56 protein-coding genes and 7 pseudogenes (2 of these 63 cut by a window edge) are annotated in these 57,671 nt (G+C 38.3%); 28 read left to right on the top strand and 35 right to left on the bottom strand.

Annotated elements, in window-relative coordinates; translation table 11 throughout:
• The 3 genes from FTT78_RS08645 to FTT78_RS08635 all read left to right on the top strand — a co-directional run.
• Positions 1-165: the 3' end of an efflux RND transporter periplasmic adaptor subunit gene (locus FTT78_RS08645; protein WP_032073150.1), read on the top strand. Its footprint begins 999 nt before the window's first position; only the last 165 of its 1,164 coding nucleotides appear in the window; its start codon lies off the left edge, out of view; the stop codon is at positions 163-165.
• Positions 162-3,266 (top strand): multidrug efflux RND transporter permease subunit, encoded by a 3,105-nt coding sequence (locus tag FTT78_RS08640; RefSeq protein WP_373685657.1) that lies wholly within the window; start codon positions 162-164, stop codon positions 3,264-3,266. Before FTT78_RS08645 ends, FTT78_RS08640 begins: the two co-directional genes overlap by 4 nt.
• A 113-nt stretch (positions 3,267-3,379) precedes the next feature.
• Positions 3,380-4,894 (top strand): MFS transporter, encoded by a 1,515-nt coding sequence (locus FTT78_RS08635; RefSeq protein WP_032073148.1) that lies wholly within the window; start codon positions 3,380-3,382, stop codon positions 4,892-4,894.
• Positions 4,895-4,997: 103 nt separating this feature from the next.
• Here FTT78_RS08635 and adeS read toward each other — a convergent pair whose 3' ends face one another.
• Entirely contained in the window at positions 4,998-6,104 is a 1,107-nt protein-coding gene (gene adeS / locus FTT78_RS08630; RefSeq protein WP_032073131.1) for a two-component sensor histidine kinase AdeS, read from the bottom strand.
• Entirely contained in the window at positions 6,094-6,822 is a 729-nt protein-coding gene (adeR, locus tag FTT78_RS08625; protein WP_032073130.1) for an efflux system response regulator transcription factor AdeR, read from the bottom strand. Before adeR ends, adeS begins: the two co-directional genes overlap by 11 nt.
• 258 nt (positions 6,823-7,080) lie before the next feature.
• Between adeR and FTT78_RS08620 the strand changes: the two genes are divergently transcribed.
• The 4 genes from FTT78_RS08620 (at position 7,081) to FTT78_RS08605 (ending at position 10,575) form a co-directional block, all read left to right on the top strand.
• Positions 7,081-7,401 (top strand): type II toxin-antitoxin system RelE/ParE family toxin, encoded by a 321-nt coding sequence (locus tag FTT78_RS08620; RefSeq protein WP_000897307.1) that lies wholly within the window; start codon positions 7,081-7,083, stop codon positions 7,399-7,401.
• Complete coding sequence (gene nadS / locus FTT78_RS08615; RefSeq protein WP_000369781.1) at positions 7,394-7,666, top strand: NadS family protein; 273 nt, start codon at positions 7,394-7,396, stop codon at positions 7,664-7,666. The genes FTT78_RS08620 and nadS overlap by 8 nt, the downstream gene beginning before the upstream one ends.
• Before the next feature lie 493 nt (positions 7,667-8,159).
• On the top strand, positions 8,160-9,635 hold the full coding sequence (gene msr(E) / locus FTT78_RS08610) for an ABC-F type ribosomal protection protein Msr(E) (protein ID WP_000052512.1): 1,476 nt from the start codon (positions 8,160-8,162) through the stop codon (positions 9,633-9,635).
• A gap of 55 nt (positions 9,636-9,690) precedes the next feature.
• Positions 9,691-10,575: an Mph(E) family macrolide 2'-phosphotransferase gene (locus tag FTT78_RS08605; protein WP_180044039.1), complete on the top strand. Its 885-nt coding sequence runs from the start codon at positions 9,691-9,693 to the stop codon at positions 10,573-10,575.
• Between the two features lie 189 nt (positions 10,576-10,764).
• Here the strand turns inward: FTT78_RS08605 and FTT78_RS08600 are convergent, their stop codons facing one another.
• The gene (locus FTT78_RS08600) at positions 10,765-11,376 is read right to left on the bottom strand and encodes a recombinase family protein (protein WP_015060246.1); all 612 of its coding nucleotides are present in this window, start codon (positions 11,374-11,376) and stop codon (positions 10,765-10,767) included.
• A gap of 175 nt (positions 11,377-11,551) precedes the next feature.
• Complete coding sequence (locus FTT78_RS08595; RefSeq protein ID WP_004676058.1) at positions 11,552-11,875, bottom strand: hypothetical protein; 324 nt, start codon at positions 11,873-11,875, stop codon at positions 11,552-11,554.
• A gap of 103 nt (positions 11,876-11,978) precedes the next feature.
• Between FTT78_RS08595 and FTT78_RS08590 the strand changes: the two genes are divergently transcribed.
• The 3 genes from FTT78_RS08590 to FTT78_RS08580 all read left to right on the top strand — a co-directional run bounded on the left by FTT78_RS08590 (position 11,979) and on the right by FTT78_RS08580 (position 13,422).
• Entirely contained in the window at positions 11,979-12,401 is a 423-nt protein-coding gene (locus FTT78_RS08590) for a hypothetical protein (protein WP_004676061.1), read from the top strand.
• A 492-nt stretch (positions 12,402-12,893) separates the two neighbouring features.
• A complete protein-coding gene (locus tag FTT78_RS08585) occupies positions 12,894-13,139 on the top strand; it encodes a type II toxin-antitoxin system RelB/DinJ family antitoxin (RefSeq protein ID WP_070154357.1) in 246 nt (81 codons plus the stop codon).
• Complete coding sequence (locus FTT78_RS08580; protein WP_004733298.1) at positions 13,129-13,422, top strand: type II toxin-antitoxin system RelE/ParE family toxin; 294 nt, start codon at positions 13,129-13,131, stop codon at positions 13,420-13,422. The genes FTT78_RS08585 and FTT78_RS08580 overlap by 11 nt, the downstream gene beginning before the upstream one ends.
• A 65-nt stretch (positions 13,423-13,487) precedes the next feature.
• Here FTT78_RS08580 and FTT78_RS08575 read toward each other — a convergent pair whose 3' ends face one another.
• On the bottom strand, positions 13,488-13,802 hold the full coding sequence (locus FTT78_RS08575) for a hypothetical protein (RefSeq protein WP_070155405.1): 315 nt from the start codon (positions 13,800-13,802) through the stop codon (positions 13,488-13,490).
• Between the two features lie 2 nt (positions 13,803-13,804).
• Positions 13,805-14,218 (bottom strand): hypothetical protein, encoded by a 414-nt coding sequence (locus FTT78_RS08570; RefSeq protein WP_070155403.1) that lies wholly within the window; start codon positions 14,216-14,218, stop codon positions 13,805-13,807.
• Positions 14,219-14,428: 210 nt separating this feature from the next.
• On the opposite strand from FTT78_RS08570, the gene FTT78_RS08565 reads away from it, so the two are divergent.
• Positions 14,429-15,754, top strand: a complete 1,326-nt coding sequence (locus FTT78_RS08565) for an ISNCY family transposase (RefSeq protein ID WP_179994539.1) — start codon at positions 14,429-14,431, stop codon at positions 15,752-15,754.
• Between the two features lie 84 nt (positions 15,755-15,838).
• Here the strand turns inward: FTT78_RS08565 and FTT78_RS08560 are convergent.
• Positions 15,839-15,934: pseudogene (locus tag FTT78_RS08560) on the bottom strand (transposase domain-containing protein); the annotation flags it as partial.
• Between the two features lie 88 nt (positions 15,935-16,022).
• On the opposite strand from FTT78_RS08560, the gene FTT78_RS08555 reads away from it, so the two are divergent.
• The 4 genes from FTT78_RS08555 to FTT78_RS08540 all read left to right on the top strand — a co-directional run bounded on the left by FTT78_RS08555 (position 16,023) and on the right by FTT78_RS08540 (position 18,044).
• Complete coding sequence (locus FTT78_RS08555; protein ID WP_104505828.1) at positions 16,023-16,346, top strand: transcriptional regulator; 324 nt, start codon at positions 16,023-16,025, stop codon at positions 16,344-16,346.
• Complete coding sequence (locus FTT78_RS08550) at positions 16,327-16,641, top strand: DNA-binding transcriptional regulator (RefSeq protein ID WP_104505827.1); 315 nt, start codon at positions 16,327-16,329, stop codon at positions 16,639-16,641. The genes FTT78_RS08555 and FTT78_RS08550 overlap by 20 nt, the downstream gene beginning before the upstream one ends.
• Before the next feature lie 38 nt (positions 16,642-16,679).
• The gene (locus FTT78_RS08545) at positions 16,680-16,994 is read left to right on the top strand and encodes a hypothetical protein (RefSeq protein ID WP_104505826.1); all 315 of its coding nucleotides are present in this window, start codon (positions 16,680-16,682) and stop codon (positions 16,992-16,994) included.
• A gap of 720 nt (positions 16,995-17,714) precedes the next feature.
• Positions 17,715-18,044 (top strand): four-helix bundle copper-binding protein, encoded by a 330-nt coding sequence (locus tag FTT78_RS08540; RefSeq protein ID WP_016658833.1) that lies wholly within the window; start codon positions 17,715-17,717, stop codon positions 18,042-18,044.
• Positions 18,045-18,171: 127 nt separating this feature from the next.
• Here the strand turns inward: FTT78_RS08540 and FTT78_RS08535 are convergent.
• The 5 genes and pseudogenes from FTT78_RS08535 to FTT78_RS08515 form a co-directional block, all read right to left on the bottom strand.
• Positions 18,172-18,464: pseudogene (locus FTT78_RS08535) on the bottom strand (type II toxin-antitoxin system RelE/ParE family toxin).
• Entirely contained in the window at positions 18,454-18,699 is a 246-nt protein-coding gene (locus FTT78_RS08530; protein ID WP_000246755.1) for a type II toxin-antitoxin system RelB/DinJ family antitoxin, read from the bottom strand. The pseudogene FTT78_RS08535 and the gene FTT78_RS08530 overlap by 11 nt, the downstream one beginning before the upstream one ends.
• 179 nt (positions 18,700-18,878) lie before the next feature.
• Entirely contained in the window at positions 18,879-19,823 is a 945-nt protein-coding gene (locus FTT78_RS08525; protein WP_154320112.1) for a copper resistance protein B, read from the bottom strand.
• Positions 19,810-20,148 carry a hypothetical protein gene (locus FTT78_RS08520; protein WP_004897649.1) on the bottom strand — a complete coding sequence of 113 codons (339 nt, stop codon included), beginning with the start codon at positions 20,146-20,148 and terminating at the stop codon, positions 19,810-19,812. Before FTT78_RS08520 ends, FTT78_RS08525 begins: the two co-directional genes overlap by 14 nt.
• Positions 20,135-22,054 (bottom strand): multicopper oxidase domain-containing protein, encoded by a 1,920-nt coding sequence (locus tag FTT78_RS08515; RefSeq protein WP_180034265.1) that lies wholly within the window; start codon positions 22,052-22,054, stop codon positions 20,135-20,137. Before FTT78_RS08515 ends, FTT78_RS08520 begins: the two co-directional genes overlap by 14 nt.
• Positions 22,055-23,087: 1,033 nt before the next feature.
• On the opposite strand from FTT78_RS08515, the gene FTT78_RS08510 reads away from it, so the two are divergent.
• The 6 genes from FTT78_RS08510 to FTT78_RS08485 all read left to right on the top strand — a co-directional run bounded on the left by FTT78_RS08510 (position 23,088) and on the right by FTT78_RS08485 (position 30,984).
• A complete protein-coding gene (locus FTT78_RS08510; RefSeq protein ID WP_225530251.1) occupies positions 23,088-23,501 on the top strand; it encodes a cation efflux protein, CzcI-like in 414 nt (137 codons plus the stop codon).
• Between the two features lie 48 nt (positions 23,502-23,549).
• Complete coding sequence (locus FTT78_RS08505) at positions 23,550-24,875, top strand: TolC family protein (RefSeq protein WP_035269736.1); 1,326 nt, start codon at positions 23,550-23,552, stop codon at positions 24,873-24,875.
• Position 24,876: 1 nt separating this feature from the next.
• Positions 24,877-26,106 (top strand): efflux RND transporter periplasmic adaptor subunit, encoded by a 1,230-nt coding sequence (locus FTT78_RS08500; RefSeq protein WP_016658777.1) that lies wholly within the window; start codon positions 24,877-24,879, stop codon positions 26,104-26,106.
• Positions 26,096-29,236, top strand: a complete 3,141-nt coding sequence (locus tag FTT78_RS08495; protein ID WP_179994455.1) for an efflux RND transporter permease subunit — start codon at positions 26,096-26,098, stop codon at positions 29,234-29,236. The genes FTT78_RS08500 and FTT78_RS08495 overlap by 11 nt, the downstream gene beginning before the upstream one ends.
• A gap of 86 nt (positions 29,237-29,322) precedes the next feature.
• Positions 29,323-30,222 (top strand): cation diffusion facilitator family transporter, encoded by a 900-nt coding sequence (locus FTT78_RS08490; RefSeq protein ID WP_005028603.1) that lies wholly within the window; start codon positions 29,323-29,325, stop codon positions 30,220-30,222.
• A 186-nt stretch (positions 30,223-30,408) separates the two neighbouring features.
• Positions 30,409-30,984: a recombinase family protein gene (locus FTT78_RS08485; protein ID WP_075316580.1), complete on the top strand. Its 576-nt coding sequence runs from the start codon at positions 30,409-30,411 to the stop codon at positions 30,982-30,984.
• A 226-nt stretch (positions 30,985-31,210) separates the two neighbouring features.
• Here FTT78_RS08485 and FTT78_RS08480 read toward each other — a convergent pair whose 3' ends face one another.
• The 7 genes from FTT78_RS08480 to FTT78_RS08450 all read right to left on the bottom strand — a co-directional run bounded on the left by FTT78_RS08480 (position 31,211) and on the right by FTT78_RS08450 (position 37,329).
• The gene (locus FTT78_RS08480) at positions 31,211-31,708 is read right to left on the bottom strand and encodes a hypothetical protein (protein ID WP_180009768.1); all 498 of its coding nucleotides are present in this window, start codon (positions 31,706-31,708) and stop codon (positions 31,211-31,213) included.
• Positions 31,709-31,808: 100 nt separating this feature from the next.
• The gene (locus FTT78_RS08475) at positions 31,809-32,513 is read right to left on the bottom strand and encodes an IS6-like element IS1008 family transposase (RefSeq protein WP_043963410.1); all 705 of its coding nucleotides are present in this window, start codon (positions 32,511-32,513) and stop codon (positions 31,809-31,811) included.
• Positions 32,514-32,754: 241 nt separating this feature from the next.
• Positions 32,755-33,555 (bottom strand): DUF2310 family Zn-ribbon-containing protein, encoded by an 801-nt coding sequence (locus FTT78_RS08470; protein ID WP_114237944.1) that lies wholly within the window; start codon positions 33,553-33,555, stop codon positions 32,755-32,757.
• 136 nt (positions 33,556-33,691) lie between these two features.
• Complete coding sequence (locus tag FTT78_RS08465; RefSeq protein ID WP_114237945.1) at positions 33,692-34,030, bottom strand: hypothetical protein; 339 nt, start codon at positions 34,028-34,030, stop codon at positions 33,692-33,694.
• Positions 34,031-35,113: 1,083 nt separating this feature from the next.
• The gene (gene repM / locus FTT78_RS08460; protein ID WP_180038245.1) at positions 35,114-35,935 is read right to left on the bottom strand and encodes a replication initiation protein RepM; all 822 of its coding nucleotides are present in this window, start codon (positions 35,933-35,935) and stop codon (positions 35,114-35,116) included.
• A gap of 84 nt (positions 35,936-36,019) precedes the next feature.
• Entirely contained in the window at positions 36,020-36,724 is a 705-nt protein-coding gene (locus tag FTT78_RS08455) for an IS6-like element IS1008 family transposase (protein ID WP_043963410.1), read from the bottom strand.
• A 245-nt stretch (positions 36,725-36,969) separates the two neighbouring features.
• A complete protein-coding gene (locus FTT78_RS08450; RefSeq protein WP_179989163.1) occupies positions 36,970-37,329 on the bottom strand; it encodes a surface-adhesin E family protein in 360 nt (119 codons plus the stop codon).
• A gap of 171 nt (positions 37,330-37,500) precedes the next feature.
• Here FTT78_RS08450 and FTT78_RS08445 point away from each other — a divergent pair, with 171 nt between their 5' ends.
• Positions 37,501-37,695 carry a type II toxin-antitoxin system RelE/ParE family toxin gene (locus FTT78_RS08445; protein ID WP_050595110.1) on the top strand — a complete coding sequence of 65 codons (195 nt, stop codon included), beginning with the start codon at positions 37,501-37,503 and terminating at the stop codon, positions 37,693-37,695.
• A 94-nt stretch (positions 37,696-37,789) separates the two neighbouring features.
• On the opposite strand, the gene FTT78_RS08440 is transcribed toward FTT78_RS08445, so the two are convergent.
• Entirely contained in the window at positions 37,790-38,584 is a 795-nt protein-coding gene (locus FTT78_RS08440; protein WP_031946098.1) for a hypothetical protein, read from the bottom strand.
• Between the two features lie 615 nt (positions 38,585-39,199).
• Here FTT78_RS08440 and FTT78_RS08435 point away from each other — a divergent pair.
• Together FTT78_RS08435 and FTT78_RS08430 are read left to right on the top strand one after the other, a co-directional pair.
• Positions 39,200-39,557, top strand: a pseudogene (locus FTT78_RS08435) (type II toxin-antitoxin system RelE/ParE family toxin).
• Entirely contained in the window at positions 39,550-39,852 is a 303-nt protein-coding gene (locus tag FTT78_RS08430; protein WP_096902794.1) for a helix-turn-helix domain-containing protein, read from the top strand. The pseudogene FTT78_RS08435 and the gene FTT78_RS08430 overlap by 8 nt, the downstream one beginning before the upstream one ends.
• A gap of 43 nt (positions 39,853-39,895) precedes the next feature.
• Here FTT78_RS08430 and FTT78_RS08425 read toward each other — a convergent pair.
• Positions 39,896-41,052: pseudogene (locus FTT78_RS08425) on the bottom strand (IS4 family transposase).
• Between the two features lie 207 nt (positions 41,053-41,259).
• Here FTT78_RS08425 and FTT78_RS08420 point away from each other — a divergent pair.
• Positions 41,260-41,457 carry a hypothetical protein gene (locus tag FTT78_RS08420; protein ID WP_096902802.1) on the top strand — a complete coding sequence of 66 codons (198 nt, stop codon included), beginning with the start codon at positions 41,260-41,262 and terminating at the stop codon, positions 41,455-41,457.
• A gap of 116 nt (positions 41,458-41,573) precedes the next feature.
• Here the strand turns inward: FTT78_RS08420 and FTT78_RS08415 are convergent, their stop codons facing one another.
• Together FTT78_RS08415 and FTT78_RS08410 are read right to left on the bottom strand one after the other, a co-directional pair.
• Positions 41,574-41,852 carry a helix-turn-helix domain-containing protein gene (locus FTT78_RS08415; RefSeq protein WP_000361155.1) on the bottom strand — a complete coding sequence of 93 codons (279 nt, stop codon included), beginning with the start codon at positions 41,850-41,852 and terminating at the stop codon, positions 41,574-41,576.
• On the bottom strand, positions 41,845-43,149 hold the full coding sequence (locus FTT78_RS08410) for a type II toxin-antitoxin system HipA family toxin (protein WP_096902800.1): 1,305 nt from the start codon (positions 43,147-43,149) through the stop codon (positions 41,845-41,847). Before FTT78_RS08410 ends, FTT78_RS08415 begins: the two co-directional genes overlap by 8 nt.
• A gap of 216 nt (positions 43,150-43,365) precedes the next feature.
• Between FTT78_RS08410 and xseA the strand changes: the two genes are divergently transcribed.
• Together xseA and xseB are read left to right on the top strand one after the other, a co-directional pair.
• The gene (gene xseA / locus FTT78_RS08405) at positions 43,366-44,634 is read left to right on the top strand and encodes an exodeoxyribonuclease VII large subunit (protein ID WP_179994478.1); all 1,269 of its coding nucleotides are present in this window, start codon (positions 43,366-43,368) and stop codon (positions 44,632-44,634) included.
• Positions 44,624-44,818: an exodeoxyribonuclease VII small subunit gene (gene xseB, locus FTT78_RS08400; protein ID WP_001058302.1), complete on the top strand. Its 195-nt coding sequence runs from the start codon at positions 44,624-44,626 to the stop codon at positions 44,816-44,818. Before xseA ends, xseB begins: the two co-directional genes overlap by 11 nt.
• A gap of 253 nt (positions 44,819-45,071) precedes the next feature.
• Here the strand turns inward: xseB and FTT78_RS08395 are convergent, their stop codons facing one another.
• The 8 genes and pseudogenes from FTT78_RS08395 to FTT78_RS08360 form a co-directional block, all read right to left on the bottom strand.
• Positions 45,072-46,370, bottom strand: a complete 1,299-nt coding sequence (locus FTT78_RS08395; protein ID WP_179994477.1) for a Y-family DNA polymerase — start codon at positions 46,368-46,370, stop codon at positions 45,072-45,074.
• On the bottom strand, positions 46,367-46,939 hold the full coding sequence (locus tag FTT78_RS08390; RefSeq protein ID WP_179994476.1) for a LexA family transcriptional regulator: 573 nt from the start codon (positions 46,937-46,939) through the stop codon (positions 46,367-46,369). Before FTT78_RS08390 ends, FTT78_RS08395 begins: the two co-directional genes overlap by 4 nt.
• 673 nt (positions 46,940-47,612) lie before the next feature.
• Positions 47,613-48,284 carry a DUF4145 domain-containing protein gene (locus FTT78_RS08385; RefSeq protein ID WP_179989177.1) on the bottom strand — a complete coding sequence of 224 codons (672 nt, stop codon included), beginning with the start codon at positions 48,282-48,284 and terminating at the stop codon, positions 47,613-47,615.
• Positions 48,285-48,457: 173 nt separating this feature from the next.
• Positions 48,458-48,862, bottom strand: a pseudogene (locus tag FTT78_RS08380) (HlyD family efflux transporter periplasmic adaptor subunit); the annotation flags it as partial.
• Between the two features lie 13 nt (positions 48,863-48,875).
• A pseudogene (istA, locus tag FTT78_RS08375) lies at positions 48,876-49,896 on the bottom strand (IS21 family transposase).
• A 209-nt stretch (positions 49,897-50,105) separates the two neighbouring features.
• A complete protein-coding gene (locus FTT78_RS08370; RefSeq protein WP_179989178.1) occupies positions 50,106-50,405 on the bottom strand; it encodes a hypothetical protein in 300 nt (99 codons plus the stop codon).
• A 361-nt stretch (positions 50,406-50,766) separates the two neighbouring features.
• Positions 50,767-51,926 (bottom strand): IS3 family transposase gene (locus FTT78_RS08365; RefSeq protein WP_154320140.1). Its coding sequence is split into 2 segments (ribosomal slippage): positions 50,767-51,692 and positions 51,692-51,926, totalling 1,161 coding nucleotides; the frame shifts between segments, so codons are not numbered across the junction.
• 23 nt (positions 51,927-51,949) lie between these two features.
• Complete coding sequence (locus FTT78_RS08360; protein ID WP_373682995.1) at positions 51,950-52,378, bottom strand: hypothetical protein; 429 nt, start codon at positions 52,376-52,378, stop codon at positions 51,950-51,952.
• A gap of 49 nt (positions 52,379-52,427) precedes the next feature.
• Between FTT78_RS08360 and FTT78_RS08355 the strand changes: the two are divergent.
• A pseudogene (locus FTT78_RS08355) lies at positions 52,428-52,736 on the top strand (transposase); the annotation flags it as partial.
• Between the two features lie 49 nt (positions 52,737-52,785).
• Here the strand turns inward: FTT78_RS08355 and FTT78_RS08350 are convergent.
• The 4 genes from FTT78_RS08350 to FTT78_RS08335 all read right to left on the bottom strand — a co-directional run.
• Complete coding sequence (locus FTT78_RS08350; RefSeq protein WP_154320138.1) at positions 52,786-53,310, bottom strand: hypothetical protein; 525 nt, start codon at positions 53,308-53,310, stop codon at positions 52,786-52,788.
• 494 nt (positions 53,311-53,804) lie between these two features.
• A complete protein-coding gene (locus FTT78_RS08345; protein WP_218944576.1) occupies positions 53,805-57,044 on the bottom strand; it encodes a type I restriction endonuclease subunit R in 3,240 nt (1,079 codons plus the stop codon).
• 84 nt (positions 57,045-57,128) lie between these two features.
• Positions 57,129-57,605, bottom strand: a complete 477-nt coding sequence (locus tag FTT78_RS08340) for a hypothetical protein (RefSeq protein ID WP_070153126.1) — start codon at positions 57,603-57,605, stop codon at positions 57,129-57,131.
• Positions 57,606-57,633: 28 nt separating this feature from the next.
• Positions 57,634-57,671, bottom strand: partial view of a DUF2939 domain-containing protein gene (locus tag FTT78_RS08335; RefSeq protein WP_167846516.1) — the 3' end only. 496 nt of this gene lie beyond the right edge of the window; only the last 38 of its 534 coding nucleotides appear in the window; the start codon falls outside the window, past its right edge; the stop codon is at positions 57,634-57,636.

Raw genomic sequence — 57,671 nt, 5'->3', positions numbered from 1 at the left:
GTTCAGCTTGGTCAACGTTATCAAAATAACTATGTGATCAAACAAGGGTTACAAGCAGGTGAGAAAGTCATTGTTGAAGGGGCTGATCGTATACAGCCTGAGCAAAAATTAAAAATTAAGCAGTGGCAACCTACAAATATTAAGGAAAATGGAGGACAGCAATAATGTCCCAATTTTTCATTAGGCGTCCTATTTTTGCATGGGTGATTGCTTTATTTATTATTCTGTTGGGTGTACTAAGCATCCCCAAGTTACCTATTGCACGATTCCCAAGTGTTGCGCCACCACAGATTAGTATTACGGCAATCTATCCAGGTGCTACGCCAAAAACATTGAATGATAGTGTTGTGACCTTGATTGAGCGGGAAATGTCAGGTGTCAAAAACTTACTTTATTACAGTTCAAGTTCAGATAGTTCTGGAACAGCAACAATCACCGCAACATTTAAACCAGGTACAGATGTAGAACTTGCACAAATTGATGTGCAAAACAAAATTAAAGCCATTGAGTCACGCTTACCTCAAACAGTGCGACAACAAGGGCTGATGGTCGATGCTGCGTCGTCTGGTTTTTTAATGATGGTGGGCTTAAGTTCACCGAATGGCAAATATAGTGAAATTGATGTCAGTGACTATATGACTCGCTATGTGATTGAAGAATTAAAGCGGGTTGACGGTGTTGGTAAAGTCCAAAATTTTGGTGCTGAAAAAGCCATGCGGATTTGGGTCGATCCAGATCGTTTGGTTTCTTATGGATTGAGTATTCAAGATGTGAATACAGCCATCCAAAACCAAAACTTGCCGATATCACCAGGTCGTATTGGTGATGTTCCTGCTTTGACGGGGCAACAAATTACTATTCCTTTAACTGCTCAAGGTCAATTAGAAACTGTAGAGCAATTCAAGAAAATTAGTTTACGTGCTCAACAAAATGGCGCCAATGTTCGACTGTCGGATGTCGCTCGTGTCGAAATCGGGGCACAGATGTATAACTTTGCGATTTTAGAAAATGGCAAAGCCTCTACAGCTGTGGCGATACAAATGAGTCCTGGTGCCAACGCTGTCAAGACTGCAGAAGGTGTTAAAGCGAAAATTGAACAGTTAGGTTCAGCACTGCCTGATGGTATGAAATTCTCTATACCTTACGACACTGCACCTTTTGTAAAAATCTCGATTGAAAAAGTAATCATGACATTGCTTGAAGCTATGGCATTAGTTTTTATTGTCATGTTTATCTTTTTACACAATGTTCGATACACCTTAATTCCGGCGATTGTTGCACCGATTGCATTGCTTGGCACATTCTCAGTCATGCTGCTTGCTGGTTTTTCGATTAATGTGCTGACCATGTTCGGTATGGTGCTTGCGATCGGGATTATTGTCGATGATGCGATTGTGGTCATTGAGAATGTTGAACGCATTATGGCGACAGAAGGCTTATCTCCAGTTGAAGCCACATCTAAAGCCATGAAGGAAATTACCAATCCGATTATTGGCATCACCTTAGTGTTAGCCGCTGTATTCTTGCCGATGGCATTGGCGTCAGGCTCAGTGGGGATTATCTATCGTCAGTTCACCATTACCATGTCGGTTTCAATTTTATTCTCAGCTTTCCTTGCACTGACATTAACCCCTGCGTTATGTGCAACGATGTTAAAACCGATTGATCAAGACCATCAGAAAAAGGGTGTTTTTGCATCGTTTGATCGCAGTTTTGAGAAGCTGAACAATCGCTATGAACGCAGTTTATTTAAAGTAATTAAACATAAAACCCTCGCAATGTTATGTTTCTTAGGCATTGTCATTGTGCTGATTTTTAGTTTTAAACACGTTCCGACTGCGTTTATGCCAGAAGAAGATCAGGGGTGGTTTATGACTTCGATTCAACTTCCTGCGGATGCAACTCAAGAACGTACCCGTAAAGTCGTTGCTGAGTTTCAAAATTATTTAGACCAAGAAACGGGGATTAAAGACAATATGGCGGTCTTAGGTTTTGGTTTTAGTGGATCTGGTCAGAATACAGCGATGTATTTTACCAATCTATTGCCATTCGAAGAGCGTACTATTACGGCACAAGAAGTCGTGAATAATGCCAATATAGCGATGGCTGAAAGTTCAGAAGGTCAAACCATGTCTGTGTTACCACCAGCAATTGATGAATTGGGTAACTCATCTGGTTTTTCACTGAGATTATTAGATCGTGGCAATATTGGCATGCCTGCTTTAAGAGAAGCACAAGATCAGCTTTTAGCATTAGCAGCACAAAGTAAAATCGTGGCGGAGGTCTATCCTGAAGGTTTGCCAGAAGGCAGTTCTGTACAGCTTAAAATTGATAGAGATAAATTGCAGGCATTAGGTGTTAATTTCAGTGATGTGACCGATATTATTTCAACCTCAATGGGTTCGATGTATATCAATGATTTTCCAAATCATGACCGTATGCAGCAAGTCATTGTGCAACTTGATGCCAAATCACGCATGAGTATTGAAGATATTCTTCAGATTAAGGTGAACAGTCAAAGCGGTAAATTGGTTTCAATGTCTGAAATAATTACTCCAATTTGGCAACATTCCCCACAACAATACAATCGTTACAACGGTCGTCCATCATTGAGTATTTCTGGCAGTCCAGCAGCAGGTATATCTTCAGGACAAGCCATGACTGAGATGGAAAATTTGATTGAACAACTTCCGAAAGGTGTGGGTTATGAGTGGACTGGGATTTCTCTAGAAGAAAAACAGTCGGAATCACAAACCTTGTTTTTATTACTGTTGTCGATGTTAGTCGTTTTCCTTGTCTTGGCAGCGCTTTATGAAAGCTGGTCAATTCCATTCTCTGTGATGCTAGTTGTCCCTCTAGGGTTGATTGGCGCCTTTTTAGCAGTAATGTTACGTGGTATGCCAAATGATATTTTCTTTAAGGTCGGCATGATCACGATTATTGGTCTATCTGCAAAGAATGCTATTTTGATTGTTGAGTTTGCAAAAGCACTAAGAGAAGAAGGAATGGGTTTAGTGGAGGCAACCGTTGCAGCCGCTAAATTGCGCTTACGTCCAATCCTAATGACATCTTTGGCATTTACCTGTGGCGTTATTCCTTTAGTCATTGCCAGTGGCGCTAGTTCTGAAACTCAAAAAGCGATTGGTACAGGCGTCTTTGGCGGCATGATCAGCGCAACAATTCTAGCTGTTATTTTTGTACCGATTTTCTTTATTGTCGTCATGAGCATGGTTGAGAAATTCTCGAAACGTAAAGCGGCACATTAAGCATCAAAACTGAGAATAAAAGCTGTGGGTTAACGAGTTTAGCCCACAACAAATCTTTCATTTACATCTTTATTTCAGAATTGATTTAATAAACCATCAATATAGGTTTAATCATGAAAGCTACCAATCTTGATCCGAAACGCTGGTGGATATTGCTCGCTGTCGTGCTTGCATTTCTGCCGATTGTGATTGATATGACTGTACTGCATGTTGCGGTTCCCTCATTAACCCAATCGCTGAGTGCCACAAGTAACCAAGTCTTATGGATTATTGATATTTATCCATTACTTATGGCTGGACTTTTAGTTCCGATGGGAACTTTGGCTGATCGTGTCGGCAATCGTAAGATTCTGCTGATTGGCTTGGTTATATTTGGAATTGCCTCAGTCCTTGCGGCATTTTCCCAAACGGCTTCTATGCTGATTGCCGCACGTGCTTTATTAGCATTAGGCGGTGCCATGATTATGCCCTGTGTATTGGGTATTATTCGCAGAACCTTCGAAGACAGTCGCGAACGTGCCATTGCGCTGGGTATTTGGGGCACAATCGGATCAGCCGGTGCCGCCATTGGACCGCTCATTGGTGGGGGATTGTTAGAATATTTCTGGTGGGGTTCAGTTTTCCTGATTAACGTCCCAATCATGCTGGTTGTCGCACCAATGTGCTATTTCTTATTGTCCCGAAAAGAAGCTATAACCCCTGGACATTGGGCATTTGGTCAAGCGCTATTGCTGATTGTCGGTTTGATTTCGTTTGTATATGCACTAAAAGCAGGCTTAGGCGGTAAACAGTCGTTGTTGATTGTCTTGCCTTTGGTCGTTTTATCTATCGGCTTATTAACCATATTTGTACGCAAACAGCTGAATTCTCCTCAGCCGATGCTAGATCTTTCGCTATTTTCACGTCCTGCTATTTTAGCCGGCATTATTATGGCAATGGTTGCTGCAGGCGCTTTGGCAGGGGTTGAGTTAACTTTGGCAATGGAGCTGCAATATGTCATTCGTTTAACACCGCTGCAAGCCGGTCTTTTTATGGTTCCGATTATGGTTGCGGCCGCTATTGGCGGGCCTATTGCTGGTTTTTTATCCAATAAATTTGGACTCCGTCTGGTTGCGACCATGTCATTAATATTGGCAGCAATTGCGTTGGTCAGTTTGAGTTATTCAGATTTTCATCATCCGGGAATCATCGTTCCCTTTATTTTAGCTTCGATTGGATTAACACTGAGTATTGGTTTAACAGCTTCATCCATTGCGATCATGGGCTCAGTACCTGCAGAAAAGGGCGGTGCGGCAGGTTCACTTGAAAGTACAGGTTATGAACTGGGTACAGGACTAGGTATTACTTTATTTGGTGTTTTCATGGCCTATATATTTGGCAGTCATCTTCAAGTGCCGTCAGATTTAACTGCTGTTTTAGCAGAAAAAGCCAGACTTTCGATTGGTGATACCTATTTAGTGGCGAGCCAGTTACCCGTTGAACAAGGTACAGCATTGATTAACGCAGGTAAAATTGCCTTCAGTTCAGCTCATGTTAATTTATTATTAACAGCAGGGATTATCATCGGGATACTCTCCATTGTGGTATTTTTTATGCTAGCTAAATATCGAGATGAGAATTCATTGTGATGAAATTTATTTGAGGATCATCAAACAGAATGGTTAAGTTCAGACATCAATTTATCTTAAATTTATGGTTTAAATTAAGCCGTATTAATCTGAACTTAACACATTATAAATGAGTTGATGTCTTACGATTTAGTTGAATAGTAAAACAGCTGCCACCTAAGTTTTTGGATTTAGAATAATAAATATGACCTTGGTGTGCTTCAATAATTGCATCAATCACTGCCAAGCCTAATCCAGTACCGCCATCTAGACATGATCTAGAGTCTTCCAGTCGATAGAAGGGTTTGAACAGGTGTTTAAGATGCGATTCATCAATACCAGGACCTTCATCTTCAAACGTCAATACCCAATGTTCTGCTGTGGTTACAGATGTAATATTTATTTTTCCAGCATTCGAATATCTTAGAAAGTTAGAGAACAATGCAATAAAGACCTGTTCCATCCTTCTTATATCAACGCAAACCAATTTATCCGTCAAATTTAAAACAATAGTTAAACCTTTAACATGAAACCGTTCATTAAACATCTGCAGACATTTTTCAATACTATTTTTTAAATTGGTCTTTTCTAGTTCTAATCGTAATTGTTTATTTTCAATAAGTGTCAGTGTCCGTAAATCTTCCACAAGGTAAGATAAGCCTTCGACTTGGTTCAATAAGCTTAGGTGTAAAGCTTTATCGGCAATAAATATACCATCGACAATACCTTGCAAGCGACCTTGTAATATTGTCACAGGTGTTCGTAATTCATGTGCAATTGCAGCATTCCAAACAGTTGAATTCTTAACTGATACTTCAAGTTGGTTTGCCATTTCATTGAAGTTCTCAATAAGAGACTTGATTTCATGTGGAATATCATGATGTGGCTGTTTAATTCTGAGTGCTAAATTGCCTTGTTGAATTTGTTGAATAACATCTGCTAAATCACTAATTGGCTGTGTATAGCGTTTTCCATATTTAAAGGCGAGGATAGTAGAAAGAAAAAAGCCTGTTAATAGCACTAAAAACAGCCAGATAAAGTCAACGGAGGTAACTGAAAATTCATTTGAATTAATAACTTGTGTATTTAGAAAACCTATTTTTATCGCCCAGCTATAAACAAAATAGCCAATCATGAAAGATAACAGCGTAATGCCTAAATTGAATAGGCTCATCATGATAATAAACTGGAAGTTAATTCCAACAGAATTTTTAAAAAAGTTAAATTTCATGATTTTGATCTAAGCGATACCCCACGCCACGGACATTGATTAATAAGCCATTTACATCATTTTCTTCAAGTTTTTTGCGTAATTTGCTGATATGGCTATCTACAGTGCGATCTAAAGCATCACTTTCAGGCATACAGTTTTGGATCAATTCATTACGTGTAAAGACTTTATTCGGTGTTTTTGCCATCAAAAACAGTATCTTATACTCAGTTAACGTAAGGTTGAGCAACTGATTTCTTTGACCATTTGAAATGTAAACTTGATGATGATCTGGATTAATTTCAATATTTCTATAACGAATAATATTAGTTATTTCCATATTTTGGCTTGTACTTCGTCTAAGTACGGCTTGTATTCGTGCAATCACTTCGTTTGGGTTAAATGGCTTAATAATAAAGTCATCAGCACCCATTTTTAGCCCCATGATCTTATTCACTTGATCATCTAAGGCAGTCAGCATAATGACAGGTAAATGACTTGTTTGACGGATGATTTGTAGAATTTCCCAGCCATTTAGTTTGGGTAATTTAATATCAAGGAGAATCAGGTCGATAGAGTTGGCTTTTAGGCACTCTAAAGCTTGTTGTCCATCCAATGCACGGATGACCTGCATGTTTTCATTTTTTATGTATTTTTCAAGAATGTCACCAATATCATAATCATCTTCTACAACGAGAATGACGCTGTTTTCGAAGCTGTGCTGTAGATTTGGATACATATATTTTATCTTAGATGAAGTAGCTATGCATTTTAACATTTAATTGTGTAATGGAGATGATTAGACGAGCAGTCATTTATATTTGTAATTGAGGGGTGACATATAATAAAATTCGTTGCATATCAGTATTAATGAACAAAATGTCAATTATCATTCATTTAACATAATGGCTGTTATGCGAAACGAGATCTACCAGCTCTCGTTTTTTGTTATGGAAACTGCTAAAATTCAAATACGCCATTGACGTATAAAGAGTCCATGTTATTTATTGAAACCAGCATCTTTACCAAGCAAATTAAAGACCTTGTATCTGATGAGGAATATCGTCAACTTCAGCAAGATCTTTTGGTACAGCCTGATAGAGGTGACCTAATCAAGAATGGCGGTGGTATTCGCAAAGTACGTTGTGCTCAAGGTAACAAAGGGAAAAGTGGTGGGATACGGGTGATTTATTATTGGGTCACCGAGGATGATCAGATCTTTTTCTTAGTGGCTTATCCAAAATCAGTAAAAGATAATTTAACAGATAAGGAAACCGCCATTCTGCACCAACTCGTGAAGGAGCAATTTCATGGATAACAACTTATTTGATGACTTGGTTGCTTCAATCAAAGAAGCTGGAGCTATCAAACGTAAAGAAGTTAAAGCAAGCCGAGTTACAGAACTCGAATTGCCTGATATTAAAGAAGTACGTGAAAAAACTGGCTTGAGCCAAAATGAATTTGCTGCACGTCTACATATTAGCCCCCGTACCCTGCAAAATTGGGAACAGGGACGACGCTATCCAACTGGACCAGCAGCTACATTGATTCGAATTTTAGATGCTCACCCAAGCCTTATTTGAAAAAATTACTTAAAAAATGGGAGCTTAAGGCTCCCATTTTTATTTCGTATAAGGTGTATTATGTTAATTTTAGAAAATCTTCACTACTATTCCTTTTAAAATAAGCCTTATATCCAAGCATAAAACAAGGTTGTCTAGACTTCTTTTAACAGTAAAGTTATCATAAAACTGAATTTTATTTTTTAGGTAAGTTTATGCATTCTATCCGCATTCGTTAAGACACAACTATTTGCATAGTGACACTATTTTATAATGGTGGGCTTTTGTTGTGTCTTTAAGAATATATGCGGATATATAAAGTAAAAGTATGCTTAATTTATAAGTATGCTTTTAGTGCATAGTTTCCAGTTATAACTTAATTGACTAGCTATTTGTCCACCCTGTGGATGAATAGCTTTTTTTTTGGGAGGACACTGTGATGCTAGCTTTTGTTTTCACCTAAATCCTGTTTGCTGCATAAAAAATTTCAAGAGCTAAACAGGAGTAAATAAAAATGAGTTTAATTATTAAAGCGAGAAACATACGCTTGGATTATGCTGGGCGTGATGTTTTGGATATTGATGAATTGGAAATTCACTCTTATGACCGTATTGGTCTTGTGGGTGATAACGGAGCAGGAAAGAGTAGTTTACTCAAAGTACTTAATGGCGAAATTGTTTTAGCCGAAGCGACATTACAGCGTTTTGGTGATTTTGCACATATCAGCCAACTGGGCGGAATCGAAATAGAAACGGTCGAAGACCGGGCAATGTTATCTCGCCTTGGTGTTTCCAATGTACAAAACGACACAATGAGTGGCGGAGAGGAAACTCGTGCAAAAATTGCTGCCGCATTTTCCCAACAAGTACATGGCATTCTAGCGGATGAACCAACCAGCCACCTTGATCTCAATGGAATAGATCTACTTATTGGTCAACTTAAAGCATTTGATGGAGCATTACTTGTTATCAGTCATGACCGATATTTTCTTGATATGGTTGTAGACAAGATATGGGAGTTAAAAGACGGTAAAATTACGGAATATTGGGGTGGTTACTCGGATTACTTGCGTCAAAAAGAAGAAGAGCGACAACACCAAGCCGTAGAATATGAGCTGATGATGAAGGAACGGGAGCGATTAGAATCTGCTGTGCAAGAAAAACGCCAGCAAGCTAATCGATTAGACAATAAGAAAAAAGGAGAAAAATCCAAAAACTCTACCGAAAGTGCTGGACGACTTGGGCATGCAAAAATGACTGGCACCAAGCAAAGAAAACTGTATCAGGCAGCTAAGAGTATGGAAAAGCGTTTGGCTGCATTAGAAGATATTCAAGCACCAGAGCATTTGCGTTCTATTCGTTTTCGTCAAAGTTCAGCCCTAGAACTGCACAATAAGTTCCCGATTACGGCAGATGGTCTGAGCTTAAAATTTGGTAGCCGTACTATCTTTGATGACGCTAACTTTATAATACCGCTTGGCGCTAAAGTCGCTATAACTGGATCGAATGGAACAGGGAAAACGTCCTTGTTAAAAATGATATCAGAACGTGCTGATGGATTAACCATATCTCCAAAAGCTGAAATTGGCTACTTTACACAAACAGGATATAAATTTAACACGCATAAATCTGTGCTCTCCTTTATGCAGGAAGAGTGCGAGTACACAGTTGCGGAAATTCGTGCAGTATTGGCTTCAATGGGGATCGGAGCGAATGATATTCAAAAAAACTTATCCGACTTATCGGGAGGTGAAATCATCAAACTGCTTTTATCCAAAATGCTTTTAGGAAAATATAATATTTTGCTTATGGATGAACCAGGAAACTATCTTGACCTAAAAAGTATTGCCGCATTAGAAACAATGATGAAGTCCTATGCAGGAACTATTATCTTCGTATCTCATGACAAGCAATTGGTCGATAATATTGCTGACATTATCTACGAGATCAAAGACCACAAAATCATCAAGACTTTTGAGAGAGATTGTTAATGATAGCCAATCTAATCCGAACATTAATTATTGAACTCTTTAAAGGAAATTAAAAATGACAATTCAAGATATTCAATCACTTGCTGAAGCACACGGCTTGTTGCTTACGGACAAAATGAATTTCAATGAAATGGGCATTGATTTTAAGGTCGTTTTTGCTCTTGATACAAAGGGGCAACAATGGTTGCTGCGTATTCCTCGTCGTGATGGCATGAGGGAACAAATCAAGAAAGAAAAACGCATTTTAGAATTGGTAAAAAAACATCTTTCTGTAGAGGTTCCTGATTGGAGAATTTCATCTACAGAATTAGTGGCTTATCCCATACTTAAAGATAATCCTGTTTTAAATTTGGATGCTGAAACCTATGAAATAATTTGGAATATGGACAAAGATAGCCCGAAATACATAACATCTTTGGCAAAAACCTTATTTGAAATCCATAGTATTCCTGAAAAAGAAGTTCGGGAAAATGATTTGAAAATTATGAAACCTTCAGATTTAAGACCTGAAATAGCAAACAATTTGCAGTTAGTAAAATCTGAAATTGGTATAAGTGAGCAATTGGAAACCCGCTACAGAAAATGGTTGGATAATGATGTTCTATGGGCAGATTTCACCCAATTTATACATGGCGATTTATATGCTGGGCATGTACTAGCTTCAAAGGATGGAGCTGTTTCAGGCGTTATTGATTGGTCAACAGCCCATATAGATGACCCAGCGATTGATTTTGCTGGGCATGTAACTTTGTTTGGAGAAGAAAGCCTCAAAACTCTAATCATCAAGTATGAAAAACTAGGGGGTAAAGTTTGGAATAAACTATATGAACAGACTTTAGAAAGAGCAGCGGCCTCTCCTTTGATGTATGGTTTATTTGCCTTAGAAACTCAAAATGAAAGCCTTATCGTTGGAGCAAAAGCTCAGTTGGGAGTTATATAATTTAAAAATATGATTGCTGAGAACTGCCTTGTTTTGAAACTTGGTTGGCTTTAATTAGTTTTTAGTATTCTTTATAGAAAATGCCTCGATCAAGGGGCATTTCTAACAATCATTTAACATAAAATTTCTTATGTGAAGTAACCTGAATGCAGCGGTGCCCCATTGGGGGCGCGTTGAGATAAGCCTCTTTTAGATAACTTTAGCAACTCGATAGACAGTTGCAACTCCACAATTCACTGCTTTGGCAATTTCTTCCTTAGTCATATTGCCAACTACTAGCAATTCTTTTATTCGTTTATGTTTAGCCTCATTTGCCTTCTTGCCTGTTGGTTTGTAACCCGAACGTGCCAGGCCCTGCTTAATACGTTCTATACGTTTCTCATTGTCTAGGCGGGCCATTGTTGCCAGAAGATCAATCAACATATTGTTGATGAGTTCCAAGATTGAATGAGTAATGCTGTCACTGGTTTGAATCATTTGGTAGGTAGTAGGAAGATCTGCTACGACTAAACGAAGTCCCTTCTCCTGGATCCTGCGCTTCAGCTCTTGAAAATCTCGTTGGGTTAGGCGTGATAAGCGGTCAATACTTTCAACTAACAATGTGTCACCTTGATTTGCTTCTGACAGTAGCTTATTCAATTCAGGTCGGTCTAACTTCGTACCACTATAGTTTTCCACGTACACAATGGTTTCACCCAAATTCAAGTTTTGGTTTAGATCCTGAAGAATCTGCAAAGCCCTTTCTGCATCTTGATCTTTAGTTGAAGCTCGTAGATAAATACGTGTATTCATTTCTATCATTTAATCTTAATTCTATTAGATTAATGATAATACTATCATTTAATTATTGCATTAAGTCTAATGATAGATATTGTATGCGATTTGGCTCGCTATCATTCAGGTATACTCTTTTGATAAAAAAAGCATAACTAAAAGCCATGCCTTGGGAATTCGTATAACGTGTATTATGTTAATTTTAGAAAATCTGTTTTAGTTTGTACCTTTTCAAAATTATGTAAAAAGCAAATAAAACACTTATCCAGAACAAATAATCAAAAATAAAATATAAGAAGATAAATTGATCTATTCCTATAATAATATTTAAAGGATCTAGCGCTATACTCCCACCTGGAGATACTTCACCATCTACTAAAAACTGTAAGGGAAATCCTCCTCCAATGACTTTAACTTTTCCAAGCTTGTCTACAACTATACGATCCACTAATGTATATTTCTGATAAAACAAAGATAAATAAGTAAAAATAAAAGATAAGCAATTGAAGTATAAAAATTTTTTCATAATTTCCTCTCATATATCTACTAATTTTAACAATTTTTAATCAGAGCCTTTTGGAATAATTTGCTTTAATTTCTCTATTACTCTCTCAAAAAATTCCTTTAATATGAAAAGATTAGAATTTATTTTATTAAGTTTACTTGCAGCCTGCAGTCCAGTTACAGAAAAAATTGAATCAAATATAGTTGTTCCACGTATTCAATATACGGGGGGAGCAGATAATGCAAGTTATAGTGAGGCTAAGCTTATTAGGGAAGGTAAATGCCTATACCTAGAACATGCTGATGGCTCTAAAGTTCTGCCAATTTTTGCTACAAAAACTCTAGATTGGGATACGGAAACTAAGAGCCTAAAAGTAGATTCGGATACTTATTTTTTAGGTGATAAAGCAGCATATGGAGGCGGAGAATCCTATCCTCTAGAAAAAAATAATTATTCTTGGATAACTGAAGTAGATCATAGCTGTGATACCTCAAAAGTTATAGTTATTAATCGACTCATAAGACCAATTGAAGAACTACCAAAATGAAGAATAGCCTATTTTACTGTCTTACATTAGTTCTACTTATAGGATGCCAGCCATTTGAAAAGGATGGATATATTTTTATTAAAAATCAGACTGATTATCCAATTACAGACCTTAAAGTAACTTATATTAGTGCTCAAAAAACTTATAGCTTAGGTACTCTTTATCCTTATTCAGAATATAAATACGCCATCAATTACGAGCGGCACAATGAGGATTCAATAATCTTTTCATATTTAGATAAAAATCATAAAAAGATTAATCAAGAAGTAGCTACGTATGCAGCCAAATATGATAGGAAAAGTTATGAAATAGTTATTCAATAGAATATAAATTACAATTACTAATTGAACGAAAAAACTTCAATTTGAAATTTCAAAAACTTGATTTTCCCACTAAACAACTATCCATTTAACATAGTGGTTGTTATACGAACTATCTTTGTAATGCATATTGCATTACAATATTCTCATGCATTCAATAAATGGGAAAATGATGGCTACTGTTAATTTCAGGGTCGATGAAGCCCTTAAAGAAAAGTCTTATTCCATCCTAAAAGAACAAGGAATTGCACCTACTGAGTTCTTTACTAATATTCTTGAATATATTGCTACGACTGGAAAGCTTCCAGTACAAAAAGCTTTACTCTCAGAGGAAGATGCTGATTTATTAGCTCTTGTTCGCAAACGTGTTAATGATCCTAAAGAGATGTTCGAGGAAGTCACATTAGATGACTTATAAGCTTTTACGTCATAAGGACTTCACTGCAGAATGGGAAAAGCTTCCTAGTGCTATACGAGATCAATTCAAGAAAAAATTAGCTAAGGTAATAGAGCAACCACATATTCCAAAGAATATGCTTAAAGGTGATCTTGCAGGCTGCTATAAAATAAAATTATTAAAAGCTGGTGTCCGACTTGTTTACCAGGTCAAAGATGATCAGGTAGTTATTTTGCTAATTACCGTTGGAAAACGAGCTGATAGCATTGTTTATGATGAAGCAAAAAAGCGGATAAAAGACTAAAAATGGGAGCTGCATGCCCCCATTTTTGGCTTCGTATAACGTGTATTATGTTAATTTTAGAAGATCTATACAATTCTGTACTTTTTCACAATCATAGAAAAAGCAAATAAAATACTTATCCAAAATAAATAATCAATAAAAAAATTGAGAAAAACAAATTGATCCATGCCGATGAAAATAAATAAAGGATTGATACTTATACTTCCGACTGGAGAGGTTTCACCATCTATAAGGAACTGGAGAGGAAATCCCCCAGCTATGACTTTAACTTTTTCAAGCTTATCTACAACTATGCGAGCAACTAATATATTTTTTTGATAAAGCAAAGATACGTAAGTCAAAATAATCGCTAAAAAATTAAAATATAATATTTTTTTCATAACTATTCTTTATCTTTTAAGTTAATTAAAAACAGCCAATAACATAAGCCAGGAAATAGAGCCAGAAAGCTAGCCCATGTATTGGTATACATCTTCCACCAATCTTCAGCAATCTTTCCAGTATGCCCCCATCCTAAAAGAATAAAAAATGGAGTAGCAATAATTAGAGAGGTAATACAGATGGTTAATAAATTAAGACTGTTATAACGATTTAAAAGAATTGAGAATATGTAGCTAAAAGGCACAGTCAAAATACAATAAGCCAAGTAAATAAGACCGTGTCCTACAAGAACTACGAAAATCGAGTATAGGCTGTATTCGTGATTCACTGCGATAAACAGGACTGTTGTTAAAAAAAGTAAAGGTAAAGGAGCAAGTAAGAGTGCTTTTACTATTTGTTCATTTGAGTATTTCACTAATTTAATTCTCTTATCTACTCAATAAATAATAATACTATAACGATTTTATTGGAGGTTTTTTGATTCTATTTAACATAATGGTGGTTATACGAATTGAACGTGTAAGCCCAAAGTAGAAATGTCCGGTTTCTCCAAAGTAAAAATGTCCGCTTTTAGAATATGCACTTTTGCAATTTTCTTAGCGGACGGTTTGATATGTTGGTGTCTATGTCGGATAAAGAACTTAAACGATTGTCGGTCTTGCAGGAAATCTGTGATCAACGCATAACCCAGTCCCAAGCTGCTCAGCTACTTCATATTTCAGAGCGTCAGATCAGACGTTTATTGCAAAAATACAAAGCTCAAGGCCCAGCTGCATTAGCCCATGCCGGTCGTGGTCAAATCAGCAATTCCAGGCTTCCTGAAGAGCTCAGACTCAAGTGCCTCAATATTGTTTCTGATCAACTGCATGGTTTCGGACCCACTTTAGCGCATGAAAAGCTCACCACCGTTCATGGCTTTGATATTTCAGTGGAAACACTGCGTTCCTGGATGATTGCAGCCGATTTATGGATTCCTCGCGCCAAGCGTCTGAAACGCCCGTATCAGCCTCGTTATAACCGGGACTGTTATGGTGAACTGATCCAAATCGATGGCTCACACCATGACTGGTTTGAAGGTCGAGCCCCTAAATGCTGTCTGCTGGTATTTATCGATGATGCCACAGGAAAATTGCAGCATTTACGCTTCTGTGAATCAGAATCAGCCTTTGACTATATGATTTCAACACGTTTGTATATTGAGCAGCATGGTAAGCCGTTGGCATTTTACAGCGATAAACATTCAGTCTTCAGGGTGAATCAAAGCAGTAAGAAAGACACCAAGATTACCCAGTTTGGGCGCGTACTCAGCACCCTGAATATCGATATTATCTTCGCTAATTCACCACAGGCCAAAGGCCGTGTAGAACGGGCCAATAGAACGCTTCAGGACCGTCTGATCAAAGAAATGCGCCTGGAAGGCATCTGTTCGATTGAGCAAGCGAATGCCTGGCTACCCTGCTTCATTGAGCAGTTCAATCAGAAGTTCGCCAAGATGGCTTTTAATCCCAAGGATTTACACCGGACTGTTACTGAAACTGCTGAGGAGTTAGATGATGTTTTTACTTGGCGTGAACCCCGCAGAGTCACGAATAGCCTGACGATTACTTATGATAAATGCGTATATCTCCTGGAAAACACGGAAGAAAACCAAAGATTGATTGGTAAGTATCTTGAGTTCCTAGAATACCCGGATGGTACAGTCGCGATTGAATATCAGGGAAGAAAAATCAATTACAGCATCTTCGATAAATTAAGTCAGCTTAACCAGCGAGAGATTGTTGAGAATAAACGTTTAGGTGCTGTTCTCAATCATATTCAACAACAGCATGAAGAATTGGAACAGCAATACAAACGCAATCGTTCTCAATCTATGCCAAGAAGACGTGCACAGAAAACAGCAATTCAACAACGAAATCTGAATCCTGTGCTTGACTTGGAAATGTCTGTATAGGACATTTCTATTTGGTTTTAAGATAGGACATTTCTACTTTGGAATAACAGAACGTAAGCGTCCGCTGAACCCCATGCCTATTTTTTAATTCGGTTCAGGTTTCCAGCGGTGTGGTAGCAATTCTTCAATCTGAGTCACTTTATGTGTCGGCAACCTTTTCAGCACATCACTTAAATAGGCATTTAATCCTGAGAACTAAGAATTATCATTTAAAAATACCACAAAGTAGTATAAAATAAACTACTACAAGGTAGTATGAATGCAATCAATGTATACAATATGTGAGACTCCATTATTTACTAAATACTGTCTTGTTTATTGGACTCAGGAAGAATATGAGGAATTCAAAACATTCTTAGCATTAAATCCTGAAGCAGGAGATGTAGAGCCTAATGCAGGTGGTATTCGTAAGATTAGATGGACTAGCGGTGGTAGAGGTAAAAGTGGTGGTGTCAGAGTCATCTACTTTAATCGTTTAGCAAATGGAGAGATTTGGTTATTAACCTTGTACAGTAAAAAGCAAACTGTACAGCTTAGTAAGAAGACTCTTCAAGCATTAGTGGAGAAACTAAATGACTCGTTTAATGACTGAAAAAGAACTTGAGGCTTTTGAAGCAACTAGGGATATTGAAGCTGAAATATTACAAGGCATCGACGATATGCTTACTAGTAATGCAGCGAAAAGAACCGTAATCACTGAGACAGATGTAGCGTTAGCTCGTAGAAAGGCTCAACTAACACAAGATCAGTTTGCTAAGATTCTTGGCGTATCAAGACGTACTCTTGAATCATGGGAACAAGGTGCGAGAAGACCATCAGGAGCAGCAACATCCCTTATTCGATTATTTATTGTTGATCCAAAATTTGTAAAAGAGAGTCTGGCTTAATTTAGACAGCTCTCTACTATATTTATTTAAGGTTTTTTATGAAGCACTTAGGATTTGTGGGAAAAAGTACTGAATATTTAGGGTATACCCATATTGAAATTATCAATAGCTCATTACGCTTATCTTTCAATATTCCATCAACAAAAGATCTAGAAGAAACCTTTAAAAAGATAGTCGAAAATAACTATGATTTACTCATGGAAACATCAGCAGAAATCGAGTTCGAATTAGAAAGTGAAACGCTAGCAAAGATAGAAACCATCATAAAAGAAAAAGGGATTGAACTTGATGAGTTTGTTCAAAATGCGCTGATTAAACTTATCAACCAAAATGAATTGGCTAAGACTGATTAGACCTTAAATGCAGACAATAAAAAACCCCAGCATCCTGCCGGGGTTTCTCATATTGGGTTGCTAGGTATGACTCCTGTCTTACCTCACGCTCCTGGTGCGATCTTTCTTATTCTTGTTGTTTGGAACTTCCTGTTCCTGATGAGTTCATCATAGGAAAATTCCACTGTTCCTGGTAGCCGCAAAGAGCCGAGATTGTTGTGCGCCAGGGCGTACAAAATAGCCTAAATTTTATCCACAGCCATTGGGGATAGTTTCGGATCCTGAAAGCCGATGAAATGGGCACTGATTGCCAAATTGATCGTTTTTTAATCAAATTTACTGGCAAAATATTACAGATCTGCTTAAAAACTCACCAACTTATTACAAAAGCCGATTTTTTGCTTTTTCTTAGTCATGGCTAAATTTTCAAGTGATTGATATTTATATTAATATACAAGTGTACTTCGTATAATCGCCATTATGTTAAATAGAGGGAAAATCTATTTTTAAAGTGATAAAATTATTGCAGTTATTTTAAGAATAGCTGCTTTTGATACTTGATCATCTATCCTAATTAAAAACTGTTTTTTAATAATTTGGAATATAAATAAGATTTAGTTAAAATTAACATTATTCATATAAATTAACATTATGTATTACATTTACTAATAATTTAAAATAATTAGTAGAAAAAAATTATGTTTTAATTATTTCTTTGATTATATAAGTTGAGAGTAAAAAATGATTAATACGGAATTTTCAAAGTGTATTTCTGCATGTACAAACTGTTCACTTATTTGTACTGAATGTGCAACTTCTTGTTTAAAAGAAAAAGATTTAGAGATGATGCGTGAATGTATTCAACGTTGTCTAGAATGTGCAGATATTTGTCAGTTATGTGTGCGTATGCAACAACATAACTCACCTTTCCTCAAAGAGATTTGTGAGCTTTGTGCTAAGATCTGTGAATATTGTGCGGAAGAGTGTGAAAAACATTCACATGATCATTGTAAAAAATGTGCTGAGGCTTGCCGTCAGTGTGCAGAAGAATGTCGAAAAATTGCCATGTAAAATACTTCAATAATGTTAATTATATGCTCTAGACTAACATAATCATTCTGCTAGTCTAGAGCCTTTCCTAAAATTAACATAATACACCTTATACGAAGCCAAAAATGGGAGCTTTAAGCTCCCATTTTTAGTCTTTAATTCGCTTTTTCGCTTCGTCATAAACTATGCTATCAGCTCGTTTTCCGACGGTAATGAGCAGGATAACTACCTGATCATCTTTAACTTGATAGACAAGTCGGACACCAGCTTTTAATAATTTGATTTTATAGCAACCTGCAAGATCGCCTCTAAGCATATTCTTTGGAATATGTGGCTGCTCTATGACTTTGGCTAGTTTCTTTTTAAATTGATCTCGTATAGCAACAGGGAGTTTTCCCATTCTGCTGTAAAGTCCTTGTGACGTAAAAGCTTATAAGTCATCTAATGTGACTTCCTCAAACATCTCTTTAGGATCATTAATGCGCTTACGGACAAGAGCTAATAATTCTTCATCTTCTTCCGAAAGCAAAGCTTTTTTGACAGGCAGTTTCCCAGTCGTAGCAACATACTCAAGAATACTAGTGAAGAAATCAGTAGGTGCAATACCTTGCTCTTTAAGGATTGAATAAGATTTTTCTTTAAGGGCTTCATCGATCCTGAAGTTAACAGTAGCCATCATATTTCCCAAGTATTTAATGTACTAGGAATATTGTAATGCAAATTGCATTACAAGTCGACTTCGCATAACAGCCATTATGTTAAATGGAAGGAAGCAAAATAAGTTAACATTTTGCTTCCGGCCACATTAAGCTAGAGTTTTATTTAAATAAAGCTATTTAGTAATCATTAAATTAATTAAAATCTAAATCTAACACCAGCTCCATATAACCAACCTTTCTCAGAGTTTGATTCTATTTGCCACGACGTTTCATCATTACCTTTTGAATACTCATAGGCAATGTCGATATAAGGCATGATCTTTTTACTGATTTCATAGCGAGTTTCAAACCCTGCGGTTGCACTGCTTAAACCAGTTTTTTTCGCATATTTAGAGTCATCACTAAAGATAGCATCCAACTCTAAATAAGGTTGAATAATCAACTTTTGCGTAATCAGAAAATCACGTTCCGTTTCTAGGCTAAAGCCCGCATAATTGTCTTCTCCCGCATAGAGATAAGCATCAGTTTCAAAGAAATATGGCGCCATACCATGTAAGCCAATCACCGCATCAACATTTTCTTCGGTGTCTTTGCGATGATCATTGAGTTCAACTTTTTCACTACGATAACGTGCACCAATCTGTGCATCCCAAAAGTCTGAAATCATACGGCTATATAAAAGTTTGGCATCATAATGTGCATCATGCGATTCTTCTTTATCGGCATGAATTTTAATAAAAAGCTTATTTTCATCTGTGCCAATACGGGTTTCAAACTCTGACTTTAAATCACCTGTGCCATCTTCATTGACAAGCCACTTATTGTCCACTGTCGTAATCGCATAAATTTGCGCACCGTGTTCTGAGCGATGATCATAATGCGAACTCTGCTGAGCATTCGCATCTGGTACATGATGTAAATGATTAACCGTAGATGTTGCCTGATGTTGTGCCTGATTCATTTGGCTATGGTTCATTTGAGAGCGATCCATTTGCATCGGCTGATTTTGACTAGAAGATGTAGCAACTGTCATTTTTTCAGGCGCACTATGATCTTCACCATTATGTGCCAAACTCACTGCACTGACCATCAACAAAGAGCTTGCTAAAACAGTTTTAGAAAAAAGATTAATGGTGCGCATGTTGATCTCCTTTCTGTACTTTTTGATCTTGCTGTTTCTCTGTTGATTTGTGATGCATTGGCTGATGACCTGCATGTTGATGGTTCATCGGTGCTGAATGTGCAGCATGATTCATTTTCCCCATCATCTGCATGTGTTGTGCATGCTCTTGTGGAGAATGCTGTGAATGATCCATCTCAGACATCGCTTGATGATTCATTGATGGTACATTTTTTCCATCAGTCTGAGCAGTTGAATGATGCCCTTCGTGCGCCAAACTTAAGCTTGTTAAACTCAATACCGCAACAGAAAAAAACGCTTTAAATACAAAATTAGTGATGTGCATGTCCAGCTCCTTTTTGCTCAGTTACTTGGTGAGTTTGAGTCGAATTTGTACCTTGAATTGGCGTTGTAGACACTTGTTCATCGCTAACATTTGCCACGATCAACTTGTTCATCATTCCTGCACTCATGTGATACAACAAATGACAATGGATTGCCCATTCGCCCAACTCATCCGCAGTTAATAAAGCAGTGACTGTTTTACCCGGTGGTACAATCAATGTGTGTTTATTCGGCATATCTACCGACTCTTGACCATTCTCCAACTGCATAAACATGCCATGTAAATGCATGGGGTGCGCCATCATACTGTCATTAATAAATTTGATACGGATACGCTCGCCATACTTCACTTTTAATGGCTCAGCATCGCTGAATTTTTTACCGTTAATCGTCCAAATATAACGCTCCATAGTACCGCCCAAACGCACTACTAATTCACTGCTAGCTTCACGAGTATCTTTTTGCGGTTCTAAAGATTTTAAATCACTATATTGCAAGGCTTTATTGCCCGCAGGTGTAGATGCATTTGCCCAACCATAAACCACTTGATCATTTTCTTGTGGTTTTGCTGTGCCATGCTGTGAATGATCCATTTTCGAGTGATCCATGCCTTGCATATCGCCATGGTTCATTTTTGAATGATCCATTTTCGAGTGATCCATGCCTTGCATATCGCCATGGTTCATTTTTGAATGATCCATTTTCGAGTGATCCATGCCTTGCATATCGCCATGGTTCATTTTTGAATGATCCATTTTCGAGTGATCCATGCCTTGCATATTGCCGTGGTTCATTTTCGAATGATCCATTCCTGCATGATCACCACCACCATGTCCCATATCTTCCATGGTCAAAAGTGAGCGTGGACGTGGTGCAGGCATATGAATGCCATGTGTCATAGGATTTAGTTCATTGTGCAGTGTACCAATCGCATAGCCTGAACGGTCAATTGACTCAGCTTCAATTTGATAATGTCCGCCTTTTGGCTCCACAATCACATCATAAGTTTCAGCTGTGCCAATACGAAACTCATCCACAGCAACAGGTTTTACAGGCTGACCATCAGCACTGACCACAGTCATTTTCAAGTTAGGAATACGGACATCGTAGAAAGACATCGCAGATGCATTCACAAAACGTAGGCGAATTTTTTCATTCGGTTTAAACATTCCTGTCCAATTTTGTTCAGGTGTTTTGCCATTAATGAGGAAGGTATAACCTGTAACATCCGACATGTCGGTTTTTAGCATACGCATCTGATTCCACATTTTGCGGTCAGACCATGTCGCTTTTATGCCATCACGTTTAACCTGCTTCCAAACATCACCCAAGGTTTCACGCTGATCTTGATAATATTCAGCTGAAATTTTAAGATCTTTCTGAATTTGATCACTGGTTTTTTCATGAAAATCTGACAACATCACCACATAGTCACGTTCAGCTTTTTCATGTGCTGCCAATGGTGTTTTACCTTTTGGATAAATCACAAAAGAACCATATAAGCCGTCCTGTTCCTGTCCTTTAGAATGAGCGTGATACCAATAAGTCCCGCTTTGGCGAATCTTGAATTTATAAACATACTCGCTTTGAGGCTTAATACCGTTAAAACCATTAAATCCCGGTACACCATCCATAATGCCCGGCAACAACAGTCCGTGCCAATGAATAGAAGAATCTTGGTTTTTTAAATTATTTTTCACGCGAATGATGGCTTCATCACCCTCTTCAAACTCAAGCAAAGGCGCAGGAAATTGACCATTTACGGTAATGCGCTTTACAGGCTTTCCAGTTGGGCTGACCACTGCTTCATCAATAACAAGCTGATATTCACGCACTTCGGCAAAAACCAAAGGCGACGATGCAAAACAAATACCTGCTAATAGGTACGAACTAATTTTATGAGACATAACTTAACCTTAATTTTTGAAAAATAAATAAATTTTAAAAAAAATGGTTAAGTTTTAGGAGGACGTGAAATTTCTTGCCAATACCCATTTAGATATTGGTTGGGGTAATAAAAATTAGGCTGATCTATAGAATAGAAGGTATCTAGGGGATCTAGCGAGCTTTGCAAAGAATGAAGACATGAGATCTGTGTCTGGCAGGATAAGCTAGAACATTCCTGACACTTTTTGTGATCTATATTCTGATTAAGAGCTAAATGATTATGGCAATCGGTATTCGTCTGTACTTCGTGATTAATACCATGTTGAGTGACTTGCTGTGCTTGATCTAAACAATGATCTTGGCTCATTTCAGTTTGCATATTGATATGCATTATCTTTACTGATGCAACAGACACACTACTCCATCCTATGGCAAAAACCATAAGAAAACAAAACCAAAGTTTTTTGGAGAGATGAGTCAACACGAATGCTATCTAGGAATAGAATTTAATCCAAAATATCTTAACGGAATTTCAAATATTTACAACCCAATATAATTTAGTAGTTTCTCTAAAATTAACATAATACACGTTATGCGAAATTAGAAAAATGAGTTTATTGCACTGATATTTATCTGTTTTTTAAATTTTAGACCTGGGTTGGTGCCCAGGTTTTTTTATTGCGTATAACAGCCATGATGTTAAATAGTTCTCTTTTTAGATAAATATTCATGTTTTCAATACATGCTAATTAGAGATTTTGAACTCAAGCAATTCTATAAAATTTTAACTTATGTGTACCTCTACTTTTAACTTCGGTTATTTATGGGAGGATTACCGGTGGCCTAACTTAAATAAAAAGTCTCCGACAAACCCGGTACGGTTCACTATCTATTGTTATTCTTACCTGAAATTGATGTGAGCTTATAGAGACAAGGTAAATTTGCAAAAGTGCCGGCTATTCAGTGTTCATTGAATGTTTAATTTAATTTATTAAGCTTGACCTTGGAGTGGCTCTAAGCCTTATACTTGGTACAAATTTTTCGATTGTTATGATGATGCGTTCTACTACATGGATTACAGTCTTGGTTGGATTGTTCATGTTCCAAAGCTTTTGGAATGTGGCGGCGGCCTTTTGTGTCCATGAACAACAGCCTCAATCACAGCAGAGTTATCATTTTGGTCATCACCAAAATACCTTGTGTGCCAGCGATAGTCGTCAACACGATCATAATGGACAGTCAGAAAACATAAAAACATTCAGTAGCGATTTAGAAATCGGTGAAGATCATCAAGATCATCTACCATCGATGACGCATTTGATTGTACAAAATGAAAAAGTAGATGTGTTTCATCCAAGCTCTGAAGTTAAAGTGAATCCACAATTTCATTGGAAAAACAGCTATCAGGCTCCTGACCTGTTTCAACAAAGCCCACCTCCCGAATTTTCCCCGCTCATGGTGGGGTAGCCTAAAACATTCCCACCACTTTTATTATTTAAATAAGTGGGAAAAATCATGTCTTCACAATCAATTATACTCTTGCGTCATAGCTTGGTTGCTTGTATATGTGCAGCGGCTATGCAATATAGCTATGCTGAAAACGTTACCAGCTTTGAATCCGCTTTAGCAAAAGTACAAAGTTACCAGACTCAAGACAAGCTGTGGCAACAAGTTCAGCAAATATCTGAATTGAATATTCAGCAAAGTCGGTTATGGCAGAATCCAAGTATAAGTTTAGAACAGTCTGGCTTTGGCTCAGGTCAAGAACAGGAATTCAATGTTGGCGTTAGTCAACCTCTAGATCTATTTGGTCAGCGTAAGCTGAACCGGGTGATTGCCAATACCTCGAATCAACAAATCCAATTGCAACAGCAATTATGGAAGGCACAAAGCCAACTGATTGTTAAATTTGCATGGTCGCAATTTGCACTTGCTGAGGTTGAGCAGTCTGCTTATTCAGTACAGTTAAAAACAAGTAAAGCCAATCTGGACAGTGCCCAGAAACGCTATCAGGCAGGCAGTATTGCCCTGGTTGATTTTGAGCGTACCCAAATTGAAGCGCTAGAAATCCAACGACTTTATCAGCAAGCGATGCTGAATAAACAAGCTGCCGGTCGTCAGCTGTCTAATTTGTGGGGGGGAGAAACATCTTCACATCTTCAATTGAATAAAACCGCTATCCCTTGGCCAGAGCAAAGTCTCCAAACTGTGCAACGGTATATTGCTGAAGGGTGGCTAGAAAAATTCTATGCCTTGAACATTCAGCAATCGGATCATCAAATTGAAAATTTAAGAATTCAGGCACGTCCCAATCCGACTTTAAATGTAGGCATGAAACGTAGCAAAACCCCTAATGAAAGCAACGATACGACTTTGGCAATCGGCGTGGCTATTCCACTGAATATTTTCAACCGCCAGCAATATGCGATCCCGATGGTCCAGCAACAGCAAATATTGCTGAACCAACAGCAGCAGCGTGAGCTGAAGCAACAAATACTCAATATTGCCAACAGCATGCATCAGCTCAAAGGTTTACGTAGCCAGTTCGATGCCACAACAGCACAAGTTACTTTGGCGACCAAAGTTCAGAGCCGTACTTTACAAGGGTTTCAGGCAGGGAAACTGTCCATTACCGACGTTCAGCAAGCAACCACCCAACTGCAGAATCTTCGATTGGGTCAATTACAAATTCTACGTCAAGCTTGGCAAACTGCCCTCGCAGCTGAGGCACTCAGTATTGGCACAAGTTATGAAGAAATTAGCCGTTCGGATGCCTATACACAACTGAATAAAAAGGCAGTCGAAGCATCGCAAAATTTAATCAATGGGGGAGCACGATAAAATGAACGCCAAGCAAAACGGAAAAATATCCCAGTCTCTCATGATTGCAATTTTGATTCTGATTACGGTCTTGGTCAGTCTGGTTATTTGGTTAAGTTCAAAAAAAACTGAATCTGAGGGGCATGGTCATGATGAGGGAAATGCCGAACATTCTGATGAAGATAGTTCTGAAGAAGGACATGCTGAAGAAGGCGAAATACAACTGACCAGCCAACAAATGGTTGAACAAGGTTTAAAAGTTGCTGTTGCATCCACAGGATTGGTTGAAAAGCTGACAACCCTGCCAGGTAAATTGGTGGTGAATACCGATCAACAAGCGCATATATCGCCTAATTTTAGTGGTCATGTCGAGCAGGTCAATGTGGCTTTAGGACAGAGCGTGCAAAAAGGACAAACGCTGGCTGTACTAATCGTGCCTGAACTGATCGACCAACAGGCAAATCTGCGTATGGCACAGGTGAATCTGGATTTGGCCCGTAAAGATTACCAGCGCGAACAGCAACTCTGGTCACAGGGGATTTCTGCCAAACAGGATTACCAGCGTGCCGAAAATGCCTACCGTCAAGCGCAGATTACTGTCCAGTCCTCACAAGCACGTTTAAATGCATTAGGTGCAAGTGGCAATAACAATGGGCGTTTTCTGATTAAAGCACCGATCTCTGGGGTGATCAGTCAAAAAGATATTGTGGTCGGTGAAAATGTGCAACTGGCTAATCAGCTCTTTGTCATTGAACAGCTGAAAGATTTATGGCTTGAGTTTAATTTGCCGAATCAATTCTCAGGTCAACTGCAAGCCGGGCAAAAAATTGACTTTAAAGTGAATGATTCAGATCAAATCTATAAAGCTACTGTACAAAGCTTAACCTCTCAGGCAGATGTACAAACAGGGCGTCTGGTGGTGCGCGCAAAACTCGATGCGCAAGCTACTGAGTTGCGTTCTAATGTGTTAGTGAGAGTGTTGATTCCGGAAGCTACAGCAAAATCAGCCCTTCGGATTCAAAAGTCTGCGCTGCAAAGTATTGAAGGTGAAGACAGTATTTTCATCGTAGATTCAGAACAAAAAGGTCAAGTCCACTTAAAAGCACAGAAAGTGCAATTGGGGCAGGCTTCAAGTGATGGACAATGGCTTGAAGTGATTTCTGGGCTGACTGAAGGGCAGAAGTATATCGCTCAAGGCAGTTTCTTGTTGAAATCTGAATTAGAAAAAGACGAGGCAGGCCATGAACATTAATTCTGATCTGCCAAAACCAGAAGGTTTATTCGAACGAATCATTCAGTTTTCCATACAAAATGCGATTTGGGTGTTGCTCTTTGTCTGTACCTGGATTGCGGTCGGGGTGTATAGCTATCAGAAACTCCCGATTGATGCTGTACCCGATATTACCAATACCCAAGTCCAGATTAATACTCAAGCCAAGGGTTTTACTGCGCTTGAAGTCGAACAGCGGATTACCTATCCCATTGAAAATGCCATGGCTGGCATTCCGGATCTGGAGCTTACCCGTTCCATATCCCGTTATGGACTCTCTCAAGTCACCATTGTCTTTAAAGATGGGACTGATATTTATTGGGCCCGTCAGCAGATTAACCAACGGATACAGGAGGCGCAATCTGAGTTGCCTGCACAAATCGCACCGACGATGTCCCCCGTTTCTACGGGTCTCGGTGAGATTTATCAATGGGTACTGAAGGCAGATCCGAATGCGAAAAAGCCGGATGGAACTGCATACACGCCGATGGATTTGCGTGAGATTCAGGACTGGATTGTGCGTCCTCAACTGCAACGTGTTAAGGGAGTTGCAGAGGTCAACAGTATTGGTGGTTTTGAAAAAACCTATGTGGTCTCTCCCGATTTAAACCGGATGCAGCAACTGAATATCTCATTAGAACAACTGCAACAGGCTTTAGCGCAAAATAATGAGAACCGAGGTGCAGGTTATATTGAAGACAATGGTCAGCAATTGACGGTACGTGTACCGGGTACATTCAATGGGCTTTCTGATATTGAGAACACCATGCTGGGTAGCCCAAATGGCAGCCCAATTCGGGTTGGTGATATTGCGCAAGTCTCTATTGGGCATGATTTAAGAACCGGTGGGGCAACCTATAACGGCAAAGAAACCGTTTTAGGGATTGCCATGATGGCGATGGGTGGAAATAGCCGGACTGTTTCTAAAGCTGTGGATGCCAAGCTTCAAGATATTCAGAATAGTTTGCCTAAAGGGGTAGTGATTGAAACGGTGTACGACCGTACTACCTTGGTTGAGAAGGCGATTAAAACCGTTCAGAAAAACTTGGTAGAGGGAGCAATCCTGGTCATCATCATTCTGTTCCTGTTTTTAGGGAATATCCGTGCTGCCTTGATTACTGCCTGTGTCATTCCACTCTCTATGCTGTTTACCTTAACCGGGATGGCACAGAAAAATATCAGTGCCAATCTGATGAGTTTAGGTGCACTCGATTTCGGCATCATTGTCGATGGTGCTGTGGTGATTGTCGAAAACTGTATCCGGCGTTTAGCCCATACACAGCAACTGTTAAAACGACCTCTCACACAAAGTGAACGCTTTAAGGAAGTTTTTCTGGCTGCCCGCCAAGCACGTCGTCCTCTTATTTTTGGTCAGCTTATTATTTTGGTGGTGTATTTGCCGATTTTTGCTTTAAGTGGTGTGGAAGCAAAAATGTTCCATCCGATGGCATTGACAGTGGTACTCGCCCTTGTTGCAGCCATTATTTTATCGATCACCTTTGTGCCTGCTGCTGTGGCATTGTGGGTCAAAGGCGATATTCAAGAAAAAGAAAGTCGTTGGATGTTATGGCTAAAAGCTAAATATCAGCAAACTCTTGATATTTCGTATCAATACAAAGCAGTTGTGCTGACTTTTGCACTGTGTGTATTAGTGATTACGGGATTTATCAGTACCAAACTCGGCAGTGAATTTGCACCACAGCTCAGTGAAGGAGACTTTGCGGTACAACAGTTACGTTCACCAAGTACAGGCTTAGAAGAGTCTTTACGTATTCAGGAGAATACTGAAAAACTTCTTTTAAAGAGTTTCCCTGAAATTAAGGCAGTATTTGCCAGAACGGGTACAGCCGAGGTTGCAACAGATGTCATGCCACCCAATATTTCAGATGGCTATATCATGTTAAAGCCTCGTTCAGAATGGCCAAATCCTAAAGAAAGTTTAGATGAATTACGTGGCCGTATGGTGACGTATTTAGCCACGATTCCAGGCAATAATAGTGAATTTTCACAACCGATTGAACTCCGATTTAATGAATTGATCTCAGGTGTGCGTAGTGATGTTGGTGTGAAAATCTTCGGTGATGATATGAATGTCCTCAATACTGAGGCGACTAAAATCTCCAAAATCATTCAGCAAATATCGGGTAGCAGTGCCGTGAAAGTTGAGCAGACCTCAGGTTTGCCATTACTGAATGTCGAGGTAAATAAAACTTTGGCTGCACAATATGGTTTGAGTGTGCGTTCAATTCAAGACCTTGTGGCAACCAGTATTGGTGGACAAAGCGTGGGAGAGATTTTAGAAGGCGATCGTCGTTTTGATTTTGTTATCCGTCTTGGAGAGCAAGACCGTAGTGTCGCATCTGTTTCCCAGTTACCTATTCAGCTTCCAAATGGTGGCAGTATTTTATTGTCGGATGTCGCGCAAGTCTCGACCATTGAAGGAATCAACCAAGTCAGTCGAGAAAATGGTAAACGCCGAGTTGTGGTTACAACGAATGTTGAAGGGCGTGATTTAGGGTCTTTTGTTTCTGATGTACAGACACAGCTCAAAGCATACACTTTGCCAAGTGGTTATTGGATAGAATATGGCGGTCAGTTTGAAAATTTGGCTTCAGCCAAAGCACGGATGCAAATCGTGATTCCACTGGCTTTAATCACTATCTTTATTTTACTGATGGCGGTCTTTCACAATGTCAAAGAAAGTCTATTGGTCTTTACCGGGGTACCCTTTGCCTTGACCGGTGGTGTGCTGTTCCTTTGGCTAAGGGATATTCCATTATCGATGTCAGCTGGAATTGGCTTTATTGCCTTATCTGGTGTTGCAGTCCTCAATGGACTGGTAATGCTGACCTTTATTAAGGAATTAAGGGACAAATATCCAGTGCATAAAGCCGTGTGGCAAGGGGCTATTTTGCGCTTAAGACCAGTGTTGATGACAGCTTGTGTGGCTTCACTGGGTTTTGTACCAATGGCGCTGGCAACCGGAACAGGGGCTGAGGTTCAACGGCCACTGGCAACCGTAGTGATTGGCGGGATTATCTCTTCAACATTACTAACTTTGGTGCTGTTACCCGTGCTTTATCGTTGGATAAATGAAAAGAAAGTTTCTTAATCCAATAGATTAGTCGATTTACAGCAGAGATATTGGCTGTTATCCAATATCTCTGCTCATCATAAATAGAATAAGGAAAATATTTTATGTCAGAACATCATGATCATAGCCATGCGGTTGTTACTGAAGAAAATAGTAAGAAGTTAATGGTTGCCTTAGGTTTAACGACTACTTTTTTAATAGTAGAAGTTGTCGCTGCTTTTATTACCCAAAGTTTGGCTTTGTTATCTGATGCAGCTCATATGTTTACTGATGTAGCCGCTTTAGCTATTGCTCTTGCCGCTATCAAAATTGGTAAAAAAGCCGCAGATGATAAAAGAACTTTTGGCTATCAGCGATTTGAAATTTTAGCGGCTCTGTTTAATGCGGTGATGCTTTTTGTGGTAGCAATATATATTGTATATGAAGCTTATCAACGTTTTACGAATCCTGCTGAAATTCAAAGTGTTGGAATGATGATTGTCGCGGTCATTGGTTTGGTCATAAATTTGATTTCAATGAAAATCCTTTCTGCTAGTGCTGAAGGAAGTCTAAATATAAAAGGTGCATATTTAGAAGTTCTTAGTGATGCTCTAGGATCGATAGGCGTGATTATCGGAGGAATAGTTATTTATTTTACCCAGTGGATGTGGGTTGATACCGTAATCGCTGTGTTAATTGGCTTCTGGGTCTTACCTCGAACTTGGATTTTATTAAAACAAAGTATTCATATTCTGCTTGAAGGAGTTCCTGATGAGATTGATATTGAGTCGTTAAGAAATGATTTATTGAAGCTAGAGGGCGTTGAAGGGATTCATCAGTTGAAAGTCTGGGCTATATCCTCAAGAAATATTCATTTAACTGCTCATTTGGTTGCTCCGAATAGCAATACAGATCAACTCTATCAAAAGGCCTTAGAAGTTCTAAAACATAATCATAATATTACTGAAATTACGTTACAAATAGAAAATACGAAATGTAATACATTGAACCAACATAAACACTAATTTGGACTTTAGTCTTCATATAGATGTTTTGTGTAACTTTAAAGTATACCCTAAAGTTACAATCTGAAAGTTCATGAAATTATGTATCATTTAAATGATTTTTAACCATATATAACATGTAACTTTGATATTTAAGATTTATAATTTACGAAATTGTTCATTTTTATCTAATTGGGGCGTGAAAGAGTGAAAGGCCAAAAAGTAGGTTATGTGCGAGTGAGTTCGGTCGAGCAAAATACAGGGCGTCAACTTGAGGGAATTGAAGTCGACCGGATTTTTGTTGACCGTGCTTCGGGTAAAAATACCGACCGACCGAAATTTCAAGAAATGTTGAACTATGTCCGGGAAGGGGACAGGGTGATTGTACATTCCATGGATCGTTTTGCACGAAGTCTAAAAGATTTGGTCACTGAAGTAGATAAACTGGTCAAAAGAGGGATCGCTATCCAGTTTGTAAAAGAGAATATTACTTTTACTGCCCAATCCACGCCGATGGATAATTTGATGCTGCAACTGATGGGTGCTTTTGCGCAATTTGAACGTGAAATCATTCTGGAAAGGCAAAAGGAAGGAATTAAACTCGCCTCTGTTCAAGGGAAGTACAAAGGCCGGGTACATAAATTGAAGCCTGATAAAGCTGAAGCTTTGCGACAAGCATGGAAGGAAGGGCAGTATCCTTCAAAAATGGCATTAGGCCAGGCATTTGGAATTAGCCGCCAAGCGGTATACCGCTATTTAAAAGCCGGAGAGGAACTCAGTTGAAATTGGCGACTATAATTATTTATCTTATGAAAACTGTGGAACACTGACCCGGTACGGTTCAAGTAAAAATAATTATATTGCTGAGGAGGTTCTTATTGAAAGAGCTGAGAAGTTGGTAAAAACTATTGAAGAAATAGCTAAAAATCAGCCTGTAAAATACGGGCTGATTTATTGTTATAACTTTTAAAGATTAAGTTTAAAATAATATTAGCTAGGTGTTGGAATATTAGTAGTTATAACGGGTTTCTTGATAAAGATCTTCAGAAATTGGAAGTTGGGCTACCTTTTTAAAACGTCCTGACTCTAATACATAATAATATGCCATATAGCCGAGAGAATCGTAGTCATTTGTGTAGAGCTCTTCTGTTGTTATGATTACCTTGCTATTTGCTCTAATGCTGACAATATTTTCACCGCCTTCACCACCAAATGGTGTATCAAGAATGGCACCTGTTCTTTTATTGATAAAAGTATATACACGACAACTCGTACCACATCCCCATACACTCAGAACATATTCGCCAGCAAAGTTAATATCTTCTTTAGAAGAGTTAGTTAGACGTGTTTTGTAATTTTTATGATATGGCGTTGTTAATTTTGGTGCAGAAGTGGGACCTGTATAAATTCGAGCGGGATAGTCTGAGAATTTAGGGATTTCTACGATTTGAGCAAAGCTTGTATTAATTATAAAAGTAAGAAACAAAAAAATTATAAAACGATTCATTTTAAAGACTTGTATTGGGAAAGTAGTTGCGTGAAATGTACCATATTTGGCACTGTTGCAAATAGAGATTTGAGTCGATGATGTTCCCTTTAAAAAGTGCTTAGAGACCGAAAACCCTGTTGATTAGACACACTTCACCCTGAGGCTGACCATAATAAAATGACGATGCTTGTCCTTTACGTAGTGCACGCATGACTTCAATACCTTTAATTGTGGCATAAGCAGTCTTCATAGATTTGAATCCTAATGTGGCCCTGATGATTCGCTTTAACTTACCATGATCACATTCAATGACATTATTTTTATACTTAATCTGCCTGTGCTCAATATCTACTGGACATTTTCCTTCTCGCTTTAACCGTGATAAAGCATGGCCATAGGTCGCTGCTTTATCTGTATTGATGACCCGTGGAATTTGCCATTTTTTCACCGTATTGAAGATCTTTCCTAAAAAACAATAGGCTGATTTACTGTTCCGTCTAGCGGAAAGGTAAAAGTCAATCGTATGACCACGTTGATCAACTGCACGATACAGGTAAGTCCATCGCCCCTTCACTTTGATATAAGTCTCATCCATATGCCATGAATGTAAATCTGTAGGGTTACGCCAATACCAGCGTAACCGTTTTTCCATTTCTGGAGCATAACGCTGAACCCAACGATAAATTGTACTGTGATCCACATTTATGCCTCGTTCAGCGAGCATTTCTTGAAGTTCACGATAGCTGATGCCATATTTACAATACCAACGAACAGCCCAAAGAATGATTTCACCTTGAAAGTGCCGACCGTGGAAGGGATTCATCTGCTGTATCTCGAAATAAATAAGATATTTAGCTTATCATGTCAGCCTATTTGCAACAGTGCCTTTTTAGGTGGTTCCGCTAGGGTATACTGAAAATAAACTTGTCCTGTACCTGATTCCAGTAAAACACTCTCCGAAAATATCGAGACGATTCACGGTTGGTTACAGATAGTTTGGGTGTTATTTTTATCTCTATGCTTGATAGGCTTTATGAGCTTACCACAAATAATTTTTCATTCGGTCAGTCCTCGCTTTCATCCGACCAATTTTGACTCAACTCACTCACCAAACGACTCTCATCGCATTTAAAATCAATATAGTGATAGGTATTGGCAGGCAATAGCCAATCCTGCCCTGTCAGTGGACATTTTTGTTCCATATCTTCTGCCTGTGTCCAATCACGGTAATTCATTAGAAAATAATAGGTGGGTACACCTGTGCTTTGTTCAATGATACGGCACAATTCTCGACCTATTTTGCTATGCTCAGAATTGGGATTTTGCATTTGCTCTAAGGCAAAGGCTTCACTTACTGGTTGAGAACCAAGCCACAAACGATATAACGCTTCAGCCTGACGATACCATGACCACACATTATCATAACAAGGGTGATCAGGTTGGGTATATGGGATTTTATATAGAGGAATGCCTTGTAAGGTTACTCCATCTAGTAAAGGCGAACTCCAGCCCCAACGCAACATGTAAAATTCAGATTGCGTTGGTACGGCATAACGGGGAAGAGGATAGTCATGGTCTTCTCCGATATACAAGGTTTGAATGGGTTTACCTGCTAACTGTTCGATTTTATTGTGCATTTCTTGGGCATAGCTGTTCATATTTTTACGGTCAAGGGCATCCATTTCAGGACACACCACAGTCACGCGAGTAATATCATTTTGGCTAACAGCTAAATGATGGTTACGGGGTAATATTTGTCCGTTGCCTTCTAAATTTCCTAAATAACAAAATACATCATGGTCGTGGCTATCATCATCTTCAGCGATACCTGTATATTGGGGTATGATAATATCAAAGGCGTGCATTTTTATATCTCATGCTTAATTTATATTAAATATATTTGGGGATGTTGCTGTTGAAATTGGTTAAAGTGCTGTCTTGTAGTGTCAATTTAACCTATACCGTCAATGCCGTACACTCTAAATATTAATAATACTTAAACTACTTGATATTATAACTATAATTTTTCTTATCATATTTACCGAAATAAGGAACAGCTACATCCTTATGCACTGTATTATTACTATCAGTATATGTAATTACTATAGAGTCTTCGGTGTCAGAATATTTTATAGGATACTTAAATGATTGATTAGGAGATAAATTACCTATATTTTCTGATTTATTAGTGGTTTTATAAGTTAAATTAACCTTAGTTATATCTTCGGAGGTTTTGTTATTTATAATTAGCATCCCTTCTGATTCACTTTGACTGGAACAAGCCACAGTAATTAATGCACTTAAGCTAATTACATACAGTTTTCTTATTGAGATCTTCACGAGCCAAACCTTTAGTTATTTTATTTAATACAAAATAATTCTATGCAAGAAATGCCACTCTCAACTTCTTAAGCCTATTGGAATGGCTGTATTACAAGAATTGTAAGTTTAATATTGAAAGTCTAACCTTCGTAAAATAAATGATTTAGCGAAAAAAAGTTGAGAGTTAAGCATAAAATGGAATCTTATTTTTCACCAAAGGAATTAGAAGATGTTAAAGAACCATTAGTTATAACTTTCATTTTGAGACTACCCTAAATTCTGTGTAACTATCTAGTTTTCTAAAATACTTCTTAAATTTTGTCAAAATGGCTTTATTAGCTCGAAAAACTAACTTTCTATACACCATGAAGTACACCGCGACTACCTAAATAACTCAATATACCAATATCATTAGCCTACAGCCTAAGGTTCTAGTCCTCACTAGGGTACCGAAGCAGTGAAATTGGTTTGCCATAGGCATACTAATCAGAGTATGAAAAAGAAACTCCTCTCTCTGCAAATTCTTGATTGAAAACACTAAGAACCTTCATACTAAAAGTATAATAAATAAGTACTAGCCTTTCTATTATGGTGATGTCGTTCATATTCCAAGATATTCTCCGATCATCTAATAACCCCTCCCAACTAGGATCGTTTATTTTAGGTATAGATTGACTGCCGTAAGAAGGTATTTGATCAACTAAATGACGCATATCATCGAGTTTTTGATTTGATAGGGGTTACCCCAGAATTTGGAGAAAATAGTACGACAAGGAATTTTGTCGACTAATTAATTTATTAAAATCAAAGATTTATATTTTTATGCTTTGCCTGTCTGCTAGAGATTGGCAACATGCAATTTAATTGAAAGATTTTTAACGAAGTTCTTAAATAACAACTACATAGAAGTAAATAAATGTACTTACCGCCCTATAATTTCCGTTTTCTGTGCTGACCCCTAATATAGCAGTTTTTCACTGAATAGAACTCAGATAACTTATCATTTGGTGATAGTCAGAAGCCTTTATTCCCTTAAAATAATTTTTGTTTTTGATATCAAGGACTACTTCTACCACAACCTGTAAACAGCGAATAAAAATCTTAAAATTTAAACCCTAATTTCGATAAGAAGGGTAAATATACTTTCTGCTTTTCACTATCTAATAATGCTTCAGCAATTTGTTCAGCAAACACATCGTAACTTCGACCTGCTTGCCCTTGTGCCAAATACGATGCCTCATGTAATTGAGATATTTTTTTAGCGAAGGCAAAGCGTTGATTATCGGTCATGGTTATAAACATATCTACTGTATGTGGATCACGCTCTGTCTTTTCAGCTTTTACCGTTTTGGGCTTGGTTCTTTGTTTAAATTTAAAGGTAAATCCTGTAATAGTGCGACCTTGCTTGTGTTGCTCATATTCAGCAATAATATCCGTGTGTTCGTTAATTTGACTAATAGCCAAATCTAAAACTCTTGCTTTGAAATGGTGCATACGCACATATTCATCACTCAATAACCCAAAATGATTTCTTAACTCATCTAACGAGATTTCATTGGTTTTGCCCACAGACCGCCATTTAATCAAAAACTCATACAGGCGAATAGCATATCGGCTCTGTAAGCCTTTAATTTGCTCTATCTCGTATTTGGTAAATTTTTTTTCCAATCCTACAATTAATGGTACAACGTCATTGGCGAATACTAATCTTACCAATCCTAAATCATTAACGTAACTAATCTTTTGCACAAAGCGACTGCGGACAAACTCAATTTTTTGACTACCCTCAACAAACTGGGTGTAATTAAATTCCGCTTCAAATAAACCATTGACTCCACGCTTTAGGGCTTCATAAGCCGTATGTTTAGCCACGTCAAACTGTTGCATATAAGATTGGGCATGAATAGTTAAAGTCTTGTTCAATACACTTTCAATATTATCGCCCAACTTACGAGGGCACTGTTGCAAATAGAGATTTGAGTCGATGATGTTCCCTTTAAAAAGTGCTTAGAGACCGAAAACCCTGTTGATTAGACACACTTCACCCTGAGGCTGACCATAATAAAATGACGATGCTTGTCCTTTACGTAGTGCACGCATGACTTCAATACCTTTAATTGTGGCATAAGCAGTCTTCATAGATTTGAATCCTAATGTGGCCCTGATGATTCGCTTTAACTTACCATGATCACATTCAATGACATTATTTTTATACTTAATCTGCCTGTGCTCAATATCTACTGGACATTTTCCTTCTCGCTTTAACCGTGATAAAGCATGGCCATAGGTCGCTGCTTTATCTGTATTGATGACCCGTGGAATTTGCCATTTTTTCACCGTATTGAAGATCTTTCCTAAAAAACAATAGGCTGATTTACTGTTCCGTCTAGCGGAAAGGTAAAAGTCAATCGTATGACCACGTTGATCAACTGCACGATACAGGTAAGTCCATCGCCCCTTCACTTTGATATAAGTCTCATCCATATGCCATGAATGTAAATCTGTAGGGTTACGCCAATACCAGCGTAACCGTTTTTCCATTTCTGGAGCATAACGCTGAACCCAACGATAAATTGTACTGTGATCCACATTTATGCCTCGTTCAGCGAGCATTTCTTGAAGTTCACGATAGCTGATGCCATATTTACAATACCAACGAACAGCCCAAAGAATGATTTCACCTTGAAAGTGCCGACCGTGGAAGGGATTCATCTGCTGTATCTCGAAATAAATAAGATATTTAGCTTATCATGTCAGCCTATTTGCAACAGTGCCCTATAAAAAGGGAGCTTTAGAGACTGTAAATAAAACTGTATTTACACAGAATTATTTACACCCTCGTGTGACAGTGCCGCCCTAAATTAAATAACAAATTTTTTCTATCTTTACTCTTGAATTGTCATTTAGATCAGGATAACTACAATAATTCTCTGATCCCCCAAATCTCTCAAGTTTTTCTAATATTTTCCTGTACATACCTCCCTTTTAAGCGTATCTAGATTTGTATTTGGAATTATATATTCTTCTTTTGTAGGTTCCATAGCTATTGGATCACCTGTTACTTCTTTGTACATAACTCCTCCTAGTCTTCGGAATTTTTCTTGTTCGCAATCTATCTCATATAGAACTGTTGACCTATTCTTCTCCTCTTTAAACTCGGTTTCTACCCAAGCTCTTGTTATTTTGGGATTCTTTGTACTATTTAATTTTATAATTTTAGATTGATAATTTGCATTATCTATAATTATTTTTGCAAATATATTTTGAGCATTAAGAACCATTACGCTGATTAATGTAATTTTTAATAGTCTTTTCACCTACTTAGTCTCTTTAAAGCTAATTTCCAGAAATATACTTATATTATTTCTGTTGTTCAATTTATTTTTTAATTTAATAATTTTAAATGGGTTAAATGGGTAAGGACACACAAATGGGAAAAACTCCCTGTTGCTATACGAGATCAATTTAAGAAGTAACTAGCCAAAGTCATAGAGCAGCCACATATTCCAAAGAATATGCTGAGAGGCAATCTTGCAGGTTGCTATAAAATTAAATTATTAAAAGCTGGTGTCAGACTTGTCTATCAATTTAAAGATGATCAGGTAGTTATCTTGCTCATCACAGTCGGGAAACGAGCTGATAGCATAGTTTATGACGAAGCTAAAAAGCGTATTAAAGACTAAAAATGGGAGCTTATAGCTCCCATTTTGAATGGGTTCTAACATTTTGACTTTGCATAGCACCTATTATATTAATTTTAGGAATACTTAAGTTTAGTTAAGAACAATAGTCTTGTTTAAATCTTGAATAAGGAACATTTCTACGTTGTGTTAGATCTTTCCCTTTTAAATCATTGGCTAATTTATCTGATAATTCTTCACTAGATTTTATTTTGTTTGGAACCCATGAATAAGCATGTCTAGGTAAAATTTCAAAAAGATTAGTCATACCAGGTACATAAGAATACTTAAATTGAGTATAAACTTGATCATAGAATCCCTTACAGATTCTATCATTTTCTTTTGAAACTAAATTTCTATTCATAGATGTTGAGAAGTCATATAAGCTCCCATTTTTGTATTCATAATCATATTTTTTCCCAGTTTTAGGACTTTGGCTTGATGTTATTTTTATACCTGAATTAAGCTCTGAAATAGTAATATCTAATGACTCTTTGAATTCAATAGTTTCAGATTTAATTAATTTTGCTAGATCGTTAAACTCATATATAAAATAATGGCTTTCTGGGCTACTCATACCAAACCATGCGCCACATGTACTTGTTACAACATAAGTATTCTGCTGTTGCTTATATATCTTTTCTAAGATTTCACATTGTGGGTCGATCTCACTAATAAAACCAGCATTTCTATTATTGTTCTCAATAGAAAATGGATACTGTTTTACATATAACTCACTGTATTTATTTGTTATTTTATATAAACCAATATTTTCTGGATAACCTTCATTATTTTTTATAAATTTGAATGGCTTAACTTCAATGGCATACGCAACACTACCAGCCATTATGAGAATATTTAGTAGAAATATTTTAGAAAGAGGACTTTTCACTTTAAATACCTTATAAGTTTAAATTATAAAGTAATTTTAGCTACTAATTAAAAAAAAAGGTGAAATATTCAATTATTAATTGTCCATTTAACATAATGGTGGTTATACGCAATACACTTGTATATTAATATAAATATCAGATACTTAATAAAACCAGAAAAATCTAAAAATGCACAAAAAGCCGATTTTGAAACAAGTCGGCTTTTTTATGAGCGGTTTTGATATTTTTTGCCAACATTTTTGCTCAAAAAACACTCAAAACAGAAAATCACCTACAATCTATAAGGCTTTCAACCTGAAAAAAATCCACAATTTATGGGGATAACTCTGGGGCTATTTTTAAGCCATTTTTGTACGCTTTGACGTACAGTAATTTAAGGAATCTGCTTCTAGCTGATCAAAGCTTTATTTCTTATGATGTAGTCAAGGAAAGCAGGAAGCTCCAAACAACAAGAATAAGAAAGATCAGCACAAGGATGGTTAGGTACGACAGAAGTTATACCTTGCAACCAAACACGAAAAACCCCGACAGGATGTCGGGGTTTTTTATTACCATTTGAAAACTGACTAAGTTCACTATAAAATATAGACTATAATCTATATTTTGGTTGTGATATGTGGACAGTCATCACAACAGATCTGTTTAATGAGTGGCTTGAGCAGCAAGATGAATCAACACAAGAGAAAGTCCTCGCAGCTTTGGTCGTTCTACAGCAGCAGGGACCTAGCTTAGGTCGCCCTTTAGTGGATACCGTGTATGACTCTAAATTTACCAATATGAAAGAGCTACGCGTTCAGCATAGAGGTAAACCACTTAGAGCCTTTTTTGCATTTGATCCATTACGACAGGCCATTGTGCTTTGCATCGGTGATAAAGGCGGTAAAAAGCGTTTCTATAAAAGAGATGCTGGACATTGCAGAACAGCAATACGAACTTCATCTCTCAACCCTAGGAGAACAATCTAATGGCTAAAACCTTACAGGAATTATTGGTTAGTCGCTCTCCAGAGAGCCAAGCACGTATTAAAAAAATGGCTGATGAGCTACTGTTAGAGACTCAGCTCCATCTTATTCGAGAAGAGTTAGAGATTTCCCAAAAAGAACTTGCTGAAACTTTGGGAATAAAACAGCCATCACTTTCAGCAATTGAAAATCGTGGTAATGATTTAAAGATTTCAACCATGAAAAAGTATGTTGAGGCAATGGGTGGTAAGCTCCGTATTGATGTGGAGCTTCCAACAGGAAAACATATAGGATTTAATGTGTAACGATAAAAAAGGTAGCTATAAGCCACTGCTGTCCCACAATTTTTCACAAGAGGAAGCTTAAATAAGCTTCCTCTTGTTTAATGGGGATTTTATCGGGTGAGAATAAAGCTTTTAACGTTTTTCTTTCAAACAAATTCACTTGAATGATTCTGAGTAAGCGCTGCACTGTCCAGCCTTCTTTCCCCAGATGTTGAGCGAAACTCACCAGCAAATAGGCGATTAACGCGATCCAAATTTGAGTTTGTATGGCATTACGGCTTCGGCCTAGAAATGACTTTAATTTTAAATTCTGTTTAAGTGCTTTAAAGAACAGCTCCACTTTCCAACGGTCTTTATAAATTGCAGCAATCGTTAATGCTGCCAGATGAAAGTTATTACTCAGAAACTCAAACGTCCTGTTCTTATCGGTATCATAAAATTCTATACGTCTTAATAATTTGGGAGCACCTCTTTTCTTTGCATAAGCACTACTTAATTCAATCCATTCATCCGCAATAATACCTTTAGATGCTAATACGCTGCGGCTAGATTTCACTTGATAAACTGTCTTTGGGCGCAATCGGGTGACAAAACTGACCTTTTGATGAGTCAATTGGGCAAACCATTGATAATCAATATATCCTTTGTCAAATACGACAATACTGCCAGCAGGAAATTTGAATGCTCTGCCTTGTACCATATCATTTTCAATGCCATCCCCAAGCGCCACAAATTCAGGAATGGTATTGCTGTAATTTAAGCCAACGCTAAGTTTCATGCTGGCTTTGGATTCATGCACTTTGGCCCATTCACATAAGGAAAATGACAGATCAATATGGCTGGCATCCAGGGAATATAAGGGATTCTTAAAGCGGAATTTATGAGCTACTTTTGAGTGTTCATAAGATTTAAGCAAGGTGTAAAATAGCTGTTCATACAAGGCTGCAGGCTGTTCCTGATTGATTCGAGCCAGTGTACTGCGAGGGTGATAGACTTTGCTCCGAGAGCATTCAGCTTTTCTTGTTGACACTCTAGATTAGATTGAATATCCCGCAGACTTTGTCTGCAGGAAAGTTGAGACATCAGTATGGCAATGAACTGATCCCATCTTGAAGCGGCTCTAAATTTCTGACCGACATGATGTATTTGAACAAGACGTTCAAAATCTTGTCGGAGTATGGGTTTAATCAATTGATGAAATACGGTATTCTGATATGACAAAACCTGAGTCCTTGGTCGTTAAAGTGTTGGTTCGCACTTATATTTTAACGATTCAGACTCAGGTTTTTTTATTTAAATCAAACTATGGGACAGCAGTGAGCTATAAGCTCCCTTTTTTGTGTTAGAAACCATTTAAAGTGTCTGTATTCTCACCATTAAAAATGTCTGGTTTATGATGATCTAAATAACTTCTCAGGATATGACTCTATGAACGACACTGAAAATCAAAAAAAACTCCCATTCTCAGAGGATGAATTACTCGAAAATATAGATGAATATAAAGCACATGCAGATGAAATTACTGTGCTTACAGAAACCGAATTCGATTATTCATATTTCAAACACTCTACTCCATTTTTTCAAAAACAAATTAATTACTGTAGAGACAAAACCCTTGCTACATAAGGTTTTGGAGTCGTTTGTCTAAAAATAATCATAAAACAACCTAGAGCCTGTTTATTTCCTCTTTGTATCCTTAAACGGATAAGATTTTAGAAAAACCGATGGCTCAGAATTAAAAATCATTTAACTTTTATTTGTAATTGTAAACCGAAAGTATCGAGTAATTTCTGCATGGATTTCAAAGTAGGATTGCTCCCTGGTTGCTCCATTTTTTGCAGTGTCTGTGGCGCAATCTTAGTAATTTTAGCCATATCATTCAGTGTTAAATGTAGCTCTGTTCGAATAAATCGAGCAACTTGATAAAAAGACCAGTCTGGATGATTATTGATGGTTTCAAGCACAGATAGTCTTTTTTCCATTTGTTGAATAGGGGTCAATGGTTTAAAACGTTTATCCATGGCTGATCTCCTCCAACTGCTGGCAAATATTGATTATTCGATATTGGCTATTTTCCAGAATTTCATCCGCTACTTGAAGAGCCTGCATCTTTTCTAACAGTCCCCGATAAATTGGTAACTGTTCAATTAATAAAGTTTTAATTTCTTGTGGATCAATCGAAGTGCTTTCAGCTATCTGCTCAATCACAGAACTCAAAAGTGGCATACCACCATGATCATCTCTTTCCCAACGAGTAGTACGTGCAATACCATCAGGATGTAACCACATTGGCGCATAATCAAATAATGGTGTGAGCTGAATTTTACCATTATTGAAGCGTTGGATTGCTGTATTGCGAGTATGGTTATCTTTATTGCCTAAGGCAACATTTGCGAGATCACGCTTCAAATACTCAAATACTTCCTGCTTTGGTTCGGTACAAGCCTCCATAAGCAGGGTACATATTTGATTATGGGTCATTCTAACCCCAAAGCCCGCCTTCCCACCTAGAGATGCAAGGCTTTCCTGAGCAATTCTTTCAACTTTGCCATTAATTACTTTGCGATCAAATCTTGGAATAAACAAAGTCTTGCCATGTAGCTCAAGATCCCGGTGTACACGTAGTTGCAAGTACTGAGCGACTTTCATATACAAAGCTTCGTTCATCAGGATTTTATTCAAATTTTGATCACTGCCGCGGCTAAATTTAACCAACCAATGCTGCTTAACTTGATCATCTGGAAGAGTATGATCTAGATAGAAAAGATCATCATAACCTTGTGTTAACAACAATTTTGGCCACTCACCCTGAATACCAGATGAACCGGCAATAAAAAGTCCATAAGATGCGAGCGATTCAATAAACTTCTCTTTACGTTCAATAATTTTGCTTAGGCTAAATCCCTGATTTTGCAGCTTTGGGAAATGACTCTGTAACCACTCATGAGCCTCTTTGACTCGCAGATTCCCAATTGGATTTCCTGCGCCTGCTTTTAAAAGCGCCCAGTCCGCTTGTTCCTGAACATTCTCAGAAAAATCAAGCTGTCTTAGTAATTCTTTGCGACCGTATCCTTGAGGTAATAGATCCATAAGAAATGCTGGCCAAGTTGATTCCAATCTATTTTGGACGTTCACCGGTAAGTCATAAGCAAGCGCATGACCATCTCTTAGATCCATATATGAAATAGCATATTCGAACAAATATGATGTACGTGTAGCTGCCTGCCATCCAGCATTTTGATCATCCGTAACCTCAACCAAAGCACAGTCATGCCATTCATAGTCTTGGTAGATTTGCAGTGTACAGTATTGCTTCATAATTTTATTAAAATAGTAAAATATAATGATTTTATTGATTATATATCTATTTTAATATAAAAGTATAATTAAACTAAAAATCTCAATGATCACTCTAGGTGTCTAAGAAGAACTTATACATTTCTCAAAATTGCAATAAACTCATCTGATTTGCAGTAGAATTGATCAATATTGGGTTAAATCTTACCTCCTTATATTTTAGCTATCCTTTACATCATGTCAGAACGTCAACAACTCAGCCTTAGTGAATACCTTGCCACTGTACAGGAAGTCATCCAGCTGACTTTTGATGGGGCAGTGTGGGTCAAGGCTGAGATCCGTAATTTAAGTATTAAAGGCGGTCACTATTATCTTGAGTTGGCTGAGAAAGATGAAGAAAGCCATAAGGTGATCGCTAGTTGTAAAGGCACCATTTGGAAATTTACGGCACAAAAAATAATTCTAAAGTTTGAACGAGAAAGTGGTATTGAACTGTCGAAAGACCTGAATGTACTGATCAAGGTCAAAGCTAGATTTGATCCGCAATATGGCTTCTCGGTCAATATCGAAGATATCGACTCTAGCTTTACTCTAGGAGACATCGCCAAACGCTATCAGCAGATTCTGCTGCGACTGACTGAGGAAGGCCTGCTCAATAACAATAAACAGTTGCCGGTACCCTTTGATATTCAGAATGTCTTGGTCATTGCACCGGAAAATGCTGCAGGGTTAGGTGACTTTAAAAAAGATGCGGATGCCCTGGCTCAGGCTGGTGTCTGTCATTTCGTTTATCATTCAGCAACTTTTCAGGGTAATACGGCTTCTGCCAGCATCATTCAGGTTTTGGGTAGTGCCTTAAGACAGTGGGCTCAAGATTACTCGATAGCACCAGACCTTATTGTGATCATCCGTGGAGGCGGAGCCGTGAATGACCTAGCTTACCTGAATGATTATGATCTGGCCGCACTGCTGTGTAAAAGAACTGTGCCGATCTGGGTCGGTATTGGCCACGAGAAAGACCGCACTATTTTGGATGAAATTGCACACCGTTCCTTTGATACCCCGAGTAAAGTGATCGCAGGGATCCGTAACCTGATTGTGGAGCGAGTCAATGAAGTTAGTACTGCTTTGCAGACCATCAAGCTACTGTCACAGCACCAGTTGATCACCTACCAGAGCCAGAGTGATCAGTATCTGAAAACTATCAAAACTCTGACACAGAACCAGATCAATGAAGCCCAGCGTAGCGTTGATATGCTTAAAAGTGATACTCAGTATCTTGCTCAACAACAGATTAAACTAGCTTCACAGCAGGTGGAGTCATTGATGAGGGAAACCTTGCTACAGAATCCTCGTAATGTGATGGCCAAGGGCTATGCAATTGTCCGTAGCCAAGGCAAAGCTATCCGTTCCATCCAGCAGATTACTGACCAGGAATTACAGATTGAACTTAAGGATGGCACCATTGATGCCACCGTGACACAGGTAAACGCACATGAACAATGAAGAACTAAGTTTCAAGAAAGGTTATGAAATTCTCAAGAAAAATGCCGAATTTCTTGAATCTCAGGAAGAACCGGATATTGATAACCTGATGGCGATCGTTGAAGAGTCCATGACTGCCTATAAAGCCTGTAAGTTACGTATTGATGCTGTGCAACAGGCGTTGAATGACACCTTTAAAGAATAAAAATTCTAGGTCGAGAAAAGTCTAGAATGTTCTAGAAATAAAGGACATGAGATGGTGAAAACTGACAGTTAACCCAATAAATTTGCTTGAGCAGAGTTTTATTACTAACCACCTTTTCCTCTATAGGTGTTACATGGATCCCAAACAACATACTTACGTTGTTAAATGGTTGACTGAAGATCAAGCCTGTGTCGGCTTATGTGTCGAGTTCTTCATTAAGCTGACTTAAACCAAATAGGTGGGGCTAATGAATTTAATGGCCGATCTTTAATAATCCCTGCCAGCTAAAATAGTTCTGGGTCAAATGAGTACGGTTCATTGACCACTTTCGTTGTGGTAAGTAGCAGCTGCCAACAGCTAATTTAGTTTTCCCATATCTCGCCTTTACCGCTTCTAAAGTCTGCATGAGGCTTTCATTACTTTCACGCTGGCTGTGGTCTGTCAGCAGGTCAGGAGTAAAGCGCTGCTTAGCAATTAAATCCGTCAGAATTACACCACACTTTTTATATTTCACGTCAGATTTATAAATGTGTTCCAGCAGTTGCATGGCTGTTTTAATCAGATCCAAAACACAATCCGTCGGTTCAGGAAACTCAAAAGCCAACGATTTACTGTAATAGGGAACCTTTGAATCAAAAGGATTCGATTGCACAAAAGCAATGACACATCCACATAAGGAAGCGTCTGCTCGTAAACGTATGACTGCATCCTGTACATATTTGCCCATAGCCTCTTTGAGATCATCTAGCTCGGTAACTTTTTCACCAAATGAACGACTTGCTATGATTTGCTGTTTGGGGGGAGGGGCATCATCTAACTGCATACAAGAAACACCTTGCAGCTCCAATACTGTTCTTTGCATTACCACAGAAAAAAGGCTCGCCATGCGATGAGCATCTTGCATCACTAAATCTAGCACCGAATAGATTCCCATGGCATTTAGTTTTTTAACTAACTTACGACCAACGCCCCAAACTTCACCGACCTCAATGTCTGAATAAAGCATTTCCTGATCTAGGAAATCCATATTGAGTAAGTTACACACACCCTTGAAACCCTGTCTTTTTTTGGCAAGATGGTTGGCCATTTTGGCTTCGGTTTTACTACGACCGATACCAATCGAGACGGGTAAGCCAATCCAATCCAACAATCGTTGTTTCATGTGATGCGCATACTGAGTTAAGTCAAAATTTTGTGCATAACTGGTCAGGTCTAAAAAACACTCATCAATTGAATAGATTTCCTGTTCATGTGGCGCAACAAAACTAGCCAAAATTGAATGAAAACGCTTGGACATTTCAGCATATAAAGCATAGTTACTGGATAACACCACGACCTGATGTTGCTGAACAATATCTTGTATTTGAAAGAGAGGAACGCCCATTTTGATGCCCAGCGCTTTGGCTTCATTACTTCTTGCCACAGCACAGCCATCGTTATTGCTGAGCACAATCACAGGTTTATTGTTTAGACTGGGATTAAATACCCGCTCACAACTGACATAGCAGTTGTTAATATCAATCAGGGCATAAATCCGCTCGTAACTGCTCATCTGAACTTCTTGATCACACTGGTAACCACACCCCAAATCAGCATGGTTTGATTATCTTTCAAATGGATATCAGCAAAATCAGGATTAGCCGCCTGTAACCAGCATTGATTACCCTCAATCATCAAACGTTTAATCGTAAAATCATTGTCAATCAATGCCAGAACAATATCCCCATGCTTGGCTTCAATACTACGGTCAACGATTAGCTTGTCATTCAGATCAATCCCTGCATCACGCATGGATAAGGATTCCACTTCAACGATAAAGGTTGCCTGTTGGTTTTGAATAAGAAACTCGTTTAGATCAAGGGTCTTATCGATATAGTCCTGAGCAGGGGAAGGGAAGCCTGCAGCCACTTTTTGCAAAGCAACAGGAATCTCATAATGTGTTTTTGTCTCAAGCAATCTAATAGAGGAAATATCGTTAAACTTTGGAGTGTCATTTTTTTTCAGGTATTTCTTGATTTCCAATACACGAGACTCTGGCACCCGAATGACCTTGGTCGGTTCGTTATAGACAAAAGGACGGCCAGAACCTTTGCGTGCACCACCATGCTTATTTTGCGTCATTTTTATTATCAATCTTGATTATGTAACATAATTAAGATTATAGAAAACTCAGAATATAAAAACAAGATTGTCCGTTCTTTAATAAAGTATTATCCCAAATCTTGGGATTGCCATGATATTAGCAAAGCCACAAGATCAATCAGACGACACAATAAAGATTGTCTAATCCTTGATCGTAGAGACTTTATATTTGAAGCAACAGAAGACCTAAAGGGCTTTACTGGTATCCATTGATTGTTCAGCAACATTAAATAAAACTGTGGAACATTGTTCAGTTATTGATCGTGGAACGTGAACAATCATAAAAAAAGCCCATTCGAGGGTGAATGGGCTATAAAACTAGTATCAACACATGGAATTATAACACAATTTAAAAAGCATTTCGTATAATATTGATTATGTTAAATAGGATATCTAAACACAGCACCCTACAATAATATCGTTGGTGCTGCACTTGACGGTTGCAATAATAAATTATCTTACCGTCAAGTGTATCCCAAGTAACATAACATAAGTTATGCGGAAATCAGACCGCTACTCGACTTGCGTATCAGTCAAACCTACGCAAGTCTGCGTGGCTATGATTTCAATATCTGGAAAATAGATACTCTATTAGTCTCAAATTTGGAACTAGAGTCCACCATTAGATAACGTGGACTCTTTTTTTGTTGTATTAAGAAGCATATTCAAGTAAGAATCTTTCAACATCTCGGATCATATTCTGTACATCGTTATCATTAAATTCCTCAATCTCCCCATGAGCAGCTTTATTTCTTATATGTGCCAAAGTTAAAACTTGCTTATGTTGAAGAGCACTATAGATATTAGCATTTTTTAATTCAGAATTAAGAGCATCAAGTTTTTTAGGTTTAGTAGTACCTTCTTGGCAAATATCAATTCCGTTATTTTTAGCTAATTCTTTAATTGCTGTTTCTAAAACTACACCAGCAGTGACAGCAGAAGCTACTTTATAACCTGAATCAAGGAAATGCTGTGCTTGATCCAACTCACTATCAAAAACCTCTGACTGAATTAGTTTTTTGATTGTGATTAGAAAACCATTTTTTAAATCATCTTCTGCCGCTCTTAAAATTGGAATCACGCGATTTAATATTGCTTTTCTTGTATCCCCCATTCCTGCTTTAAGATTTTTATCAAACTGAGACAAATAATGTGACTTTTCACCACAAGTAATGCTTAATATATTTTTAGATTTCATTTGCCATTCGATAAAAGCTGATTGTAATTCAGGATTATAACCAGATCCAGCGGCTTCACATTTTTGATAGATTGAATCACCTTCTTCTATTAGTGAAGAAAATCGATCTAGTATTTTTTGGGTCATATTTATTCTCAAGTATTAGGTCATTCTGAAGTCGCATAACTTCATTTTATGTTAAATAAGATATCTGAAGATAGCACCCTGCATCGAGCTATGCGGTATTGATAAATATTCAATAAAGTGGAACGTTTTTTTAAAGAACGTTCCACTCAAAGAGTGTGGGGTTCAGCGGACGCTTACCTTTCTCTTAAAGCCTCTTGCGCTTTATTAAATGGTTTTATTAGATAATCTAAGATCGTTTTCTCCCCTGTTTTAATATCGACTGTTGCAACCATGCCAGGAGTAATACTGAATTGTTTGCCTGCTTTATTCATCAATTTTCCTGAATCCGTTCGAATATACACTCGATAATAAAATTGATCTTGCTTAACTTCATCTCTCAAGGTGTCTGGAGAAATAATAGAAACTTTTCCTTTCAACCCACCATAAATAGAATAATCATACGCGGTGATCTTCACCAGTGCATCTTGCCCAGGATGAATAAAAGCAATATCTCGCGGTGAAATACGTGCCTCAACCAAAAGTTGTTCATCCAGCGGAACAATTGTCATCAACTTGCCATTTTGAGAAATCACTCCGCCAATTGCAGATTCATCAGGAAACTCCCAGCAACTGGTCATATACTGATAATGGATGCTGCAAACTCTCGTAGGGCATCACATGCGGTGCCGCTGTAACAGGCACAATGCTGGAAACCGTATTTGATTGCGGTAATGGCGCGAATCTTTGCTGCTCTTGCTGCAGTCGAACAGCTGGTTTTTCTTGCGTGGTTGCATGAATCCGCTGATTGGCGGTTTCATGCAACCACCGACCAATGTGGGCATTAGCAACATCAACATCCAACAATAAGCCTGAAGTCTTAAGGCTTGCTTTCAATTGCACAATAAAGCTTGATTTGAGATATCCATTAAAGCGTTCAACTTTGCCTTTGGTCTGTGCGCGGTAGGGTTTACATACGCGGGAGGCGAAAGCCATATTTCTTGGCACAATCGAGCAGTTTGGGGTTCCATTTGTGCTGCCCCTCCTGATAGGCATCCCGTTCAATCATGATCGTTTTAGCGTTATCAAACAGGATTTCCTGAGGTACGCCCCCAAAGAACTGAAATGCATTTTCCAGACCATCGATCCATGCATCCGTCCGTTCATGATCATAAAATTTCACGAAGGTTGCTCTGGAATAACCTAATGTGGCCACAAAGGCTTTCAAAGTCGTATGGTGACGTCGAATCGTGGTGAAATCAACCTGCATTTGTTGACCAGGTTGGGTTTCAAAACGAATGACGGGTTCTGATTTGGCAACGGGTTTTAATGTTGCAAGATATTCCCTCAATATCCTGATCTTTCCTGGATATCCAAACCCTAAAATCTGCTTATAGAGCACAACGGCAGGAATCCATTCAGGATGAGCTGCATTTACACGTTCAAGCAAATAGGGTTTATATGGATCAAGAATACTTATTCTAGGTTGTGTACGCCGATACTGAGGTGTGGTGTTTTGCCGTAAATATTTACGTACGGTATTCCTGGATACCCCAAGTTCACGACTAATGGCTTTAATGGATTTACCTTGTTGATGAAGAATTTGGATGGTCACTGCTTGCTCCAAAGTTAACATGTTGAGCAGTCCAAAAAGACCGCTATATTAACCAAGGGGGTCAGTTTTAAAATGCCGTTAGAGGGTTATTTTTACACTGCTGCTAACACTTGTTATATTTATGGGACAGCAGTGGCCTTAAGCTCCCATTTTTACTGTATTTTTTTGAAATTTCGTATAACCACCATTATGTTAAATGGTAGGGGATTCTAAGTACGAGATTAGAAAATTTAGTCTTTAAGAGGAGAAATTTGTTCTAGCTTATCTTCAGGATTATTTTCTCTAATATGTATAATTCGATCATAATTTTCTACTCCTCGTAAGTGAGGTGGTGCAAATGCTGGATACTTGTTGAAAAAGTGCATTTTAATATTTAGTGCATGGTCTAAAATAAAAGCGCATTCAATTCCATAGTACTTATCATTAATAAAAAAATTGTCTGTAGTTTCTATTAGTTCTTGGATAGCTAAATCCAATTTTTGAATTTTTTCATTAATATCTTTAGTTTTATCTTCTATCTTTTTGTCCATTGGTATCACCTATAGAATTAAGTTCCCCTAAAATTAACATAATACACCTTATACGAAATCACACAAAAATCAAAAATGGGAGCCTTAAGCTCGCATTTTTATTGTATTTTTTTGAAAATTTCGTATAACGCCCATTATGTTAAATAGAATAGAATTTGAACGATAAAAAATTAACAGTCATACATTATCATTAACAAATAATAGGGGACATTTTTTATGGGTGATAAATTGAAAGAAATACCAGCACTTACTGGGTGTTTTATTGCGGGTACTCTAGTGCGTGTACAGAGGGATCTAAATTTACCACGGAGAATTTGGAAAAAAATCGAAGATATACAGGTAGGTGATCTAGTTTTTGATCCTAGACAGTATCGTGGACAACAAATCCCTCTAAATTCTTGAAATATTTCTGTTCAAAGGCTTCTGGGCTTAAACAGCCGTTTGCAGAATGTCTTCTGATTCGATTGTAATAAATCTCAATATAGTCAAACAAGACAGCATTCGCTTCTTTTCGAGTGGCAAATACACTGCCATGGACCACATGAACTTTCAATGTATGAAAGAAGCTTTCGGTCACTGCATTATCCCAGCAGTTTCCCCTGCGTGACATACTTTGAACGCAGTTATTCGTCAATAATAGCGCCCTAAAATCACGACTACAGTACTGTGAGCCTTGGTCCGAATGTACCATGACACCCATTGGATACCCCTGACGAGCCATTGCATAATGAAACGCATCACATACCAATTGACGGTCTATTCGATAGCTGGTTTGCCAACCGACAATACGACGGCTGAATAGATCCAGCATCACACATAAATACAGCCAACCTTGCTTAGTACGGATATAGGTAATATCTGTTGTCCAGATCTTATTGGGTTCATTGACCGTAAATTGACGATCTAACAAGTTAGGTGCTGTAGGCAAACGATGGTTTGAATCAGTCGTATGCTTGTATTTACGTGCAATCCTGCTACGTAAACCAAGCTTTTTAAGCATTCTTCCAACGGTTCGTTCGCTCATGCTGTAACCTAAATCATGCATGTCATGTACCAATGAAGGTGCACCCAATCGTGCATGATGCTGCCAATATACGGCTTTTAAATCATTATATTTCTGCGCTAGATTGGTCTGGCGCTTTCGCCAGGCATAATAGCCTGAAGTGCTGACACCCAGGCATTTACAGACAGAAGATACAGTGACTTCATTCACATCCAGATCTTGAATTACCGTGTACTTTTCTTGGCATGATCTGTCAGAAAGTACACATGCGCTTTTTTTAAGATGTCATTGACTTCCCTAAGCTGTTTGACTTCTTTCTCTAATTCCAATATCCGCTGTTGTTCTGGTGAAAGTTGACGTTTGCTTGAACCCACTGGATTGGCTTCACGAATCCATTTGTCTAAAGTTGAATAACCCACACCTAATTTCTGGGCGATTGCAGCTGTAGGCTCGTGTGAGTTTGAAAGTGCATAATCAATTGCTTGCTGTTTAAATTTGGGATTAAAACGTTTGGCCATTTCTTGGATCTCCAAAGTTAACGTTACGTTATCTTTAGAGGGAAGTACTGTCCATTATTTTGGCTAGGATCAACATGATGAAATAGCTCTCTTAAAATCAAAGGTTCAGCTTGATCAAATGCAATATCCCTAGTCTGAACGATCTGCTTCAAGAATTTATTCACATTGTTGTCGATATGAGTGACTGTGATCTCCTGCCAGATACTAGGCACAATCAGGGCTAAAGGACGTATTTTATAAAAATGAGAGGCAATATTAATCCCATACGGATCAAGATCACCATAAAATGCCAACAAGCAGTTATCCGATACTTGTTCTAATAATTTAACTACTGTTTTAATGTTGGCCCCATGCCCACGATAGACAAACAGGCTCGACTGCCACTCAAGAGGCAACTGCATATACCAATCAAATACCCTATTCATCATGGCACCATTTTCAATAATAATGATGCGCTGTATCGATTGTATGTCATCCCTGGATGAATTTGGTCAAAAGTGAGACGATAAATATCCTCAAATCAGTAAATCATGGCTTGCCAACTGGTCGAATCTCAACACGTTCTTTGCCTATCCAATGGACATTCGCAAGGCGATTTATACCACCAATGCAATTGAATCCTTGAACAGTGTCATTCGCCATGCCACCAAGAAAAGAAAAATCTTCCCAACCGATGAATCTGTGAAAAAAGTGGTATATTTAGCGATTATGGCAGCAAGCAAAAAATGGACGATGCCCATTCAGAATTGGAAAGCTGCCATGAATCGTTTTAGTATCATGTTTGATGAACGTGTAACCAAGTATTTTTAAAACCACATTTACACAGAATTATTTACACCCTCATTAAATAGTGTAATTATCAGTAGATACCAAATTTACAATCTTCAATGGCTTGCATTTTTTTAGTAGTTGACTCAGCCAACGTTTTACGTTGCTCTTGAATTGCAGGGTCACGAGTAAAAATAGGTAGTTCTTTAACTTTAGTCCGATATTCTGTTTCAATTTCATGACACACTTTAATATTTTCTATTGTTTTATTGACAAAATTTTCATCTACTTTTTTGTACTGATTTTTAGAAATACGTAATGTTTGACCATCATCAGATAAATGTAAGGGCATAGCAGCTAAACCATTATTAACCGCTAAAGTATCATCTTTTTTTTCCAATACGAGAGAACTTCCCTCTTTACCATTCACCACATTACTACGAGCAACCACATTTTCTTTAAGAATATAACTATCTTTACCCTCTTTAAAAATTTGCATAATGCGCTTTCCTTGCACATTTTCTAATTGCCAGTAGCCAACCATTTTGTCATGTTTATTACCACAAGCTGATAAAAAAACCGTCGACATTGATAATAAGATTACTAACTTTTTCATAAGTAAACCTCTGAAAATAATAAAGATTCTTCTAAGCACAACTTTTTATAACTATCACTAGTCGTTTTTAGGTTAAACTGAAATATATCAAAAAATAAATAAAATACATACATTTATTTTTAATTGAATTATTTCAAGTGGAAACTACACCCCAAATTTGCTAAATAGGTTTTCCAGCGTTTCAGTTATACAATGTTTTATGAGATCTGGACTAAATTCAACAGCATCATGAAAAGTTAGAACAACAAAATATCCGAAACTATTCCCAAAAGATGTCAAACAGGAAGCCCATTTGAAACTTTACTTAATGGAAAACGAATTTGGGCTGATAAGAATTTAGCCCAAATTTAACCTGACAGGCACAATAAAAAACGGGGAACTGTCAGATCAGTTTTGAGCTAGTATAAGTGAAGGGTTGTCCTTGTTAGCAGCAGTGTAAAAATGCCCCCTTGGTTATGGTTAATATAGCGGTCTTTTTGAACACTATCTGTACCCTATTCTTTTGAACTGGAAAGCTCTTCAGCCAACTGCTCAGCCTGTTCCAATACAGTTTCTGTAGCCAATAAAGCCATATCAGGTGGATAGCCATACTTCTTCAGCAATCTCTTCACGATGACTCTTAACTTTGCTCTAGCAGCTTCCTTGATCGTCCAATCCAAAGTCACATTCTTACGAATAGAATCAGTGAGTACGACTGCAAGTTCTCTCAATATGTCTTTCTGCATCAATTCTCGAGCACTGTCATTGTCTGCTACTGCTGAGTAGAACGCATATTCGTATTCAGTCAGGTTGAGTTCTTCAGCCAGTTTGTCTGACTCCTGAATTGTCTTAGCTAACTTGATCAGTTCATCAATGACTTCTGCTGCAGTAAGTACCTTGTTCTGATAACCCTTAATTGCTGAACTCAACATATCCATGAGCTTCTTACCTTGGGTGACACTGCGTTGCTCTCGTACCTTAATCTCATCACCAAGTAACTTCTTAAGTGTTTCAAGCGCAATGTTCTTATGCTTATAGTCTTTCATCTCCTGCATAAACTCATCAGAGAGAATCGAGATATCTGGTTTCTGAATCCCTGCAGCATCGAAGATATCTACCACTTGCTCTGTGACTAGAGCTTGGTCAATGGTTTGCTTTACCTTGGCTTCAAGCTCAGCATTACTTAAGCCAGAAATCTTGCCTGTACCATCACTAAACTTAGCAAGACGTGCTTTGACTGCTTGGAAGAATGCCACCACTGGTGCAGCTTCCATAGCATGTGGATGAGGTACAGCTAATGCGAATGCCTGTGACATCGCTGTGACTGCTGTCAGGAAGCGAGTCTTCCCTTCTCCTTGATCTACACCAAGGATATGCTCTTCCGCTTCTAAAATGATGTTGAGCTTACGAGAAGTATCTGCAGTGAAGTACTCTTGGTAGTTGAAGCCATGCAAAATGCCATCAAGCACTTCTAGCTTTTCTTGCAGGATCGTTGCAGCTTCATCCTGCACCAATGCAGGATCACCTTTACCACCTGCTTCTGAGTAAAACGATAAGGCTTCTTTCAAGTCAGATGCGATACCAAGATAGTCCACAACCAAGCCACCAGCCTTGTCTTTGTAGACACGGTTGACTCGTGCAATCGCTTGCATGAGGTTGTGACCTTTCATTGGTTTGTCGATGTAAAGGGTGTGCATACTTGGGGCATCGAAACCAGTCAGCCACATATCACGAACAATAACGAGTTTGAGCTTATCATCATTGTCTTTCATACGATCTGCTAAGCGTTGGCGCTGTTGCTTGGTAGTGTGATGTTTAGCAATCACCTCACCATCTGAAGCTGAGGCAGTCATCACAACTTTGATTACACCATCATTCAGATCATCACTGTGCCACTCTGGTTTGATCTTTACAATCTCGTTGTAAAGGTCTACAGCGATCCTGCGAGACATGCTGACGATCATGCCTTTGCCTTGGTTTGCATTGGCTTTAAGACGCTGCTCAAAGTGTTCTACGATGTCCTTTGCAATGGCTTTGATACGTTCTTTACTGCCGATCAAACCTTCGACTCTTGCCCACTTCGCACGTTCTTTTTGAGTTTGGTTTAAGTCATCTTCAGTAAACTGGTCATCAAAGTCTTCAATCAGCTCTTTGCCTTCCTCACTGATGGCAATCTTAGCTAGGCGGCTTTCATAGAAGATACGAACAGTTGCACCATCCTCCACTGCTTGCGAGATGTCATAGATATCTACATAGTTCCCGAAGACTGCAGGTGTGTTTACATCCGTCTTCTCAATTGGTGTTCCTGTGAAACCAAGGTAAGTAGCATTAGGAAGTGCATCACGCATGTACTTGGCAAAACCATAGACAGTACGTTTACCGACAACCTTGCCATCTTCATCTTTGACATCGACTTCCTTGGCATTAAAGCCATACTGAGAACGATGTGCTTCATCTGCAATCACGACAATGTTGGTTCGGTCTGACAGTTGCTCGTAGACGCTAGTGCCATCATCCGGTTGGAACTTTTGGATGGTGGTGAAGATCACGCCACCTGAACCCACCTTGAGTAACTCTTTGAGTTCTTCTCGGCTGTCTGCTTGTCGTGGTGTTTGTCTAAGGAGTTGGCTTGATGCAGCGAATGTACCAAAGAGCTGATCATCTAGATCATTACGATCTGTGATCACAACGACTGTTGGATTATCCAAAGCCAAGACAATCTTGCCTGTGTAGAAAACCATAGACAAAGACTTACCTGAGCCTTGGGTATGCCATACCACACCGGCTTTCTTGTCACCGACTGCTTGTTGCTGTACCAATTCGAGCTTACTTCTACCTTGATGTTGCATGGCAACTTCTGCTGATTTCGAGTCCGAGTTCACTGCAGACGCACGAATAGTCGAGAGGACTGCTGCATTCACTGCATAGTACTGATGATATGCAGCCATCTTCTTGATGGTCTTAATGGTGATTAAGCCATTGGTATCCTCGTGCTTCGTTGATTCATAGACAATGAAGTGTCGAATCATGTCGAGTAGTGTGACTGGATTCAGTAAACCATGAATCAGGACTTCTAGCTGTGCTTGTGTCTTCTTGGCTTTGGTTTGACCATTGTTTGTCTTCCACGCCATGTAGCGACTGTAGTCTGCTGAGACAGTACCTGCTTTCGCCTCTAAACCATCAGAGATGACGTTGAAAGCATTGTAGGTAAACAAGCTAGGGATTTGGCTTTGATAGGTCTGTATTTGCTTGTATGCGCCTTCTACAGTGGCATTCTCGTCTGTTGCATTCTTGAGTTCAATGACCACCAAGGGTAAGCCATTCACATACAAGATAATGTCTGGTCGTCTTGTCCAGCGATCTTCTTTGATGGTTACTTGATTGACGACAAGGAATTCGTTATTGGTTGGATTCTCAAAGTCAATCAACCAAGCATACTCACCTTGAGTGTTACCCTCTTTGCTCACCTCAATGTTAATGCCCTCAGTGAGCAGTCGGTGGAATGCTTGGTTATTACTGAGTAGATCAGGGGATTGAATATTGGTGACTTGCTTTAGTGCTTCAGTACATTTGTCTTGGCTTAAATGAGGATTTAAGCGTTGTAATGCATCAAGCACTTTGTCTTCCAAGATGACCTGCTTATAGCTTCGTAGAGGGTTAGTGCCCTTCGATTCAATCTCAGGTCCATACACATAGGTATAGCCCAATCCCTCTAGTTGCTCTATCGCCATCAGCTCAATGTCTGATTCGGTCATCTTAGTCACTTGATTATTTCCCCCTAAACTTATCCATATAACCTGGACTCATTAATTTTTTATATGATGTAAAGCTAAGAAACCTTATTCATCGTCCTGCACGTTATAGCCATACTTCTGCACAGCATTCTCAATAGCGCCCTCAAACTTATGGCAAACATATAGATAGAGTTCAGCATCTACCATCAGTACTCCAGGAACACCTAAACCATCATTGAGTGGAATCAGAGTCTTTTGTGAACCAATCTGAACTGTTGGTCGTTGGTATGAGCAATTCACAGTGACTTTATGTGGCGATCTATTCCAGTCAATTTTCTTGGCTTCCCACTCACGACTACCGCCCAGCAAGGTGACTTGAATCTTGGATTCAGTCGCTGTCTTATTCAGTTGTTTGTAAGAGACAAACTTGGCGACTGAACAAGGAGAGTGATAACAGGTTTCTATGACTTTACCTTTTTGTATGCCGCTATGATTGAATTTAGCCGGTGCTGCTTGAACGGTTGCAGCAAAGCTAACTACAGCAATCAAGCCAAATCCCATTTGAATCATGCGCTTTATCATTCTGTTTTTCCTCTTTGTTCTCTTTTACTTAATCCATCGGCACAGCGATCTTATTCACTTTCCAAC

The sequence above is a fragment of the Acinetobacter sp. YH01011 genome, assembly GCF_013420785.1.
Taxonomy (GTDB): domain Bacteria; phylum Pseudomonadota; class Gammaproteobacteria; order Pseudomonadales; family Moraxellaceae; genus Acinetobacter; species Acinetobacter towneri.
Note: the sequence above shows the minus strand (reverse complement) of the source record. Positions and strands in the feature narration are given on the sequence as shown.

What these genes read in the sequence shown, in the direction of transcription:
- FTT78_RS08635 (WP_032073148.1), top strand. Translation starts at nt 3,380, where the DNA reads ATGAAAGCTACCAATCTTGATCCGAAACGCTGGTGGATATTGCTCGCT.
- adeS (WP_032073131.1), bottom strand. Translation starts at nt 6,104, where the DNA reads ATGAAATTTAACTTTTTTAAAAATTCTGTTGGAATTAACTTCCAGTTT.
- adeR (WP_032073130.1), bottom strand. Translation starts at nt 6,822, where the DNA reads ATGTATCCAAATCTACAGCACAGCTTCGAAAACAGCGTCATTCTCGTT.
- FTT78_RS08620 (WP_000897307.1), top strand. Translation starts at nt 7,081, where the DNA reads ATGTTATTTATTGAAACCAGCATCTTTACCAAGCAAATTAAAGACCTT.
- nadS (WP_000369781.1), top strand. Translation starts at nt 7,394, where the DNA reads ATGGATAACAACTTATTTGATGACTTGGTTGCTTCAATCAAAGAAGCT.
- FTT78_RS08605 (WP_180044039.1), top strand. Translation starts at nt 9,691, where the DNA reads ATGACAATTCAAGATATTCAATCACTTGCTGAAGCACACGGCTTGTTG.
- FTT78_RS08600 (WP_015060246.1), bottom strand. Translation starts at nt 11,376, where the DNA reads ATGATAGAAATGAATACACGTATTTATCTACGAGCTTCAACTAAAGAT.
- FTT78_RS08595 (WP_004676058.1), bottom strand. Translation starts at nt 11,875, where the DNA reads ATGAAAAAATTTTTATACTTCAATTGCTTATCTTTTATTTTTACTTAT.
- FTT78_RS08590 (WP_004676061.1), top strand. Translation starts at nt 11,979, where the DNA reads ATGAAAAGATTAGAATTTATTTTATTAAGTTTACTTGCAGCCTGCAGT.
- FTT78_RS08585 (WP_070154357.1), top strand. Translation starts at nt 12,894, where the DNA reads ATGGCTACTGTTAATTTCAGGGTCGATGAAGCCCTTAAAGAAAAGTCT.
- FTT78_RS08580 (WP_004733298.1), top strand. Translation starts at nt 13,129, where the DNA reads ATGACTTATAAGCTTTTACGTCATAAGGACTTCACTGCAGAATGGGAA.
- FTT78_RS08575 (WP_070155405.1), bottom strand. Translation starts at nt 13,802, where the DNA reads ATGAAAAAAATATTATATTTTAATTTTTTAGCGATTATTTTGACTTAC.
- FTT78_RS08565 (WP_179994539.1), top strand. Translation starts at nt 14,429, where the DNA reads ATGTCGGATAAAGAACTTAAACGATTGTCGGTCTTGCAGGAAATCTGT.
- FTT78_RS08555 (WP_104505828.1), top strand. Translation starts at nt 16,023, where the DNA reads ATGTATACAATATGTGAGACTCCATTATTTACTAAATACTGTCTTGTT.
- FTT78_RS08550 (WP_104505827.1), top strand. Translation starts at nt 16,327, where the DNA reads ATGACTCGTTTAATGACTGAAAAAGAACTTGAGGCTTTTGAAGCAACT.
- FTT78_RS08545 (WP_104505826.1), top strand. Translation starts at nt 16,680, where the DNA reads ATGAAGCACTTAGGATTTGTGGGAAAAAGTACTGAATATTTAGGGTAT.
- FTT78_RS08540 (WP_016658833.1), top strand. Translation starts at nt 17,715, where the DNA reads ATGATTAATACGGAATTTTCAAAGTGTATTTCTGCATGTACAAACTGT.
- FTT78_RS08530 (WP_000246755.1), bottom strand. Translation starts at nt 18,699, where the DNA reads ATGGCTACTGTTAACTTCAGGATCGATGAAGCCCTTAAAGAAAAATCT.
- FTT78_RS08525 (WP_154320112.1), bottom strand. Translation starts at nt 19,823, where the DNA reads ATGCGCACCATTAATCTTTTTTCTAAAACTGTTTTAGCAAGCTCTTTG.
- FTT78_RS08520 (WP_004897649.1), bottom strand. Translation starts at nt 20,148, where the DNA reads ATGCACATCACTAATTTTGTATTTAAAGCGTTTTTTTCTGTTGCGGTA.
- FTT78_RS08515 (WP_180034265.1), bottom strand. Translation starts at nt 22,054, where the DNA reads ATGTCTCATAAAATTAGTTCGTACCTATTAGCAGGTATTTGTTTTGCA.
- FTT78_RS08510 (WP_225530251.1), top strand. Translation starts at nt 23,088, where the DNA reads ATGATGCGTTCTACTACATGGATTACAGTCTTGGTTGGATTGTTCATG.
- FTT78_RS08505 (WP_035269736.1), top strand. Translation starts at nt 23,550, where the DNA reads ATGTCTTCACAATCAATTATACTCTTGCGTCATAGCTTGGTTGCTTGT.
- FTT78_RS08500 (WP_016658777.1), top strand. Translation starts at nt 24,877, where the DNA reads ATGAACGCCAAGCAAAACGGAAAAATATCCCAGTCTCTCATGATTGCA.
- FTT78_RS08495 (WP_179994455.1), top strand. Translation starts at nt 26,096, where the DNA reads ATGAACATTAATTCTGATCTGCCAAAACCAGAAGGTTTATTCGAACGA.
- FTT78_RS08490 (WP_005028603.1), top strand. Translation starts at nt 29,323, where the DNA reads ATGTCAGAACATCATGATCATAGCCATGCGGTTGTTACTGAAGAAAAT.
- FTT78_RS08480 (WP_180009768.1), bottom strand. Translation starts at nt 31,708, where the DNA reads ATGAATCGTTTTATAATTTTTTTGTTTCTTACTTTTATAATTAATACA.
- FTT78_RS08475 (WP_043963410.1), bottom strand. Translation starts at nt 32,513, where the DNA reads ATGAATCCCTTCCACGGTCGGCACTTTCAAGGTGAAATCATTCTTTGG.
- FTT78_RS08470 (WP_114237944.1), bottom strand. Translation starts at nt 33,555, where the DNA reads ATGCACGCCTTTGATATTATCATACCCCAATATACAGGTATCGCTGAA.
- FTT78_RS08455 (WP_043963410.1), bottom strand. Translation starts at nt 36,724, where the DNA reads ATGAATCCCTTCCACGGTCGGCACTTTCAAGGTGAAATCATTCTTTGG.
- FTT78_RS08430 (WP_096902794.1), top strand. Translation starts at nt 39,550, where the DNA reads ATGGCTAAAACCTTACAGGAATTATTGGTTAGTCGCTCTCCAGAGAGC.
- FTT78_RS08420 (WP_096902802.1), top strand. Translation starts at nt 41,260, where the DNA reads ATGAACGACACTGAAAATCAAAAAAAACTCCCATTCTCAGAGGATGAA.
- FTT78_RS08415 (WP_000361155.1), bottom strand. Translation starts at nt 41,852, where the DNA reads ATGGATAAACGTTTTAAACCATTGACCCCTATTCAACAAATGGAAAAA.
- FTT78_RS08410 (WP_096902800.1), bottom strand. Translation starts at nt 43,149, where the DNA reads ATGAAGCAATACTGTACACTGCAAATCTACCAAGACTATGAATGGCAT.
- xseA (WP_179994478.1), top strand. Translation starts at nt 43,366, where the DNA reads ATGTCAGAACGTCAACAACTCAGCCTTAGTGAATACCTTGCCACTGTA.
- xseB (WP_001058302.1), top strand. Translation starts at nt 44,624, where the DNA reads ATGAACAATGAAGAACTAAGTTTCAAGAAAGGTTATGAAATTCTCAAG.
- FTT78_RS08395 (WP_179994477.1), bottom strand. Translation starts at nt 46,370, where the DNA reads ATGAGCAGTTACGAGCGGATTTATGCCCTGATTGATATTAACAACTGC.
- FTT78_RS08390 (WP_179994476.1), bottom strand. Translation starts at nt 46,939, where the DNA reads ATGACGCAAAATAAGCATGGTGGTGCACGCAAAGGTTCTGGCCGTCCT.
- FTT78_RS08385 (WP_179989177.1), bottom strand. Translation starts at nt 48,284, where the DNA reads ATGACCCAAAAAATACTAGATCGATTTTCTTCACTAATAGAAGAAGGT.
- FTT78_RS08370 (WP_179989178.1), bottom strand. Translation starts at nt 50,405, where the DNA reads ATGGACAAAAAGATAGAAGATAAAACTAAAGATATTAATGAAAAAATT.
- FTT78_RS08350 (WP_154320138.1), bottom strand. Translation starts at nt 53,310, where the DNA reads ATGAAAAAGTTAGTAATCTTATTATCAATGTCGACGGTTTTTTTATCA.
- FTT78_RS08345 (WP_218944576.1), bottom strand. Translation starts at nt 57,044, where the DNA reads ATGACCGAATCAGACATTGAGCTGATGGCGATAGAGCAACTAGAGGGA.
- FTT78_RS08340 (WP_070153126.1), bottom strand. Translation starts at nt 57,605, where the DNA reads ATGATAAAGCGCATGATTCAAATGGGATTTGGCTTGATTGCTGTAGTT.